Origin of the sequence: Mycoplana dimorpha, assembly GCF_003046475.1 — a bacterium.
GTDB classification, from domain to species: Bacteria; Pseudomonadota; Alphaproteobacteria; order Rhizobiales; family Rhizobiaceae; genus Mycoplana; species Mycoplana dimorpha.
In genome coordinates this window covers 395,555-449,947 of the sequence record NZ_PZZZ01000001.1, presented here as the reverse complement: position 1 = coordinate 449,947, position 54,393 = coordinate 395,555, and the positions used below count along the sequence as shown (strand labels likewise).

The 54,393-nt window shown below is 64.9% G+C and carries 55 protein-coding genes and 1 tRNA gene (2 of these 56 only partly in view); 22 read left to right on the top strand and 34 right to left on the bottom strand.

Going from position 1 to position 54,393, the window contains the following annotated elements; all coding sequences use genetic code 11:
* On the bottom strand, positions 1–197 hold the start of the coding sequence (cysS, locus tag C7449_RS02110; protein WP_108001107.1) for a cysteine--tRNA ligase. It extends 1,231 nt beyond the left edge of the window; the window shows 197 of its 1,428 coding nt (coding positions 1–197); it begins with the start codon at positions 195–197; its stop codon lies off the left edge, out of view.
* 446 nt (positions 198–643) lie between these two features.
* Between cysS and C7449_RS02105 the strand changes: the two genes are divergently transcribed.
* Positions 644–826 (top strand): hypothetical protein, encoded by a 183-nt coding sequence (locus tag C7449_RS02105; protein WP_108001106.1) that lies wholly within the window; start codon positions 644–646, stop codon positions 824–826.
* A gap of 122 nt (positions 827–948) precedes the next feature.
* On the opposite strand, the gene C7449_RS02100 is transcribed toward C7449_RS02105, so the two are convergent.
* A complete protein-coding gene (locus C7449_RS02100) occupies positions 949–1,725 on the bottom strand; it encodes an SOS response-associated peptidase (RefSeq protein WP_108001105.1) in 777 nt (258 codons plus the stop codon).
* A 153-nt stretch (positions 1,726–1,878) separates the two neighbouring features.
* On the opposite strand from C7449_RS02100, the gene C7449_RS02095 reads away from it, so the two are divergent.
* The 8 genes from C7449_RS02095 (at position 1,879) to C7449_RS02060 (ending at position 7,029) form a co-directional block, all read left to right on the top strand.
* Positions 1,879–2,307, top strand: a complete 429-nt coding sequence (locus tag C7449_RS02095) for an NUDIX hydrolase (RefSeq protein WP_245414263.1) — start codon at positions 1,879–1,881, stop codon at positions 2,305–2,307.
* A gap of 4 nt (positions 2,308–2,311) precedes the next feature.
* Entirely contained in the window at positions 2,312–2,743 is a 432-nt protein-coding gene (locus tag C7449_RS02090; RefSeq protein WP_108001103.1) for a TIGR02301 family protein, read from the top strand.
* A gap of 92 nt (positions 2,744–2,835) precedes the next feature.
* Positions 2,836–3,105: a hypothetical protein gene (locus tag C7449_RS02085; protein ID WP_108001415.1), complete on the top strand. Its 270-nt coding sequence runs from the start codon at positions 2,836–2,838 to the stop codon at positions 3,103–3,105.
* An 18-nt stretch (positions 3,106–3,123) separates the two neighbouring features.
* Positions 3,124–3,912: a hypothetical protein gene (locus C7449_RS02080; protein WP_108001102.1), complete on the top strand. Its 789-nt coding sequence runs from the start codon at positions 3,124–3,126 to the stop codon at positions 3,910–3,912.
* Positions 3,913–4,038: 126 nt separating this feature from the next.
* Positions 4,039–4,881, top strand: coding sequence for a CAF17-like 4Fe-4S cluster assembly/insertion protein YgfZ (ygfZ, locus tag C7449_RS02075; RefSeq protein WP_108001101.1), 843 nt, complete (start codon positions 4,039–4,041; stop codon positions 4,879–4,881).
* Complete coding sequence (locus tag C7449_RS02070) at positions 4,878–5,513, top strand: YfbR-like 5'-deoxynucleotidase (RefSeq protein ID WP_108001100.1); 636 nt, start codon at positions 4,878–4,880, stop codon at positions 5,511–5,513. The genes ygfZ and C7449_RS02070 overlap by 4 nt, the downstream gene beginning before the upstream one ends.
* Complete coding sequence (locus C7449_RS02065; RefSeq protein WP_108001099.1) at positions 5,510–6,061, top strand: tyrosine phosphatase family protein; 552 nt, start codon at positions 5,510–5,512, stop codon at positions 6,059–6,061. The genes C7449_RS02070 and C7449_RS02065 overlap by 4 nt, the downstream gene beginning before the upstream one ends.
* Entirely contained in the window at positions 6,058–7,029 is a 972-nt protein-coding gene (locus C7449_RS02060; RefSeq protein ID WP_108001098.1) for an NUDIX hydrolase, read from the top strand. The genes C7449_RS02065 and C7449_RS02060 overlap by 4 nt, the downstream gene beginning before the upstream one ends.
* Before the next feature lie 19 nt (positions 7,030–7,048).
* Here C7449_RS02060 and C7449_RS02055 read toward each other — a convergent pair whose 3' ends face one another.
* The 12 genes from C7449_RS02055 to recO all read right to left on the bottom strand — a co-directional run bounded on the left by C7449_RS02055 (position 7,049) and on the right by recO (position 20,033).
* Positions 7,049–7,561, bottom strand: a complete 513-nt coding sequence (locus C7449_RS02055) for a superoxide dismutase family protein (protein WP_108001097.1) — start codon at positions 7,559–7,561, stop codon at positions 7,049–7,051.
* 92 nt (positions 7,562–7,653) lie between these two features.
* The gene (gene nadC, locus C7449_RS02050) at positions 7,654–8,553 is read right to left on the bottom strand and encodes a carboxylating nicotinate-nucleotide diphosphorylase (protein WP_108001096.1); all 900 of its coding nucleotides are present in this window, start codon (positions 8,551–8,553) and stop codon (positions 7,654–7,656) included.
* Entirely contained in the window at positions 8,550–8,918 is a 369-nt protein-coding gene (locus tag C7449_RS02045) for a type II toxin-antitoxin system RelE/ParE family toxin (protein WP_108001095.1), read from the bottom strand. Before C7449_RS02045 ends, nadC begins: the two co-directional genes overlap by 4 nt.
* Positions 8,918–9,175 carry a type II toxin-antitoxin system ParD family antitoxin gene (locus C7449_RS02040; protein ID WP_108001094.1) on the bottom strand — a complete coding sequence of 86 codons (258 nt, stop codon included), beginning with the start codon at positions 9,173–9,175 and terminating at the stop codon, positions 8,918–8,920. Before C7449_RS02040 ends, C7449_RS02045 begins: the two co-directional genes overlap by 1 nt.
* Positions 9,176–9,235: 60 nt before the next feature.
* On the bottom strand, positions 9,236–10,834 hold the full coding sequence (locus C7449_RS02035; protein WP_108001093.1) for an L-aspartate oxidase: 1,599 nt from the start codon (positions 10,832–10,834) through the stop codon (positions 9,236–9,238).
* A gap of 127 nt (positions 10,835–10,961) precedes the next feature.
* Complete coding sequence (gene nadA / locus C7449_RS02030; protein ID WP_108001092.1) at positions 10,962–12,038, bottom strand: quinolinate synthase NadA; 1,077 nt, start codon at positions 12,036–12,038, stop codon at positions 10,962–10,964.
* 169 nt (positions 12,039–12,207) lie between these two features.
* Positions 12,208–13,437, bottom strand: a complete 1,230-nt coding sequence (locus C7449_RS02025; RefSeq protein WP_108001091.1) for an MFS transporter — start codon at positions 13,435–13,437, stop codon at positions 12,208–12,210.
* A 161-nt stretch (positions 13,438–13,598) separates the two neighbouring features.
* Positions 13,599–14,444, bottom strand: coding sequence for an MOSC domain-containing protein (locus C7449_RS02020; protein ID WP_108001414.1), 846 nt, complete (start codon positions 14,442–14,444; stop codon positions 13,599–13,601).
* A gap of 81 nt (positions 14,445–14,525) precedes the next feature.
* A complete protein-coding gene (locus tag C7449_RS02015) occupies positions 14,526–15,605 on the bottom strand; it encodes an acyltransferase family protein (RefSeq protein WP_108001090.1) in 1,080 nt (359 codons plus the stop codon).
* Between the two features lie 72 nt (positions 15,606–15,677).
* A complete protein-coding gene (locus C7449_RS02010) occupies positions 15,678–18,677 on the bottom strand; it encodes a DUF2339 domain-containing protein (protein WP_108001089.1) in 3,000 nt (999 codons plus the stop codon).
* Between the two features lie 94 nt (positions 18,678–18,771).
* The gene (locus tag C7449_RS02005; RefSeq protein ID WP_108001088.1) at positions 18,772–19,281 is read right to left on the bottom strand and encodes a PaaI family thioesterase; all 510 of its coding nucleotides are present in this window, start codon (positions 19,279–19,281) and stop codon (positions 18,772–18,774) included.
* Positions 19,278–20,033 carry a DNA repair protein RecO gene (recO, locus tag C7449_RS02000; protein WP_108001087.1) on the bottom strand — a complete coding sequence of 252 codons (756 nt, stop codon included), beginning with the start codon at positions 20,031–20,033 and terminating at the stop codon, positions 19,278–19,280. Before recO ends, C7449_RS02005 begins: the two co-directional genes overlap by 4 nt.
* 207 nt (positions 20,034–20,240) lie before the next feature.
* Here recO and C7449_RS01995 point away from each other — a divergent pair, with 207 nt between their 5' ends.
* Positions 20,241–20,969 carry a L,D-transpeptidase gene (locus C7449_RS01995; protein ID WP_170115764.1) on the top strand — a complete coding sequence of 243 codons (729 nt, stop codon included), beginning with the start codon at positions 20,241–20,243 and terminating at the stop codon, positions 20,967–20,969.
* A gap of 41 nt (positions 20,970–21,010) precedes the next feature.
* Here C7449_RS01995 and C7449_RS01990 read toward each other — a convergent pair whose 3' ends face one another.
* Both C7449_RS01990 and C7449_RS01985 read right to left on the bottom strand, forming a co-directional pair.
* On the bottom strand, positions 21,011–21,373 hold the full coding sequence (locus C7449_RS01990) for a hypothetical protein (protein ID WP_108001086.1): 363 nt from the start codon (positions 21,371–21,373) through the stop codon (positions 21,011–21,013).
* A gap of 14 nt (positions 21,374–21,387) precedes the next feature.
* Positions 21,388–21,876 carry an SRPBCC domain-containing protein gene (locus C7449_RS01985; RefSeq protein WP_108001085.1) on the bottom strand — a complete coding sequence of 163 codons (489 nt, stop codon included), beginning with the start codon at positions 21,874–21,876 and terminating at the stop codon, positions 21,388–21,390.
* A 73-nt stretch (positions 21,877–21,949) separates the two neighbouring features.
* Here C7449_RS01985 and C7449_RS01980 point away from each other — a divergent pair, with 73 nt between their 5' ends.
* On the top strand, positions 21,950–22,273 hold the full coding sequence (locus C7449_RS01980; RefSeq protein WP_108001412.1) for an ArsR/SmtB family transcription factor: 324 nt from the start codon (positions 21,950–21,952) through the stop codon (positions 22,271–22,273).
* 105 nt (positions 22,274–22,378) lie between these two features.
* Here the strand turns inward: C7449_RS01980 and C7449_RS01975 are convergent, their stop codons facing one another.
* Positions 22,379–22,618: a hypothetical protein gene (locus C7449_RS01975; protein WP_108001084.1), complete on the bottom strand. Its 240-nt coding sequence runs from the start codon at positions 22,616–22,618 to the stop codon at positions 22,379–22,381.
* A 241-nt stretch (positions 22,619–22,859) separates the two neighbouring features.
* Here C7449_RS01975 and C7449_RS01970 point away from each other — a divergent pair, with 241 nt between their 5' ends.
* Positions 22,860–23,342 (top strand): methyltransferase family protein, encoded by a 483-nt coding sequence (locus C7449_RS01970; RefSeq protein ID WP_108001083.1) that lies wholly within the window; start codon positions 22,860–22,862, stop codon positions 23,340–23,342.
* Between the two features lie 76 nt (positions 23,343–23,418).
* Here C7449_RS01970 and C7449_RS01965 read toward each other — a convergent pair whose 3' ends face one another.
* Positions 23,419–25,719, bottom strand: a complete 2,301-nt coding sequence (locus tag C7449_RS01965; RefSeq protein WP_108001082.1) for a Tex family protein — start codon at positions 25,717–25,719, stop codon at positions 23,419–23,421.
* 147 nt (positions 25,720–25,866) lie between these two features.
* Positions 25,867–27,120, bottom strand: coding sequence for a class I SAM-dependent methyltransferase (locus C7449_RS01960; RefSeq protein WP_108001081.1), 1,254 nt, complete (start codon positions 27,118–27,120; stop codon positions 25,867–25,869).
* A gap of 156 nt (positions 27,121–27,276) precedes the next feature.
* On the opposite strand from C7449_RS01960, the gene C7449_RS01955 reads away from it, so the two are divergent.
* On the top strand, positions 27,277–28,332 hold the full coding sequence (locus tag C7449_RS01955; RefSeq protein ID WP_108001080.1) for an ABC transporter substrate-binding protein: 1,056 nt from the start codon (positions 27,277–27,279) through the stop codon (positions 28,330–28,332).
* Positions 28,319–30,691, top strand: a complete 2,373-nt coding sequence (locus C7449_RS01950) for a putative bifunctional diguanylate cyclase/phosphodiesterase (RefSeq protein WP_108001079.1) — start codon at positions 28,319–28,321, stop codon at positions 30,689–30,691. Before C7449_RS01955 ends, C7449_RS01950 begins: the two co-directional genes overlap by 14 nt.
* A 64-nt stretch (positions 30,692–30,755) precedes the next feature.
* Here the strand turns inward: C7449_RS01950 and era are convergent, their stop codons facing one another.
* From era to C7449_RS01925, 5 genes are all read right to left on the bottom strand, one after another.
* Entirely contained in the window at positions 30,756–31,685 is a 930-nt protein-coding gene (gene era / locus C7449_RS01945) for a GTPase Era (RefSeq protein ID WP_108001078.1), read from the bottom strand.
* Positions 31,686–31,792: 107 nt separating this feature from the next.
* Positions 31,793–32,506: a ribonuclease III gene (rnc, locus tag C7449_RS01940; RefSeq protein ID WP_108001077.1), complete on the bottom strand. Its 714-nt coding sequence runs from the start codon at positions 32,504–32,506 to the stop codon at positions 31,793–31,795.
* A complete protein-coding gene (lepB, locus tag C7449_RS01935) occupies positions 32,503–33,246 on the bottom strand; it encodes a signal peptidase I (protein WP_108001076.1) in 744 nt (247 codons plus the stop codon). The genes rnc and lepB overlap by 4 nt, the downstream gene beginning before the upstream one ends.
* Before the next feature lie 98 nt (positions 33,247–33,344).
* Positions 33,345–33,755 (bottom strand): holo-ACP synthase, encoded by a 411-nt coding sequence (acpS, locus tag C7449_RS01930; RefSeq protein WP_108001075.1) that lies wholly within the window; start codon positions 33,753–33,755, stop codon positions 33,345–33,347.
* A gap of 13 nt (positions 33,756–33,768) precedes the next feature.
* A complete protein-coding gene (locus C7449_RS01925) occupies positions 33,769–34,332 on the bottom strand; it encodes a DUF2062 domain-containing protein (protein WP_108001074.1) in 564 nt (187 codons plus the stop codon).
* 171 nt (positions 34,333–34,503) lie between these two features.
* Between C7449_RS01925 and cax the strand changes: the two genes are divergently transcribed.
* Positions 34,504–35,652, top strand: coding sequence for a calcium/proton exchanger (gene cax / locus C7449_RS01920; RefSeq protein ID WP_170115762.1), 1,149 nt, complete (start codon positions 34,504–34,506; stop codon positions 35,650–35,652).
* A 64-nt stretch (positions 35,653–35,716) separates the two neighbouring features.
* Here the strand turns inward: cax and C7449_RS01915 are convergent, their stop codons facing one another.
* From C7449_RS01915 to rpoZ, 3 genes are all read right to left on the bottom strand, one after another.
* Positions 35,717–35,872, bottom strand: a complete 156-nt coding sequence (locus C7449_RS01915; RefSeq protein ID WP_108001073.1) for a DUF3563 family protein — start codon at positions 35,870–35,872, stop codon at positions 35,717–35,719.
* Positions 35,873–36,020: 148 nt separating this feature from the next.
* Complete coding sequence (locus tag C7449_RS01910) at positions 36,021–38,243, bottom strand: RelA/SpoT family protein (protein ID WP_108001072.1); 2,223 nt, start codon at positions 38,241–38,243, stop codon at positions 36,021–36,023.
* A gap of 182 nt (positions 38,244–38,425) precedes the next feature.
* Positions 38,426–38,827, bottom strand: a complete 402-nt coding sequence (rpoZ, locus tag C7449_RS01905) for a DNA-directed RNA polymerase subunit omega (RefSeq protein ID WP_108001071.1) — start codon at positions 38,825–38,827, stop codon at positions 38,426–38,428.
* A gap of 329 nt (positions 38,828–39,156) precedes the next feature.
* Between rpoZ and C7449_RS01900 the strand changes: the two genes are divergently transcribed.
* On the top strand, positions 39,157–39,735 hold the full coding sequence (locus C7449_RS01900) for a LabA-like NYN domain-containing protein (RefSeq protein ID WP_108001070.1): 579 nt from the start codon (positions 39,157–39,159) through the stop codon (positions 39,733–39,735).
* A gap of 119 nt (positions 39,736–39,854) precedes the next feature.
* Positions 39,855–40,259, top strand: a complete 405-nt coding sequence (locus C7449_RS01895; RefSeq protein WP_108001069.1) for a hypothetical protein — start codon at positions 39,855–39,857, stop codon at positions 40,257–40,259.
* Between the two features lie 242 nt (positions 40,260–40,501).
* Here the strand turns inward: C7449_RS01895 and smpB are convergent, their stop codons facing one another.
* A complete protein-coding gene (smpB, locus tag C7449_RS01890) occupies positions 40,502–40,981 on the bottom strand; it encodes an SsrA-binding protein SmpB (protein ID WP_108001068.1) in 480 nt (159 codons plus the stop codon).
* An 8-nt stretch (positions 40,982–40,989) separates the two neighbouring features.
* Positions 40,990–41,874: a 4-hydroxy-tetrahydrodipicolinate synthase gene (gene dapA / locus C7449_RS01885; RefSeq protein ID WP_108001067.1), complete on the bottom strand. Its 885-nt coding sequence runs from the start codon at positions 41,872–41,874 to the stop codon at positions 40,990–40,992.
* 296 nt (positions 41,875–42,170) lie between these two features.
* On the opposite strand from dapA, the gene C7449_RS01880 reads away from it, so the two are divergent.
* A complete protein-coding gene (locus tag C7449_RS01880; RefSeq protein WP_108001410.1) occupies positions 42,171–44,312 on the top strand; it encodes a lytic transglycosylase domain-containing protein in 2,142 nt (713 codons plus the stop codon).
* 58 nt (positions 44,313–44,370) lie between these two features.
* On the top strand, positions 44,371–45,264 hold the full coding sequence (locus C7449_RS01875) for an alpha/beta fold hydrolase (protein ID WP_108001066.1): 894 nt from the start codon (positions 44,371–44,373) through the stop codon (positions 45,262–45,264).
* Positions 45,265–45,440: 176 nt separating this feature from the next.
* Here C7449_RS01875 and C7449_RS01870 read toward each other — a convergent pair whose 3' ends face one another.
* Positions 45,441–46,544 (bottom strand): porin, encoded by a 1,104-nt coding sequence (locus C7449_RS01870; protein ID WP_108001065.1) that lies wholly within the window; start codon positions 46,542–46,544, stop codon positions 45,441–45,443.
* Between the two features lie 508 nt (positions 46,545–47,052).
* Positions 47,053–48,114 carry a porin gene (locus tag C7449_RS01865; RefSeq protein WP_108001064.1) on the bottom strand — a complete coding sequence of 354 codons (1,062 nt, stop codon included), beginning with the start codon at positions 48,112–48,114 and terminating at the stop codon, positions 47,053–47,055.
* A gap of 534 nt (positions 48,115–48,648) precedes the next feature.
* Here C7449_RS01865 and C7449_RS22375 point away from each other — a divergent pair.
* Together C7449_RS22375 and C7449_RS01855 are read left to right on the top strand one after the other, a co-directional pair.
* A complete protein-coding gene (locus C7449_RS22375) occupies positions 48,649–48,903 on the top strand; it encodes a porin (protein ID WP_108001063.1) in 255 nt (84 codons plus the stop codon).
* Between the two features lie 40 nt (positions 48,904–48,943).
* Positions 48,944–50,014 carry a porin gene (locus C7449_RS01855; protein WP_108001062.1) on the top strand — a complete coding sequence of 357 codons (1,071 nt, stop codon included), beginning with the start codon at positions 48,944–48,946 and terminating at the stop codon, positions 50,012–50,014.
* 110 nt (positions 50,015–50,124) lie between these two features.
* On the opposite strand, the gene ftsZ is transcribed toward C7449_RS01855, so the two are convergent.
* From ftsZ to C7449_RS01840, 3 genes are all read right to left on the bottom strand, one after another.
* Positions 50,125–51,153 carry a cell division protein FtsZ gene (gene ftsZ / locus C7449_RS01850; protein WP_108001061.1) on the bottom strand — a complete coding sequence of 343 codons (1,029 nt, stop codon included), beginning with the start codon at positions 51,151–51,153 and terminating at the stop codon, positions 50,125–50,127.
* Between the two features lie 630 nt (positions 51,154–51,783).
* On the bottom strand, positions 51,784–52,509 hold the full coding sequence (locus tag C7449_RS01845) for a glutathione S-transferase (protein WP_108001060.1): 726 nt from the start codon (positions 52,507–52,509) through the stop codon (positions 51,784–51,786).
* Positions 52,510–52,620: 111 nt separating this feature from the next.
* Positions 52,621–52,710 (bottom strand) — tRNA-Ser (locus tag C7449_RS01840).
* 330 nt (positions 52,711–53,040) lie between these two features.
* Here C7449_RS01840 and C7449_RS01835 point away from each other — a divergent pair.
* On the top strand, positions 53,041–54,393 hold the 5' portion of the coding sequence (locus C7449_RS01835; RefSeq protein WP_108001059.1) for a bifunctional 5-dehydro-2-deoxygluconokinase/5-dehydro-2-deoxyphosphogluconate aldolase. 579 nt of this gene lie beyond the right edge of the window; the window shows 1,353 of its 1,932 coding nt (coding positions 1–1,353); it begins with the start codon at positions 53,041–53,043; its stop codon lies off the right edge, out of view.

The following is a 54,393-nucleotide window of genomic DNA, read 5'->3' as shown; positions in this document are numbered from 1 at the left end:
TCGACGCCATAGACGTGCCGCAACAGGCGGAAAAGCACGTCGAAGACGATGACCGGCCGGGCATTGCCGATGTGGGCGAAGTCGTAGACTGTCGGCCCGCAGACATACATGCGCAGGTTCGTCGGATCGATCGGCTTGAATGGCGCCTTCGAGCGCGTCAGCGTGTTGTACAGGTTCAGGACCGGTTCGGCGGCCATCGAAAATCTCCCAAGGGCAAGCGTCCGGCCGGCCCGGCCCGTTTGTCATCTGGGGATTTCAGGAGACGAAAACGGCCAAGCCAGCGGCAAGCTAGCGAATAATGCTCCGGCAAATAATGCAGAGTACCGTTTTCATGGCCTGCTTTATCGCGCCGGAATTTCCGGCGGTCAAGGGAGTGCGTACGGCCCGCGGCACGAAAAAGCATTTCATCATTGTGCGCTTGCAGAACCGAGCACGATGTCGCCGCTAAGCCTCGCAGCCGCAAAGACTACATTTTGAACCGGCTAAATACGTCTTAACACCGCGTTAACTACGACGCAGAAACATCAAAGATAGTTCGATCTTTCGACAGATTTTGACCGAATTCGCTCGATAAAATTTCGTTAATGGCCGCAATGCTCAAAGATGATCTTGGCCGATCCTGCAATATAAATGGGAGTCAATAATGTTTACTGATGGCGCGAAGCGTTCGATTGCACCGGAAACCAACGATGACGGAAAGCTGGTGGATCAATACAAGCCTCTCGGGCTGAAGGCCGTGCTCGCCGCCGCCAGCCAGCGCAGGCCGCAGACGCCCAAGACGGTCAAGCCGGAACTCCCGGCCGGCCTGAAGCACATCGAAGCATAGCAAAGCGGCGGCGGAGGAATGCCTCTCGACTGGGTGCACGGTTCCGGGACAGAGGCACGAAAACACATCGCGTGAAACTGATCCTCGTGGGCGCACCTCGAGCAGGCGCTCCAGGCGTCCGCTCAGAGCAGCGACAGTTGGCCGCTGTCGTCACCGCCGCGGCCTTTTTTGGCAGAAAGCGGGCGTGCGGCCAGCGGTTCGGCGACCGGGGCCTGGATGTCGGGCCCGACATTCGCCACCTTGTTGACACGGTCCGAAATCGGGATGGCCTCGAAGAAGTCGTCCTCGACCGGACGCAGCAGGTCGGCGACCTCGCGCGGCTCCTGCGTTCGGCAATCCAGCCAACGCGAAAAGTGTTCCGGAGCGACCGTCACCGGCATCCGATCATGGATCCTGCCGATCGCCGCATTCGCCGCCGTTGTCAGGATGGCGGCGGTATCAACTTCCGAGCCGTCCGCTGACGCCCAGGTATCCATCAGCCCGGCGAAGGCGACGATCCGGCCGTTGCGGGGCCGAATCCAGTAGGCCTGCGGCCGCTCGCCCGTCCCTTTCGGCGGTCTGCGCCATTCGTAAAAGCCGGACGCCGGAACCAGGATGCGGCGGTGGCGCATGGCGGCGCGGAACGACGCCTTGTCGATCGCCGTCTCGGCGCGGGCATTGATCAGAAGCGGGAAGTCGCGCGGATCCTTCACCCAGGACGGCGTCAGCCCCCAGCGGACCAGCATCGCCTTGCGCTCCGGCAGGTTGCTCCCGGGCCGGCGGGGATCGCCGGCGACGACGACCAGAATCGGCTGCGTCGGCGCGATATTGTAGCGCGGCGGGAATTCCTCCACGTCCACAACGTCGAGCAGTTCTTCCAGCCGAGCGGCCGGTTCGGTCAAGGCAAATCGCCCGCACATGGTTCGCCTGGTTCCTTCGTGTCGAAGTCCGAAGATGGATGGCCGCGCTGCCGTTTTCAACACCCAAGCCCCGGGTCGCTTATCCGGCGCGTCAGTCTGGAACAATCCACACGCAGTACTTATAAAAGGCAAATGAACCATTCGGATCCGTCGATGACCGTAAAACCCGCCTCCTCCGCCGTACTCGAGCGCGACGGTCGCTATCTGCTCGTGCGGCGGCGCAATCCGCCGGCGGCCGACATGTACGCCTTTCCGGGCGGACACGGCGAGCCGGGCGAGACGCCCGCCGAGACGGCGCTGCGCGAGTTCGCCGAGGAGACCGGCATCGTCGCCCGCCAACCGCGCCTCTTCGCCACATACGACCTGAAGAGCAGCACGACGGGCGGCCACTACTTCCTTTCGGTTTTCCGCGTCGAGGCCGATGCCGGCGCAGTCGCCGTGGCGTCGGATGATGCGGCGGACCTCGGCTGGTTCACCGCCGAGGAGATCGCAGTTCTTCCCGCCCCCGAAAGCGTGCGCGATTGCCTCCGCCGCCTGGAGGCGGACCGACACGCGGCCCTTTCACCAGCCGCGACAGGATGAGTGGATGACACATCGCGCCGCCCGCCTCGCCGTCGCCCTGTTGCTGCTGGTGCCGATCCACGCCACGCAGGCGGCTCCGATCGCCGCGGCGAGCGGAACCGATGCTGCCGGGTCGGCCGCCGAGACCAAACCTGCGCCCTATGATGGCCGGCTGGAACGGCTGTCGGAGATTCTCGGCGCCGTGCAGTATCTGCGCAACCTCTGCCTAGAGGACGGCGAGGACACGTGGCGAAAGGCGATGCAGGACCTGATCTCGATGGAGGCCGGCAACGAGCAGGCACGCAGGGAGCGCCTCACTGCCGCCTTCAATCACGGCTATCGCTCCTTCGCCTCGGTCTATGCCACCTGCACCGGGCAGGCAGTGGTCGCCGAAGAAAAATACCGTAACGAAGGTGCAACACTCGCGGCAGAAATTACCGCCCGCTTCGGAAATTAGTGGATGATTAACCTCTTTCCTTGCGGCCCCGTGTCGTTTTGGGAAAAGGCTGCTAAGGTCGTTAACAGTCTGGTAAAGAGTAGATGCCGCGCATGGATCATATGATGGAACCAAGCCTCAACGATATCGACGAGATGATCGTACACGAGAAGATGCAGGCGGCGCTGGAGTACCAGACCGAGGCCTGGGCCGACGGCATGGCGGACGGCATCGAGCCGGAAATCATCGCCGACGCCGCAATCGCGCTGGCCATGCGCGAGACGATCCGCCTTCTCGGCGAGGATGGCGCTGAGGCGATGCTGAAATCCCTGCGGGAGCGGATGCTGGCCGGCGAGTTCTCGCCTGAGCGCACGCTGCAATAGGGCGGAAAGACAACGACAATGCACAGGTTCTCAGCGCGCATCAGGCTGCTTCGCGGCAGCGTGTTCGCCGTCTCGATTTTCTTGGCGGGCACGGGGACCTTCGTAACAACCAGGCCCGCCTTCGCGCTTAGCGAACTGCAGCAGATTCAACGTCAGCAGAGCCAGGACAAGGCGGTGGATCATCCGCCGGCCGATAGCGCCGCCCAGGCGGAAACGCCGCCGGACGAGGGCGAGCGCCGGCTGCAGCTGCCGCTGCCTGATCCGCTGATTCGCAAGGACGCAGCGGAGCAGCAGGCCGTCGAACCGGTCACGGAAAAGAACGTCAGCGAGCCCGAGGCGCCGGTCGAGGTGCTCTACGATATCGACAAGGCCCCTGCCCCCGTTCGCCGCATGCGCGAACTGATCGTCGAAGCGGCGGCTTCCGGCGACATGGAGCGCCTGCGTCCGCTGCTCGGCAAGGGGCAGACGCAAACACAGGTCTCCGTCGCCGAAGGCGACGACGATCCGGTGACAACGCTGAAGGGCCTCTCCGGGGATTCGGAAGGAATCGAGATCCTGGCGATCCTGCTCGACGTGCTGGCGACCGGATTCGTCCGGGTCGACGCCGGCACGCCGAACGAAATGTATGTCTGGCCGTACTTTGCCGAGAAGTCGCTGGATGCGCTCTCGCCCCCGGAAAGGGTGGAACTGCTGCGGATCGTCACCGCCGGCGACTTCGCCGACATGCAGGAATTCGGCGGCTACAATTTCTACCGCGTCGGCATTGCACCCGACGGCCAATGGAAGTTCTTCGTCGCCGGGGATTGAGGCGCGGCAATTCCGGCCGGTCGGCCCATGCGGGCTGTCCGCATGGACTTGCGCGGCGCGCACCGGCATTCTACCTCTGCTTCCAAGACCGTTTCGGCGCCTTGCGCCCTCTGGAGCACTGGACCTATGCCCGCCGTCACCCTTCCCGGACGCGCCTATTTTTCCGTCACCGGCAACGATGCCGAGGATTTCCTGCAGGGCCTGATCACCACCGACATGCCCTCGCTGCCGGCCGGCGAGGCACGCGCCGGCGCCCTGCTGACGCCGCAGGGCAAGATCCTCTTCGACTTTCTTGTTAGCCGCTTCCCGTCCGGCGGTTTTGTCATCGAGACAACCGAGGAACAGCGCGACTCGCTGATCAAGCGGCTCACCATGTACAAGCTGCGCGCCGCCGTCGAGATCGCGCCGCTCCCGGGAACACAGACGATCGTGTCCTGGGGCGACGGCGCCGAGGGGGTTGCGGACGGGCGCTTCGCCAAGGCCGGCCAGACGGTGCTGCGCAGGCGCGGAAGCGGCGGCACCGACGCGACAGCTACCTACGATGCGCTGCGGATATCCTGCGGCATCGTGGAATCCGGACGGGACTACGCCCTTTCGGACGCCTTTCCGCACGATGTCCTGCTCGATCTTTCGGGCGGGCTGTCGTTCCGCAAGGGCTGCTATGTTGGGCAGGAAGTGGTGTCGCGCATGCAGCACCGCAGCACCGCCCGGAAGCGGCCGGTGATCCTGCGGGCCGACGTGCCGCTGCCGGCCGCAGGCACCGAGATCAGCGCCGAGGGCAAGGCGATCGGCACGCTTGGCACCGTGGCCGGAAACGACGGGCTCGCGATCATCCGGATCGACCGTGCGGCGGAGGCCATGCGAGCCGGGGCGCCGATCCTCGCCGGCGACGTCGAGGTCTCAGCCCGCCTGCCGGAATGGACGAGCCTTTCGTTTCCCGGTGACGAGACAGAGGCGCCCGGCCCATGAGCGGCGCGGCCCGACCGAAGACCGAGCCTCGCGCCTGGCAACGGATGCTGTCCGGGCGCAGACTCGATCTTCTGAACCCTTCACCGCTCGACGTGGAGCTGTCCGACATCGCCCACGGACTGGCCCGCGTCGCTCGTTGGAACGGCCAGACCTCCGGCGACCATGCATTCTCCGTCGCCCAGCACTGCCTGCTCGTCGAGACGATCTTCCGCCATCAGAACCGCGGCACACCCGATGAATGCCTGATGGCACTGCTGCACGATGCGCCGGAATATGTGATCGGCGACATGATCTCGCCGTTCAAGGCGGTCGTCGGCGGCGGGTACAAGACGGTCGAGAAGCGTCTCGAGGCCGCGGTGCATCTGCGCTTCGGGCTGCCGGCCGAAACGCCGCGGCTGCTCAAGGAGAAGATCAAGCGCGCTGACCGCACCGCCGCCTTCTTCGAGGCGACCGCGCTGGCCGGCTTCTCGCATGCCGAGGCGGCAAAGTTCTTCGGCGAGCCGCGCGGCATCACGCTCGACATGCTGCCGATCGCCCCGATTCCTGCCGTCGACGCGCAACGCCGCTTCGCCGAGCGCTTCGAGACGATCGAGGAAGAGCGCGCCGGCGCGCAGAAGACGAGGCAGGCATGAGCACCATCGTGGTCGCCCCACTGTCGCGGATCGCCGAAATGGCGGTACGGAACCGCTGTCGGGAGATGATCAGCCTCGTGGCGCCGAAGCAGGATTTTCACCGCCCGGCGGTGATCGATCCGTCCCGGCACCTCCTCCTCGGCGTCAACGACATCGCCTTTGCCGGCACCGGCGGGCTGGTCGCGCCACAGGAGGCGCATGTCGCGGCGATCATCGCCTTCGCCCGGAACTGGGACCGCGCGGCCCCGCTCCTGATCCATTGCATGATGGGAGTGTCGCGGTCGCCGGCCGCAGCCCTGATCGCTGCGCTCGCCGTCGAACCGGAGCAGGAGGATGAGGCACTGGCCGCCCGCCTTCGCGACGCCTCGCGGCAGGCCACACCGAACAGCCGCATCGTCGCCATCGGCGACGCACTGCTATCGCGCGGCGGCCGGCTGGTGCGGGCGATCGAAAAGATCGGCCGCGGCGCCGACTATGTCGGCGACCAGCCGTTCGCGTTCACAGTTGCCCCGCAGCCGACGCCCGTCGGCGCAGGAGATCGCCTATGATCGTCCAGCCACCCTCGCCCCCGGTTGAGATCGGCCTCAATGCGGCGGTGGTGGCGATCTTCAACCGCGGCCCGGCCATCCTCACCCTAAATGGCGGCTCGGAGGCGCGCGACGCCCTGCCATTCGGCCCGTTCGATCCGACCCGATACCGCACCTTCGAGACCAGCCTGCGCGCCAGCGTCGAGGAACAGACGGCGCTGAAGCTCGGCTATATCGAGCAGCTCTACACGTTCGGCGACCGCGGCCGGCAGAAATCGCCCGATGAAGCCGGCACACACATGGTCTCGGTCGGCTATCTGGCGCTGACCCGCATGGACATCGAGGCGACCGAACGGCTCGAAGCGGCGGGCGCCCACTGGTGCGACTGGTATGACTTTCTGCCCTGGGAGGACTGGCGCAACGGTCGGCCGGCGATCCTCGACAAGACGATCATTCCCGCCCTGACCGAATGGGCGGCAATGTCCGCGGCCAGGGACAGCGGCTCGCTGCCCGGCCGCAGGACGCGGCTGCGGATCGCCTTCGGCCTCGACGACTTCCCCTGGGACGAGGAGCGCGTGCTGGAACGCTACGAACTGCTCTACGAGGGCGGCCTTGCGGCCGAATCGGTCACGGACGGCCGGGCGCCCGATGGCAGGCCGGCAGTCGGCGTCGCCATGCGTCATGACCACCGCCGGATTCTCGCCACCGCCGTCGCGCGGCTGCGCGGCAAGATCAAGTATCGGCCGGTGATCTTCGAGCTGATGCCGGCCGAGTTCACGCTGACCGAACTGCAGGCGACAGTCGAGGCAATCTCCGGGCGCCATTTGCACAAGCAGAACTTTCGCCGCCTGGTGGAGGGGGCGGAACTGGTCGAACCGACCGGCGGCTCCTCGGCGGCGACCGGCGGCCGTCCAGCTGCCCTCTTCCGTTTCCGCCGGCAAATCTTAGAGGAACGACCGGCGCCGGGACTGAAGGTGGGTGGCCGATAGGCCCAAGCCACAGCCGCCTTTATTTGATCACGGCGCAAGCGATCCGGTCGCCCGAGCCGCCGGCGGGATCTGTGCGGTAGTCGTCGGAACCGGAGTGGATGACGATCGCCCGGCCGCGAATGCCGGTTTTTTCGTCGTCGAGGCGAACCGCCGCGTTGAAGACCTGTGCCCGCAGGATGCCGTCGTCGGAGACATACTGATTCGGCATATCACCGGCATGCGGGCCGCCGGCGGCGAGGAAGCCGTGGACCTTGCCGTCCGGGTTGAAGTGGGCGCCCGCGGACTTGTGGCCAGTGGTCGGGTCGCAGGTGCCGGTCTCATGAATATGCAGCGCCACCCATTTGCGCGGCGGCATGCCGGACAGCTCGATCTCGAACAGCACGCCGCCATCGGTCTCGGTCAGCGTGGCACGCCCGCTCTCGGTGCCGCCAAGCCCAAGGAAATCGGCCTCGGCGGTATTGCTCTGCTGGGCGAAGGCTGAAGCGGAAAAGAGGAGAGCCGCTGCAAGCGGCACGCAAGAAATTCGGATCATCTGACGTCCTTTCCCATCTCAAGTGGCGTCAGGACATCAACTCTCCCGTCGGCTGCATGTTCCTCGCTGCGCCGAAGCAAACCCGCCGGCGACTACCGCACCACGACGTCCAGCCCGATGTCCAGGGTTGGCGCAGCCATCGTGATCTTCGAGGTCGAGATGTAGTCGACGCCGGTTTCGGCGATCGCGCGGATCGTCTTCAGGTTGACGTTGCCTGACGCTTCCAGTTTCACCCGGCGCGGGTCGCCAAAATAGGTTTCCTCCGAAAGGCCGGCACAGTCGCAGTTGATCTCGACGGCGCGGCGCAGGAGTTCGGGGACCATGTTGTCGAGCAGGATCACGTCCGGCGCGGCCTCCAGCGCCTCCTCGAGTTCCTCGAGCGTCGTCACCTCGACCTCGACCTTGACCAGATGGCCGGCGAAGTCACGGGCGGCACGGATCGCCCCGGTGACGCCGCCAGAAACGGCGATGTGGTTGTCCTTGATCAGGATCGCGTCGTCGAGGCCGTAGCGATGCGACGAGCCGCCGCCCATCCGCACCGCATATTTCTCCAGCGCCCGCAGCCCCGGCATGGTCTTGCGCGTGCAGCAGACCTTTGCATTGGTGTGGGCAATCTCATCGGCGAAGGCGGCCGTGTAGGTGGCAACCCCGGACAAGTGCATCAGAAAGTTCAGCGCCACGCGCTCGGCCGAGAGCACAGCGCGGGCCGGACCCGAGACGCGGGCGAGCACCGCGTCGGCTGCGACCCGGTCGCCATCCCTCACCAGCGCCTCGAAACGGACGGAGGGGTCCATCAGCCGGAAGGCGGCGGCGGCGAGCTCCATGCCGGCGATCACGCCGCTTTCCCGCACGTTCAGTTCCGCCGTCGCGGTCATCTCCGGCGCGATCGTCGCCTGGCTGGTGATGTCGCCGGCGCGGCCAAGATCCTCGATCAGCGCGGCGCGCACCTGCTCCTCGATCAGCAGCGGCGAAAGTACGGGAAGGTGGGTCATTTATCTCGTTCCTGCTTTGCATCTCGCCGCACCGCATCGACGAGCCGCGTCCTTGGCTCCATGCGTTCATGGAGCACGCGCAACACGACCACGTCATGAGCGTCGCCGACGAGGTGATAGTAAATGATGTGGGAGGCGGCATGCCTGTTTTTCGCCGCGTGAGACAGGTGCATAGAACGGACAGCGGGCGCCAGCTCGTCGCGGGCGCGCGATGACGGTCGCAACGGCGCTTCCGCCAGCATGTCCAATCCTTTCTCGATCAGGGACGCGTAGCGCATCGCCTGCTCGGCTCCGAACGCTCCCAGCGTGTAGCGAGCGATCTCCGTAAGATCCCGCTCGGCCTCCTTGGTGAGGCGCCAGACCATCAGTCGCCCGCGGCAACCGAGGCGAAGATCTCGCTTACTGAACGCTGCGAGAACTCGCCACGATCCGATTGGGCAAGCCCTAGTTCCACAGCGTTGCGCAAGACGGCAAGTTTAACCGCCTCGCTTTCGCGCTCGTCGCGCATGAGCCGAAGCGCGTCCCGCACCACTTCGCTCGCCGAGACATAGGAACCGCTCGCGACCGCTTCCTCGATGAAATCGGCGAATTCGGGGGTGAGGCTTACATTCAGCGTCGGCATAGCATTCCTCTCGTCGCCGACGACTCTATCGCCGCCTCGGTAATTGTCAAATTTTGCCAATTATGCAGCCGCCGTCTCCATCAGTTCGGCAACGACTTCGTCGGCCTGGGCAAGCGTCATGTAGGTGCGGTGCTGCCATTCCTTGCGCTGCTCGGGGAAATCGGAGCGGAAGTGGCCGCCGCGGCTTTCCTCGCGCAAGTATGCGCCGACCGCGATCAGCTTGGCAGTGGTGACGATGTTGTGGAAGCGCATGCGGCTGTTGTCGCGCTCCAGAGCTGCGATGGCGCGGATCGCAGCCCGCAGACCGTCGCGGTCGCGGATCACCCCGACCTGGGCGCTCATCAGCTTGCGCAACGTCTTCAGCGCCGGACTGTCCTCGACCGTCACGAGATCGTCGCTCTCGCCGGCCTTCTTGCCCCAATCGCCGAGCTTCGGCTCCGGCAGCATGCCCTTGATGTTTTCGGCGATGCGGGCGGCGAAGACGACCGCCTCCAGCAGCGAGTTCGAGGCCAGGCGGTTGGCGCCATGGACGCCAGTGGAGGTGACCTCGCCGGCGGCCCAGAGCCCGTCGACCGAGGTCCGGCCCTCCGCATCCGTCAGCACACCACCCATGTGATAATGCACCGCCGGCACGACCGGGATCGGCCGGGCGACCGGATCGATGCCGGCAGCCTTGCAGGAGGCGTAAACGGTCGGGAACATCTCGGGGAAGTGCTTGCCGATCGCTTTTGTGCAGTCCAGGAACGCGCCGCGGCCGGCCTGGACCTCCGCGAAGACGCCTCGCGAGACGACGTCCCGGGGTGCCAATTCGCCGTCAGGGTGGATGTCGAGCATGAAGCGGTGGCCGGCGGAGTTGACGAGCTGGGCGCCGTCGCCGCGAAGCGCCTCGGTGGCGAGCGGCGCCGGGTCGCGGCCGATGTCGATCGCCGTCGGATGGAACTGCACGAATTCCGGATCGGCAATGATGGCACCGGCACGCGCGGCCATGCCGACGCCCTGCCCGCAGGCCTCCCACGGATTGGTGGTGACCGCATAGAGATGGCCGATGCCGCCCGAGCAGAGCACGACGGCGCGCGCCGGAAAGTGCACGCGGTTTTTCGACTGGCCGGAATCGGGTCTTGCGATGACACCGGAGACGAAGCGCCCTTCCCGCACCAGTTCCTCGACCACATAGCCTTCCAGCACCCGGATCGACGGGGTCTTGCGGACGGCTGCGATCAGCGCCTCCATGATGGCCTTGCCGGCCATGTCGCCGCGCACGCGCACGATGCGGCGCTCCGAATGGGCCGCCTCGCGCGACAGGAGGAGATGGCCTTCGAGGTCGCGGTCGAAGGGAACGCCATAGTCGAGCAGGTCATGGATGCGCGACGGCCCTTCCGAGACCATGAAGCGCGTCATCTTCTCATCGACGATGCCCGCCCCCGCCTCCAGCGTGTCGGCGACGTGCTTTTCGAAGGTATCGCCAGGGCTCATCGCCGCGGCGATGCCGCCCTGCGCCCAGGCGGACGAAGCGCCCTGGCCGATCGGCGCGGCCGCAAGAATGGTCACGGGGCGGGGCGCGAGTTTCAGCGCACAGAAAAGCCCGGCAAGGCCACCGCCGACGATGATTATGTCGTCGATGGCGTTCCATGATTGCGGTCGGAAACTGTCAACGGGCATTTCATTCTCCTCCGGCAGGCCGCATTGTCCCTCCCCCTTGTGGGGAGGGTGGCCCGAAGGGCCGGGAGGGGCTCAGGCGCGACCCCGTCCCCTCCCCAACCCCTCCCACAAGGGGGAGGGACAAACCCTATTGTTTCAAGTTCACCATCCGCTCGACGGCCAGGCGGGCGCGACCGGCGATCGCCGGGTCGACGACGACCTCCTCCGTCATGTTCACCAGACTGTCGAGGATCTTCGGCAGTGTGATGCGCTTCATGTGCGGACAGAGATTGCAGGGCTTGATGAAGTCAACATCCCTGACCTCGGCCTGGATGTTGGACGACATCGAGCATTCGGTGACGAGCAGCACGCGCGACGGACGCTTGTCCTTGACGTAGTTGATCATGCCCGAGGTCGAGCCGGAGAAGTCGCAGACGGCAATCACGTCGGGATGGCATTCGGGGTGGCCGATGATTTCGATCGACGGGTCGGCCTCCTTGTAGGCGAGCAGCTCGGCGGCGGTGAAGCGCTCGTGGACCTCGCAGTGGCCCTTCCAGGTGAGGATCTTTTTCTTCGTCTGCTTGGCGACATTCATCGCCAGGTATTCATCCGGGATGCACAGCACCGTGTCGCTGTCGAGGCTCTCGATGACGGCCAGCACGTTGGAGGAGGTGCAGCAGATGTCGGTTTCGGCCTTCACCTCGGCAGATGTGTTGACATAGGTGACGACCGGCACGCCGGGGTAGCGCTCCTTCAAAAGCCGCACGTCGGCGCCGGTGATCGACTCCGACAGCGAGCAGCCGGCCCTGGCGTCGGGGATGAGGACGGTCTTTTCGGGATTAAGCAGCTTCGAGGTCTCGGCCATGAAGTGCACGCCGCACTGGACGATGATCTCGGCATCGACCTTGGTGGCGTCACGCGCAAGCTGCAGCGAATCGCCGACGATATCGGCGACGCAATGGAAGATCTCCGGCGTCTGATAATTGTGGGCGAGGACGACGGCGCCGCGCTCCTTCTTCAGCCGGTTGATGGCGTGGACATAGGGCGCATAGACCGGCCACTCGATCGCGGGAATGAACTGCTTGACCCGCTCGTAGAGATGCTCGGTCTCGCGGGCGACCGCCGGCGTAAAGGAGAGGTCCGGCATGGCGAGCACGCCGAAGCGCTCCGCGGCGCTGCGCGGACCCGCGTGGCCGGCTTTCGCGGTCTGATCGACCTTTGTCATGAGCCTTGCCTTTCCCACCGCCTGCCGGCGGCACTTCTGTTTTGCTCAGATTGAGCATAACGCATGCCAATTAAAACCGGCGAAAGCCGGTCGGGCTGATGTAGAGATATTCAAACCAAGTTGCAAGATGATTGCCCGCCATTTCCGGCGGGCAATCTGTTTTGTGTGACTAGGCCATGGCCGGTCGGGCGACCGCCTGCTCGCGGATCGGCCAGTGCACGATCGCCGCGAAAATTCCCAGCGCCACGCCGAACCACCAGACCGGATCGTAGGTTCCGAATCGGTCATAGAGATAGCCGCCCATCCATACGCCGAGGAACGAGCCTACCTGGTGCGACAGGAAGACGACGCCCCCGAGCAGGCCGAGATGGCGGGTGCCGAACATGATCGCGACAAGCGCGTTCGTCGGCGGCACCGTCGACAGCCACAGCAGGCCCATGACGATCGCAAAGACGATCACCGACAGCGGCGTCTGCGGCAGGAGCAGGAAGGCGGTCACGGCAATGGAGCGGGCGACATAGATCAGCGCCAGGAAATAAGGCTTCGAATAATGCTGGCTGATCACCCCGGAGGCGAGCGAGCCGATGATGTTGAAGAAGCCGATCAGCGCGAGCGCGATCACCGCATAGCGGGCGTCGATGCCGATGTCGCCGATATAGGCGGGGAAATGCGCGGTGATGAACGCCACCTGATAGCCGCAGACGAAGAAGCCGGCGACGAGCAGAAGATAGCTCTTGTGGCCAAGCGCCTCGGTGAGCGCCTGGCCGATCGTCTGCTTGTATTCCGTCTGGCTCTGCGTGCCGGAGGAGGCGTTGCCGCGCAGCGGGATGGCGATGAGCGGAATGACGAGCATCATCACGCCGAGGATCACGAGACTGTCCGACCAGCCGTAGCTCGAGATCAGCCCCTGGCTGAGCGGGGCAAACAGGAACATCCCGGCCGAGCCGGCGGCCGTCGCGATCCCGAACGCCATCGGCCGCTGCGCGGGCGTCACGTTGCGCGCGAATGCCGAGAGGATGACCCCGAAAGATCCCGCCGCAACGCCGAGGCCGACGAGGACACCGCCGCCGATGTGAAGGGTCATCGGCACGGTGCCGAGCGACATCAGGAACAGGCCGGACGCATAGAGAAGCCCGGAGAGCAACAGCACGCGCCAGGTCCCGAAGCGGTCGGCGAGTGCCCCGAAGAATGGCTGGCCGAAGCCCCAGGCCAGGTTCTGCAGCGCCATGGCCAGGCCGAAGGTGGTCCGGTCCCAGCCGGTGTCCTGCAGCATCGGCAACTGGAAGAAGCCCATGGCGGAACGCGGGCCGAAGGTCAGGAGGGCGATGAGGCAGCCGGCGGAGATGATCAGCCAGGGCATCTGGTGGCGGCGGGCTGCGGTCGATGATGGGGCGTGCATGAGCGACTCCGAGTGAGCGAGCCGCGAAGATAGCGGCGGCCACCTATCCAAAAAAGTGAATTAAATTGAGCCCGCGATCAGCCAAGTTGATGGTTCGCAGCACCCCATGCGTTTCAGCGGTCGCGTCGATGACTGGCACGACCTGTAACATACTCAGTAGCCTAGGCCCGGGTTTTCATCGGCCAGCGCTCGCCGCGTCGTCCGATCACTCGCACCGGGTCGCCAAGGCGCAGTTCCCCCTCCCCGCGCGGGACCGCGTTCCAGCCGAAGAGCACGCCGGTGACGCGCCGGTCGGCGGACATGCGCTTTTCGGCCAGTCCCTGGATCGGATTGCCGCCGATGCGCTCGCCCGTCGTCTGGTCCTGCGTGGTCATGATGCAGCGCGAGCAGGGCTTGACGAGATCGAAGACGACGCCGCCGATCTCCACGGCCTCCCACAGATCCTCATCCCACGGTTCGTCATGGGCGATCAGGATATTGGTTCGGAAACGCTCCATGCCGACCGGCTCCTGCCCTTTTTCGACAAGCGTGCGGTTGAGGTCGGCGAGCGAACCAGTGGTGGTGATGAGGACGGGAAAGCCATCGGCAAACCCCACCGGTACCGGCCGGCCGGCCCACGTTTCCCCCTCGTTGCGGCTGGCGCGCTCGTCCATGTGAACGAGGCGGACGTCACGGCCGAGCCAATCGGAGAGCACCTTATTGGCAGCTTCGTCGGCGAGTGCCGCATCGACGCTGCTGTCCCAGACGGTGACCTGCAGCCGCCGGTCGGGAGCGAAGGCGGGCACGATCTCGCGCCCGTGCATCACGAGGCGAACCGTGCCGTCGCGAGGATAGGCTTCGACCTGCGCCAGGAGTGGAAATTCGCGCTGGGTGATGAACCGGCCGTCCGGGTCGGTCACCATGAACCGGCGATCATCCACAAACCCGTCGAGCCGAACCGACACTGCGGACCGCTGGATTGCCCGGCCGCTCTTGAGCGGATGGATGTTCAGGCCGGTAACGATCATTTCGTGGGGCTTCATCGCGGTCGTCCGGTTTTTCGAAGGAATTGCATAGCGGATAACGCCGCGGATCGGAACACCCGCACGCTAGCGTCGGGAGGCATTCGCGTCGGGCGCGCGCCTACCGGACAGCACGAAGGGCCGGCGCAGCATTTCCTGCCGCAGCAGACTGCCACGCCAGAGCGCGACCAGCTTCAGCCGGCAAGGCGCTTCGATGGCACGATGGCCGATCCAGGCGGCGAGGATCGAGGCGACCAGCGTCAGCGCCACCAGCAGCGGCGTGGGCATCATGCCGGACAAGCTCTCGCGCGTCAGGTACATCACCGGCACGTGCAGCAAGTAAAGTGAGAAGCTCGTCATGCCGAGGAAGCGCAGCGGCGGCGAGGCGAAAACGCGCGCGGTCAGCGGATGCTCGCGGGCGACCAGCGCGACGATCATCGCCGAGGCGAAGGCGGTGTGCAGCCCCCAGAAGGGTTCGGGGGGAACGGCCATGATGAATTTGGCGGCGAAGAAGACGGCCAGCAACAGGATTGCCATGACTCCAACCGCAGCGGACGGCTGGCGGGCGGCGATGAAGACGTGGATCCGCCCTGCCAGTACGCCGAACAGGAAATAGGGCAGCTTCGCATGCAGCAAAATGCCGGGGCCGGGAAAGCCGAGCAGGCTGACGACGGCAACGACGGCGAGAAGCGCAAACCCGATCGCCTGGTAGCGGCGCGGATCGCTGAGAAAGAGCCAGATCACCGGAAAGGCAACATAGAACTGGATCTCCGGGGGGACCGACCAGAACACCCCGCTTTTTCCAAGGAGAACCACGTGAAGCAGGAAATCCGGCAGTCCGGCAATCGGCTGCGGATAGGCGAGCGGCGGCACCACCGAGAGCAACGCCACCACGCAGACGGCGGCAAGATAGACCGGATAGATGCGCGCAAATCGGCTGACGAGAAAATCGAGCACGGTCTCGCGCGTTACTGGGCGGCTGCCGTAGAGATAGGCCATGAGAAAGCCGCTGAGGGCGAAGAACAGGCCGACCGCCTCGGTACCGATGTCGAGCCAGGGCAGCGGTCCCAGTTCGGGAAAGACCAGCGTGATGTGCGAGACGAGAACGACGGCGGCCGCAAATCCGCGCAGCCCGTCGAGACTTTCGATGTGATCTGGCCTGTCCATCCGTCCCCGCCTGCCCCGGTGACGCTTCCCGCGGGAGCCGGCGCATGATCGCTTCAACCGGTTGATGCAGCGTTAAGGGCGACGGAGGAAAAGCCGCGGCCTGGCCGAAGCGCTGTTATCGGCACTGCCCGACAGGAGCTTCTGGTAGAACAGGCCGATGCCGATCAGCACGGCGCCGAGCCCTATGAAGGAGAGCGCCCGCAGGATGCCCTCGAGATTGGCCATGTCGAACAGGAAGACCTTGACGACGGCGATCAGCACGAGCGCCGCAGACGCCAGGCGGACGCTCCTTGCCTCCAGACGCGACCCGAGCGCCAGCAGCCCGACGCCGAGCAGCAACCACACGACCGAATAGGTGTAGGTCTCGCCCTGCAGAAATCCTTTCCAGCTCGCGATGTTCTCGCCGTGCCAGTAACGGCGGACCGACAGCGAAACCCAGGCGAAGGCCATGATGGCGCCGCTGAGACCCAGCAGCGAAACAAACAGGGCGGGCCGCCGACCGCGTGCGTACCAGGCAAGGCCGGCGTAGGCGAGGCCCGGCAGCAGATAACCGATAAGAAGCAGGTTGAAGAACGGCCAGCGCCCGGTCAGTTCCCCGCTGAAGTAGGGGTTGAGCGCAAAGAAGTGCGCAGAGAGGATCGAGATCATCGACAGGGAGCCGACTATTATCGATCCGTAGCCAAAGGCCGCGCTCGGCGACCGCAGATCCAGGGTCATCAGAACGGCGGAGGCGCCAATTGCAAGCAGCGTGTAGATCGACTGTTCGCCGAGCGTCGGGACGGCGCTGTCGAGCACGCCGCCGGTCATGGCGTGACGAACCAGGATTGCGAGCGTCAGCAGCGCGAACAGGCTCGCAAGCGCCTGCAGCAGATTTCGCGCCCGCTGCCCCGGCCAGGCACGAAGCTCATAGGCGGCAATCGCCAGCATGACGGCCGGCCCGCCATAGCCGGCCAGCAACTGGTTGAACAGCGGCGTCTTCGACAAGTTAGCCGCGCCGACGATGGTCGGCTCCCACGCGATGCGGATCGCCACGACGACCGCGGCTGCCGCCATCATCCAGGGCAGCACAGGCCAATTGCGCACCCGCGTGGCAAAAACCATGGCCAGCCCGAGTCCGGCGACCAGGAGGGTCGTCACAACTCCGTCGGTGAGCGCGAAAATCGACAGGACAAGGAAGCCAAAAGCACCGGATACCAGAGCCCATTGCGGCACCGCTGACCCGGCACCGCGCCGAAGCGCCCGCGAGTAGACCTCGGCTGCCGCCAGATAGGCGAGACCGCAGGCGAGCGTGAACAGGCCGTGCTTCCAGTCAACGGACAAGTTTCCGAGCGCCGCGAAGCTCACGGCAGCAATGGCAACGGGGAAGAAAGCCGCAAGCAGGCTCCAGAGGGCCGCATAATCGGGCGCACGCTCCCTCCAGAGCCACAGGGCGGCCATCCCGGCGGCGGCAAGGCCGAGCGCGAGCAGGAAAAACAGGTGGACGAGGGATGCGGCAGACCCGGCCGGCCCCGGCAGCGCGCCGTCGAATCCTGAATTCTGTACTGGCACCAGCGCGTTCAGCACCAGATCGGTTGAGAAGCCTGCAAGGACCATGGTCCCGGACAGCGCGCAGAGGCCGCCCAGGATTGCCGGGGACGATGCCCAGCACCGCGCCGCTCCGAGTGCGGCCAGCGCCAGCATGAGTGCCACGAACCCGACTGCTGCCGATGGCGGCAGCGGATGCAGGATGGCCAGGAGGATCGCCGGAAGGACGGTAGCGACGGCGGCACTCAGGGCGATGGCCGCAGAGGCCGGAACCAGCGTCTCCTTCCACCTTGCGCGCCAGAATGCCACGTGCCGGCGTCCGCTGCCATCGGGGTCCAGCGCGCCGACCCCGGCGTCGTGGTCGATCCGCACGGCATCACCGGCCGCCGCTTCGGTCAAAGCCTGGTCCGTTGCCGTACCGGGGGCGACGGCCGCTGTCGAGGGTGGCACCTGATCCGGCGCGGCACCGGGCCAGACGACCGCCAGCCCCGCAAGCATGACGAACAGCGCCAGCGTCACCGGCAAGGTCTCGAGCGGCTCGGCGGCGCCGACATACAGGGTCGCCCACAGGCCGAGGCCAGCATTGGCGAGCGTTGGCACTGCCTGCCAGCGGCGGAGACGCGAGGCGACCAGCGTCGCAAGCCAGGCAAGAGAGAGATAGCCGAACAGCCGCCAGGGATCGGGTTCGGCCACCGAGACCAGCAGCGGCGTAATCATAGAGCCGAGCAGGCCGAGCCCCGCCAGCGCCTGGCCGTGCAGCAGCGACAGCGCCACCGTAGCCAACGCGATTACGGCAAGCAGCAGGAAGGCCGTAGGCGTGCCGAAATAGCCGTAGACGCCATGCGCAGCATAGGTCACGCCGAACAAGGTCAGCGCGCCGGCGGCGGTTAGGACGCCGGGAACCATCGCATTGCGGAAAGCCTCGCCGATCGCCGGCTGGGTCCGCCTTCGGACCAGTTCGCCCGCCGCGACCAGCAGCAGGCCGAAGAGCGCCGCCAGCGTCAGCCGAACGGCAGGGCTCAACAGGCCGCTCTCGATCGCGTAGCGGACCATGAAGATGCCGCCGAGCGCGAGCGCGAGGCCGCCCACCCAGACCGCCCAGCGAGCGCCGATGCGACTTTCGAGGCTCTCGCGGGCAACGACGTCGGCTGGCAGCGAGCCTTCGTGCGGGACTGATTGTGCAGCCGTGGCGCCGTCCATGGCCGCTGCGCCCTGCCGGGCAACTGCGTCTTCCCGGAGAGATCCGCCGGCCCCGGCGGCTACCGGCTCGCCCTGCTCTCCGGCGAGCGTCGACGCCACCGGCTGCCCGCCACGCACCGGCGACGAGGCGGCGGGGGCCTGCAACTCCCCACTCGCCACGCCGGCCGCTTCCTGCGTCCCGACCACGGCGGCTGCGGTTTCGCTCGGCATCGGCAGGCCGGCCTTGGCGGCTTCGAGTTCGCCTCGAAGTTTGTGAATCTCCTCAGCCAGTTGCGCCGTGCTCTTGCGACTGCGGTTCATCGTGGCAATCGCCAGCACGATCGCGATCAGCGCCAGAATTTCCGCCATGTCGTCTCCGCCTGCCCTGATTGCGGTGCCAATACCGCCCCCGGCGTTCGCCAGCAATCTTAAGCCGGGCCCTGGTTTTCCGAATGCTCCCGCTTCAGCGGCTCAGATTGGCGATTGGGAAGATGGCGCAGGTCTCCGTGCCGTGCGCCAACAGCTTGCCATTCCCGTCGCGCAACCAGGCCTCCGAAGTGGCGATGGTACGGCCGCGATGCACGACCCTGCCCTCGCAAAGCACCTCGCCCATCTCCGGATGTACAGGACGAACGAGGTTCACCTTGAACTCGATCGTCGTGTAGGCCTCGCCCGGCAGAGTGGTCGCGAAGACAGCGCAGCCGAGCGCCGAATCCATCACCGCCGCGGTCCAGCCACCGTGCACGGTTCCGAGCGGGTTGAGATGATGCCGGCTCGGAACGCCCTTGAAGACGACCCGGCCATCTCCGACCTCGGTCAGCGTGAAATCCAGCGTCGCAGCCAGCGGCGGCGCCGGCAACTCGCCGGCCAGCATTGCTTTCAGCACTTTCAGGCCGCCGTCGCGTGCGACGACATCGAGCGGCAACGTGCCGAAGCCGGCAGCGCCGAGCCTCGGATCGTGTTCGATATTCATGCGGTTGCCTCCGTTGGGGGATCGGCGGCGAGCGCCTTCAACGTCGCCTGGACGAAGCCGTCCCGCGCGGTGGAAAGGGTCAGGCCGCGCGGCTCGCAAACGTGCCGCTCGAGGAAAAAGGCGGTCAGGCGAAAGGCGTCCGAAAGGGCCTGGCGATCGGCGGCGCGCTTGTCGTCGGCGGCGAGAAAGGCAGGCAGCGCCAGCATCTTGCCGGCCCAGGGGGCGCCCGCATCGCGGCCGACGGCACGTCCCGATTTCGGCGATACGAAGGTGAGGTGCTCCGTCGCACCGGTCGCGGCGCAGCGGGTAAGATCGAGCCCGAAGCCGAGGTCTTCCAGCACCGCCAGTTCGAAGCGCACGAACAGTTCGCCCGCGTCGGCCGGCACATCGAGATGCTCCAGGATCACCCCGAGCATTTCGAACAGATGCGGATGCGGATCGCGCTCGGGCAGGAAGCGCAGCAGCGCGGCCATGGCCTGAACGCCGTATACGGCGATCGCCGTCTCCATCAACTGGCCGGCACGGAATTGCAGCGGCTCGACGCGAAACTCACCGATATGCTCGTCAAGCCTCGCCCGCCAGGTCACCGCAACCGAATTTCCGGGTTGCAGCACCGGCTGCATCGTCCGCGATCGTCCCCCACGGACGACGCCGAGGTGCCGGCCGTGCACGCGCGTCATCACCTCGGCGATCACCGAAGTCTCGCCGTGACGGCGCACACCCAGCACGATGCCCTCGTCGTTCCACTGCATGGCAAAGCCATACGCCCGGCAGGCGGCAGGGGCAAGCGTCACAGGCGCGGGCGGTCAGCCCGTCAATGCGTGACCTTTGCGCCACACCGCGCCATTGCATGGCCGCCTGCCGTACTTTCGCTTTCTTCCTGCCGCGCCACCGCCAGAATCGGCCCTAGAAAGGGCGGCAGGAAAAAGACAACAGGTCAGTCGTACAGGTCAGTCATTATGTGTGTGTTCGCCAGTCGTGCAGCCGTTCGGGCGCGTTCCATCGCCTTCCTCCTGCTTCCCCTCATGCTTGCTGGCTGCGCTACGTCCAAGCCAGTCCAGAAGGGGCCCGATCCGATGCACCTGGCGATGTACGGGGCGCAGCCGGAAGAAAAGTTCCCGCTGCCGGCGATGGACATCTCCGGAGTCGATCCGAAGTATTTCCGCCAGCAGGTCCCCTATACGACCAACGAGGTCCCCGGCACGATCGTCATCGATACGCAGAACCGCTTCCTCTACCTTGTGCAGGAAAACGGCATGGCGATGCGCTACGGCATCGGCGTCGGCAAGGCGGGGCTGGAGTTCGAGGGAACGGCGCGGGTCGGACGCAAGGCCGAATGGCCGCGCTGGACCCCGACACAGAACATGATCAAGCGCGAGCCGGAGCGTAACGCACAGTGGGCCGGCGGCATGGAGCCCGGCATCACCAATCCGCTCGGTCCGCGGGCGCTGTACCTCTTCGAGGGCGGCAAGGATACGCTGTTCCGCATCCACGGAACCTCCGAACCGTGGTCGATCGGCAAGGCAGTTTCAAGCGGTTGCATCCGTCTGTTCAACCAGGACATCATCGACCTCTACGGCCGCGTGCCGGTCGGCTCCCGTGTCGTCGTACTCCAGCACGAGGCGCCGCTGGACCAGCCGGTGCCGGTGGCGGCTGCCAACACCCTGGCCCCGTCCGCCGCCAACTGAGGCATGGTTCGGGGACGGCATTGCGCACGTCCCCGCCCCCATCACCAGGCGTCGGGCTCGCGCACCATGTGCACGATATTGGCCGGATTCATCACCCAGCCGCCGCGAAAGCCCGCGCCCAGATCCTCGATGGGATCGCAGCGGACGACACCGTTCTGCTCCAGATGGCCGAGGGCAATCTTGTGGTCGGGCGTGAAGAGCTCGAGCCAGACCTCCGCCTGGCTGTAGCCCGGCGCCTCGTCGATCCATAGCCGGTTTGGGCCAAGCAGGAAGCCTCTTGCCGGGGCCTTGTCGTCGAACGGCTCGAGCCCAACCACGTCGCGGTAGAAGGCGAGTGTCGCCTCGTACTGGTGCGAGGGAACCTTCATGGCGATGTTGATGCCGCCCTTGATCTCAGCCGCCATTGCAACCTCCCGCCTCAAGTGAAATCCTGCTGCTCGGAGGCGACGACGCCCTTGAGCTCGCTCGGGTAATAGCCCTCGCGCAGGTTGATGCCGTACTCGACATAGGCCTTCATGCAGGCAAGCATCTGCGACCAGCCCTCGCAGTTCATGTAGGACGATTTCTGCCCGCGCTCGTTCTCGCGCCAGCCGGTTTCTGCGATCGTGACCATCGTGCCGCCGTCGTCCAGCGGAACAAACCGCATCTCGACCCGCGTCTTGTAGGGCTCCTCGCCCTCATCGACCATCGCGTCCCAGCGAAACACGATGCGGGCGTTCTGCTCCACCTCGTCGACGATGACCGGGGCCATGCCCCACCACGTCACCGTCGTGCCGGCGACGAGCGGCGCGCTCGCCCCGCCGATGGTCGTGAAGTAGCCACTCAACTTCTGCGGATTGACCACCGCATCGAACACCTCCTCCACCGGCTTGCCGATGCGCCCGTTCACGCGAAATTCCAGCGTCATGCCGTCCTCCTTCGGAGCTCAAACGCCCTACGATCTTGTCTGCCGCTGAGAAATGTTATAAAAATATAACATGATGTCAAGCGAGCAGAGAGACGATGCCGTCTTCAAGGCACTGGCCAACGCAAAACGCCGGCAGATGCTGGACGCCCTGAAGGACGCGCCGCAGACGACCGGGTCGCTGTGCGAGACCTTTGCCGAGATGGACCGCTGCACGGTGATGCAGCATCTGAGGGTGCTTGAGGATGCCGGGCTGGTGATCGCCCGCCGGGAGGGCCGCGAGCGCTGGAACCATCTGGACGCCCTGCCGATCAAGGCGATTCATGACCGGTGGATCAGCCAGTATGCCGGCCACGCGATCAACGTGCTGGAGGCGTTGAAGGAAGAGGTGGAGCGATAGCCAGAGAGCCTCGACGCGCCATGCGGCAAACTGATCATTGCCTCCCTTGTTACGGCGAGCCCATGATCGAGCCACCGCTTCAAAGGCCGAGCGTTACGGCACCACCTACCGGCCCGACGGGCAGCGCGCACCGTAGATTTCGCTTATGGACGGCAGCAACGTCATCACCTCGCGCCGCTGCCGCTCGTCCAACGGCTCAATGTTTTCACTCCAGAACGCTTCGGCCTCCGGCGGTTCGCTTTCCCAGATGCGGGTGGTGACGTGGTTGTCATCGACCTTCGAGAGCCTTCGCCCGCCAAGACGAAGATACTGTGTCGCCAACTCGGCTGCATGTGTCTGTTCCATGACGCGCAACCCTCCATGATCACCCATCGTATCACCGCCAGCAGCGGGCCACTAATGGCAAATGCAGAAGGTCTCTTTTCACCGCACCTTAGCGGCGTGCCGAACCACGCTCCTGCCCGCGGTCCCGCACAGCCCGCGCCTTGCGCCATTCGGCGCGTGACACTGATTGCCAAAGCGGCCATTCATCGCGCCGGTTCAGCTATGGTAGAATGCCCGCGCGAACAGATCGGGGGGCGGCGGCATGGACCATACAAACGGGAATCTGCGCGACAACTCCGGTGCGGTAATCCGGCCGCCGATCGCCTGGGGGCTGGCGGTAATCGTCGGACTCACGCTCAACCGGTTCTACCCGCTGCCATTCCTGCCGTCAGGCGTGCCGGCCGGCTGGCTCGGCGGCATCGTGTTCCTGGCCGGAGTGGCGCTGCTGCTCTGGGCTGCGACGACCTTCCGCCGCGCGGGAACGCAGATCCAGACCACCGAGCCGACAACGACGATCGTCGACGCGGGGCCATACCGCTACACGCGCAACCCGATCTATATCGGCATGTTCCTCGGCTTGATCGGCCTCGCCGTCGCCTTCGACAGCCTCTGGCTCGTCGTCCTGCTGGTGCCGTTCTATCTCGTCATCCGCTACGGCGTCGTCGCCCGCGAAGAAAGCTATCTCGAACGGAAGTTCGGCGACGCCTATCTCGCCTATAAGGCGCGCGTCGGGCGTTGGCTGTAGCGGGAGGTCGTGACGCCGAGTGGCCCAGTTTTGCCACGTCGCAAACCGGCGTCGCCGTTGCCTCGCAGATGCGACCCTATTTCCGCTTCAACGCCTCGGCCAGCGCCGCGCCGAAGGCGCCCTGGCTCGGGGCCTGCGGCTTCTGCTGCGGCATCCGGTTGTTGTTGCCGCGCGGCGCATCGCGGCGTTCGCCGCGCGCCGGATGCTCGCCGCCGCCGTCCTTGCGCATGGTGAGCCCGATGCGCTTGCGCGGCACGTCGACCTCGGTGACGCGCACCTTCACCACGTCGCCGGCCTTGACCACCTCATGCGGATCCTTGACGAAGCGATCGGCGAGCTGGGAGACGTGCACGAGGCCGTCCTGATGCACGCCGATGTCGACGAACGCCCCAAAGGCGGCGACGTTCGTCACCGTGCCCTCCAGCAGCATGCCGACCTTCAGGTCCTTGATGTCGTCGACGCCGTCGGCAAAGGTTGCGGTCTTGAATTCCGGGCGCGGGTCGCGGCCGGGCTTTTCCAGCTCCGCCAGAATGTCCTTCACCGTCGGCAGGCCGAAGCGCTCGTCGACGAAAAGCTGCGGATCGAGCTTCTTCAGAGCGGCACTGTCGCCCATGAGGGCACGCACGTCACGGCCGCACGCCGCGACGATCTTCTTGGCGACACCATAGGCTTCCGGATGCACCGAGGAGGCGTCAAGCGGCTCCTGGCCGTCCGGAATGCGAAGGAAGCCGGCGCACTGTTCGAAGGTGCGCGCGCCGAGGCGGGAAACCTTGAGCAGCTCCTTGCGGCTCTTGAACGGGCCGTTGGCGTCGCGATGGGCGACGATCGCCTCGGCCGAGGATTTGCCGAGGCCCGAGACCCGCGCCAGGAGCGGCGCCGATGCGGTGTTGAGATCGACGCCCACGGCATTCACCGCGTCCTCGACCACCGCGTCGAGCGAGCGCGACAGCTTGCCCTGGTCGACATCGTGCTGATACTGGCCGACGCCGATCGACTTCGGCTCGATCTTGACGAGCTCGGCAAGCGGGTCCTGCAGGCGGCGCGCGATCGAGACGGCGCCGCGCAGCGACACGTCGAGGTTCGGAAATTCCGCCGCCGCTGTCTCGGAGGCCGAATAGACCGAGGCGCCCGCCTCCGAGACGATGACCTTGGTCGGCTTCGACCCGGGGAGTTGCGTCAGCATGTCGGCGACCAGCTTCTCCGTCTCGCGGCTGCCGGTGCCGTTGCCGATGGCGATCAGTTCCACCTTGTGCTTGCGGATGAGAGAGGCGAGTTCGGCCTGGGTCCCGCGGATGTCGTTCTTCGGCGGGAACGGATACACCGTGGTGGTCTCCAGCAGCTTGCCGGTGTTGTCGACGACTGCGACCTTGACGCCGGTGCGGATGCCAGGATCGAGACCCATGGTGGCCCGGGTGCCGGCGGGCGCGGCGAGCAGCAGGTCCTTCAGGTTCCGCGCAAAGACGCGGATCGCCTCCTCTTCGGAGCGCTCGCGCATCTCGCGCATCAGGTCGAGCGACAGCGACATGGAGAGCTTTACCCGCCACGTCCACCCGATCACCTCGGCAAGCCACTTGTCGCCCGGCTTCGTGCCGAGCGCGTAGAAGGAGGCGATGATCCGCTCGACCGGCTTGACCGGCTCCGTGTTGTCCTGGTCGACGACGATGTCGACGGAAAGCACCTCCTCGTTCCAGCCGCGCAGCATGGCAAGCGCACGGTGGCTCGGCACGCCGGACCAGCGCTCCGTATGGTCGAAGTAGTCGGAGAACTTGGCGCCCGCCTCCTGCTTGCCGTCGACGACGCGCGAGCGCAGGTAGGCGTTGTCCTTCATGTAGTCGCGCAGCCGCTTCAGCAGATCGGCGTTCTCGGTGATCTGCTCGGCAACGATGTCGCGCGCGCCCTCGAGCGCGGCCTTGGCATCCGGCACCTCGGCGGACAGGAACCCGGCCGCGGATTCGGCCGGCACCTTGTCGCGTTCGGCAAGAATCTGCTCGGCGAGCGGTCCGAGTCCGCGCTCACGGGCGATCTCCGCCTTGGTGCGCCGTTTCGGCTTGTAGGGAAGATAGATGTCCTCCAATTCGGCCTTGGTGGACACGGCGGCGATCTTGGCCGCCAGTTCGTCGGTCAGCTTGCCCTGCCCCGAGATCGAGTCGAGGATGGAGGCGCGGCGCGCTTCCAGTTCGCGCAGATAGACCAGCCGTTCGGAGAGAATGCGCAGCTGGGTGTCGTCGAGACCGCCTGTCACTTCCTTGCGGTAGCGCGCGATGAACGGCACGGTCGCGCCTTCGTCGAGGAGCCCGACGGCCGCCTGCACCTGGGCGGCGCTTGCCTTGATTTCGGCAGCGATCGTGTTGGCGATCTTCAGCGGGGTTGCGGCCATCTTGCTCTCCTGTGCATGCGTGCCGACCGGCTTCGGCCCCAGAGATTCCGGGCACCCGTATCGGCGGACGGCGACCATAATGCGGCCCCCGTCCCCCGCCAACCGACACGCGGCGCGGAGTCCACAACATATCGAAGCACACCTCGTTCAGAAGCGAACCGGCGCGAGCGGCGCCCGGGTTGTCTCGAACGCCCTCAGCCGCGCCTCGGCCTCGGCGATGTAATCCCGGGCGAAAGGAACGGCGCCCTGGTGCCGGGCGAGCTGTATCTGGATGACCGGCAGGCGGTCATGCCGGAACGCCGCCTCCATGGCCGCAAGGTAGAATTCCCACATGCGGCAGAACCGTTCGTCATAGATCTTCTTCGCGTCGTCCCAGCGTGCGACGAAGCGCTCGCGCCAGGCCCGCAGCGTCCAGGCATAATGCATGGGCAGCATTTCGATGTCCTTCACGAGAAAACCGGCGCGCTCGACCGCCGGCAGCACCTCGGAAAGGGCGGGCAGGTAGCCGCCCGGAAAGATATACTTGTCGATCCAGGGGTTGATTGCATGGGCGGGCCTAACCCGTCCGATGAAATGGAGGAGCATCACGCCTTCCTTCTTCAAGACCCGAGACATGGTGTTGAAGAACCTGCCGTAGTTGGCCAGCCCCACATGTTCGAACATGCCGACCGATACGATACGGTCGAACGCGCCTTCGACGTCCACATAGTCCATCAGCTTGAAACGCACCCGGTCAGCAAGGCCGCGCTCGGCTGCCCGCTTGCGGGAGACTAAAAGTTGCTCCTCGCTGAGGGTAATGCCGGTGACGTCGACGCCGGAGCTCTCTGCCAGGTACATGGCCAGCCCACCCCAGCCCGAGCCGACGTCAAGCACCCGCTGGCCCGGCTCCAGCAGCAGCTTTGCGGTGACATGCCGCTTCTTGGCAGTCTGCGCCTCGTCCAGCGAAATGTCGCGCGGCTCAAAATAGGCGCAGGAATATTGCCAGTCGTGATCGAGGAAGAGATCGAACAGGCGCGCATCCAGATCGTAGTGATGCGCGACATTGCGGCGATTGCGGTTGATCGGCAGCCGGGCACTCAGCTGGTAGGCAACAAGCCTCATGAGCGCTCTTGCCTTGTGAGCGGGCGTCGCCGCACGCCGGATGCCATTGCGGCGCAGCAACGACAGCACGTCGAAGATATCGCCTTCCTCGACGACCAGCCGCCCGTCCATATAGGCTTCGCCGAGTTTGAGCGCCGGATCGGTGGCGATCTCGCGACCGACCACCGCATCGGCCAGGCGGATCCGCAGCATCCGACCGCCACCGTCCCCGTAGCGCGACACGGCACCGGAAGAATCGACGACCAACAACTGGCCGGTCGTGATCATTCTGCGAAGCATGTCGGAAAGATCCGAAGCCACACGTTCCTCCCATCTTCCGCCCCCTCCGAGACTACGCTTCAGCCAGCTTGGCACAACCCATCATTGCGTTGCAGTCGAAACGACCATTGCGTTGTAACAGTTCGTCAATCGTTGCTGCCTATCTTCATACGTTGGAGGCAACCGGGGAGCATGCGGATGCGAAAATCTGTACTGATCGCGGCCGCAATGGCGCTGTCCGCTCCCTCCGCCTCTCCCGCGCACGCCCATTCCGTCCTCAATCTCCTCATTTGGGAAGCCTATATCGACGAGGCCATCCTGAAGGACTGGACCGCCGAAACCGGCGTCGAGGTCCGGCAGACCTATTACGACAGCGGCGATGCACGCGACGAGGTGCTTTCCGATCCCAAAAGCGGTGTCGATGTCGTCGTCACCGGCGAGAACGGTGCCAAACTGTTCGGCAATCGCGGCATCCTGACGGCGCTTGGAACCGAGAACGTCCCTTCACTTGCCGAATACGACGACAGCTGGACGCGACGATGCGGCGGCTATGGCGTTCCCTATCTCTGGGGGACGATGGGCATCCTCTACCGTTCGGACGTCATCACCACGGCGCCGAGCTCATGGGCCGACCTGCTGCAGCCCGCCGAACCGCTCCGCGATCACATAGCCATGTACCAGGATCACCACGAGGCTTTCGTCCCGGCGCTGGTGATGCTCGGCAAGTCGATCAATGCGAGCGACGACGACACCCTGAAGGACGCCTATCGGGTGATGAAGGACCAGGCGCCCTTCGTCCTTACCTACGACTATATCATCACCTCGATCCAGAACCCGGAGATCGGACCGCAGGTGCACATGGCGCTGGGCTACAGCGGCGACCAGCACGTGCTGAACGACAAGGTCGGCGCGGAGGATCTGTGGCGCTACGCCGTTCCGCGCGAAGGCACCCAGTCCTGGCTCGACTGCATGGCCGTCAGCGAGCGGTCGCCGCGCAAGGCGCTGGCACTCAAGCTCGTGGACCACATTGCCAAGGCCGCCAACGCCGCCCGCAACAGCGTTGCGCTGGCGATGCCGACGGCCAACCGGGAGGCGCTCGCGTTCGTCCCGGCCGCGATGCGTGATGATCCCGCCGTCTACACCGCACCGGATATTCTCGACAGGAGCCAGTATCAGCAGGAGTTGACCACCGAGTCGGTTCAAGCCCGCAGACGCATCATCAGCAGCCTGGTCCAGTTCCGTGACTCTCGGTAAACGCGCCTTCCTCCTCATCTTTCCGGTCGTGCTTGCGGGATACGTCCTCGCCGCCGCGCTGCTCTACCTGACCCAGAGCGCATCGATCGTGGGCCTGGAACAGGCCCGGCTGAGGCAGCAGCTCGGATTGCTCGCGGCCGCCTTCCAGAACGAGCTGACGCAGAACAAGAGCCTGATCTACTCGCTCGTGGAAGGCGGCGCGGTACGCCTGTTCGTCAAGGAGGCGGATCCGGGCTACCGCAGCACGGCGATCGGCGCGCAACTGCAGCAGAGCATCACGTCGCTGTCGGATGACGCCACCCGTTTCATGTCGATGGCCATCATCCGCGGCCCGGGAAGTGTCGAGTACTACTACGAGAACAGCCAGGACCCGTTCGCATCGATTCCGTCCGAGCAGCTGGACCAAGCACGAAAACTCGTCGACAGCCCCAAACTGTCGGACTGGGCCTATATCGAGCGCGAGGGCGCCGATCCGCTGATCGTCCACTCCGAATTCCTCGACCCGCTGACCTTCAAACGGCCGCTGTCGAGCGCCAAGGCGGGCTCCATCCTCATCCAGACCGCCACACACCCGCGCGCCTTCCAGGGCATAAAGGCGTCCCTTGAGCGGGAATATGGAGTTCCACTGGAAATCTCGACGCAACCGCTGGCGGCGGAGGGTGACCTCGCGGCAACGGCCCGGCTCGGCCCGGCGCTTTATGCGCGACTGACGCCAAAGCCCGGGCATCTCGCCCCGCGGCTGCTGAACCTGCAGCTTCTTCTGGCGGCCGGCGCAATCGGTCTCAGTCTGTTCACCATCGGCATCGTGCACATTCTGGTGCGCCGCTTCATCACCAATCCGGTCGCACGGCTGGACCGGCAGCTGACCGAGGTGATGTCCGGCGAACGCTCCGAGATCGACGCGACCAGTGAAGCGGGCGAGATCGGGCGGCTATCGGTCAACATGAAGCAGCTGCACGACAATGCCGTTGCCTCGCTCGGCCTGGTGCAGAGCGCATCGTGGACCGACACCCTGACGGGCATCTCGAACCGCGAGCATTTCAACCTCCGCTCGGTGCAGATCCTCAACGAGGCGCAGGCTGCGGGCGCAAGCTGCACGCTGCTTTTCATCGATGTCGACAACTTCAAGTTCGTCAACGACAAGCACGGCCACAAGGTCGGCGACGAGCTGCTCAAGACGGTTGCCGCGCAGATGCGATCGATCGTGGCCGACATCACCGCGGCGCAGGGTCACCCGGAACCGCTCGTGGCGCGGCTGTCGGGCGACGAATTCGCCATCATGGTGCAGTCCCAGCCGGGCGACGGCACCGTCGCTGCCATCTCGACGGCAATCCTCGAGCTGTTCGCCGACGGTTTCGAGATGTTGGAGAAGTCCTTTCCTGTCACCGCCAGCATCGGCATCGCCGTGTTCCCGGACGACGCGGCCAGCCTGCCGGAACTGCTCGCCCATGCGGACGCGGCGATGTACCAGGCCAAGGCGCAGGGCAAGAACGGCTCGGCCCGCTATTCGCGCTCGCTGCACGAGATGCGCACGCGCCGGCGGCGGATCGAGGAAGAGTTGCGGGTCATGAACCCGGATGACGAGATGCACCTCGTCTACATGCCGATCGTCGACGGGCGCGGCAAGGTCATCGCCTGCGAGGCGCTTCTGCGCTGGACCTCGCCGGTTCTCGGCCGCGTGACGCCCGACGAATTCATCCCGATCGCCGAGACGACCGGCCTGTTCAGCAAGATCGATTCATGGGTGATCGACAAGGCCATGGCCGGTTGCGGCCGGATCAAGGAGTTTTTCGGCCCGGACACGGTGCTCTGCATCAACATCTCGTCTGCGGAACTCTACACCAGATCGATTGCCGATCGCTTCAGCGATGGCCTCGTGCGCTACGGGCTCGATGCACGTTCGATCGAGATCGAACTGACCGAGACTTTCGCGGTCAAGCTCGGCGACCAGTCTCAACGGAATATCGACGCACTGCGCGCGAAGGGCTTCCGCATCTCCATCGACGATTTCGGAGCTGGCTATACGTCCGTCCAGCAGCTCATCGACTATCCCGCCGAGACAATCAAGCTGGACCGCTCGCTGGTCGAGAGCCTGACCGACGCCGCCGCCCTTTCGACGCTGCGCGCCCTGATCGCACTCTGCCATGCGCGGGAAATGCGGGTGGTGGCAGAGGGCGTCGATACACCTGCAAAGATTTCGCTTCTCGCCGCCGCAGGCTGCGACCTCTACCAGGGCTACCTGATCACCCAGCCGCTGACAGCCGATGATCTCGGCCTCTGGGCCATGCAGCGACTGATGAAGGAGGCGCAGCGCGAAGCGCAGGAAGGGGCCCGCCGCCGCAGGGCGCAGCCGGCCTGAATAGCGTCGGCCCGACGTTCAGTCACGCAGTGCGCGCGCCGCGGCCCCTTGCGAATGCCCTGCCTTAGCGCGGAAACTCGAGCCCCATCTCCCGGAAACGTTCCGGATCATCGCCCCAGTTCTCGCGGACCTTGACGAACAGGAAGAGATGAACGGGTTGCTCGAGGATTTCGGAGAGCTCCTTGCGCGACGCCATCGAAATCGCCTTGATGGCCTCGCCGTTCTTGCCAAGCGCGATTTTCTTCTGGCTGTCGCGCTCGACATAGATCACCTGCTCGATCCGCACCGACCCGTCCTTGCGTTCCTCCCACTTCTCGGTCTCCACATGCGAGGAGTAGGGAAGCTCCTGATGCAGGCGAAGGAACAGCTTCTCTCGGGTGATCTCGGCGGCGAGCTGCCGCATCGGCAGGTCGGAAATCTGGTCTTCCGGATAGTACCAGGGGCCCTCCGGCAGCGCCTTGGCGAGGTAATCCATGACATCCTCGCAGCCGGAACCGTTCAGTGCCGAGATCATGAAGGTGCGCTCGAAGGCGACGACATCGTTTGCGGCCTTCGTCAGCTTCAGCAGGTCCTCAGGCGAAACCCGGTCGATCTTGTTGAGCACGAGGATTTTCGGCTGATGCACTTCCTTCAGCCCCTCGAGGATCGTCTCTGCATCGCCCTTAAGCCCCCGCTCGCTGTCGATCAGGAACATGATGAAGTCGGCATCCTTGGCCCCGCCCCACGCGGTGGTGACCATGGCGCGATCCAGACGGCGGCGCGGCTTGAAGATGCCTGGCGTGTCCATGAAGACGATCTGTGCGTTGTCGTGGATGGCGATGCCGCGCACGATCGCCCGCGTCGTCTGCACCTTGTGGCTGACGATCGAGACCTTGGCGCCGACGAAGCGGTTGACCAGCGTCGACTTGCCGGCATTGGTTGCGCCGATCAGCGCCACGAAGCCGGAGCGCGTGGCTGCGCCGCCCGAAGCGGCATCGTGTTCCTGTTCTGTCATGATGTTTCCGTCTGTTTCTGCCGCGCCCTTGCATGATGCGCACAGGTGGCGGCCCTACTCAATTCATTTCCGATGCGAAAAAGTGCTGCTCGGCCGTGATTGCCGGCTCAGTCGCCGGATTTCGGCCAGATGCCTTCGCGTTCGAGGATCCTGGTCGCGGCCACCTGCTCGGCGGCCCGCTTGGAGCGTTCCGTGCCGGTCGCCGGCGCCACGCCGGCGATCTCGACCGTCACCGTGAAGCGGGGATCGTGATCGGGGCCGGAGCGCGCGTCGACACGGTAGGCCGGTGTCGTGGCGAAGTTCGCATGCGCCCATTCCTGCAGCTCGGTCTTGGCATCGCGCCGGCCGCCGTGCTCGCTGCTGGCCCGGTTCTGCCAGTTACGCAAGATGAAGCCACGCGCCGCCTCAAGGCCGCCGTCGAGATAGATCGCCGCGATCAGCGCTTCCACCACGTCGGCGCGCACGTTCATCATCGGCTTGCCGGTCAGCTTCTTGACGTCGGCGCCGGTGCGAATGAACTGGTGCAGACCGAGGTCGTCCGAAACCTTGGCGCAGGTCTCGGCGCTGACGAGCTGGTTGAGGCGCACGGAGAGCTCGCCCTCGCTCGCCTCGCGAAAGGTCTCAAACAGCAGTTCGGCGACGCAGAGGCCGAGCACCCGGTCGCCCAGGAATTCCAGCCGCTCGTAATTGCTGCCCTTGGCAGGCCGGGCGCTTGCATGGGTGATCGCCCGGTCCAGCCGCTCCTTGTTGGTGAAGCCGTAGCCGATCGCTGCCTCCAGGCGGGCGCGGTTCTCTTCGTTCAGCGGCTTGGCCGACTTCATTCGACGACCTTGAAAAGCCGATCCCAGCGCAGGTTCGTCGGCCACTTCCAGATCTCGCGGAAGGCGGTGTCGTTGCCGAGCGAGAAGAAGATCAGGCTGGCGCGACCGATCAGGTTCTCGGCCGGGACGAAGCCGACGTCGAAGCGGCTGTCGGCGGAGTTATCGCGGTTGTCGCCCAACATGAAGTAATGGCCTTCCGGCACGATGAACTCGCGCGTGTTGTCACCGATGGTGCCGACGCGGGTGTCGAGCGTGTCGTACGAGACGCCGTTGTCCAGCGTCTCGCGGAAGACCGGGACGTTCTCGCCGGTGTCGTACTGGTCGTCGGCCCGGAAGAATCCATCCGGCTGGCGCGGCACGGGCTTGTCGTTGATGTAGAGAATGCTGTCGCGGATCTGGACGCGATCGCCCGGCAGCCCGATCACCCGCTTGATATAGTCAATGTCCGGATTCGGCGGGAAGCGGAAGACGACGATATCGCCGCGCTCGGGCTCGCTTGCGAAGATGCGGCCGGAGAACAGGTTCGGCGAGAACGGCAGCGAGTACTTCGAATAGCCGTAGGAGAACTTGTTGACGAACAGGTAGTCGCCGACCAGCAGCGTCGGCATCATCGATCCGGAGGGAATCGTGAAGGGTTGGAACAGGACGGTGCGGATCACAACCGCGAGCAGGAGGGCCTGGATGATGACCTTGACGTTTTCCCACAGGCCGCCCTCGGCCTTCTTGTTCTTCTCTGCCACGCCCGTTTTGTCCTCTCGTACAACGATGACGCACTCTCTAGCGCATGTTCCGACGAATTGAAATCGCGGCCGTGAAAATGCCGCACGCCCGTTGCGGTTCAGCCGCTTGTGCCGATCGGCAGCGCCTCGATGATTACGAAGGCCTGGGCAAGCGGAAAGTCGTCGGTGATGGTGATGTGGATTCGCGCCTCGTGGCCGGGCGGCGTCATCTGCCGCAGGCGCTCCCCTGCCCCGCCCGTCAGCCGCATGGTCGGCTTGCCACCGGGCAGATTGACGACCCCCATGTCCTTCCAGAAGACGCCCTGCGCAAGCCCGGTCCCGAGCGCCTTGGAGCAGGCTTCCTTGGCGGCGAACCGCTTGGCATAGGAGGCGGCGCGGTTCTTGCGGCCGTCGGATTTCCTGCGCTCGATCTCCGTGAAGCAACGATGGGTGAAGCGTTCGCCGAAGCGCTCGAGCGATTTTTCGACCCGGCGTATGTCGATGAGGTCGCTGCCAATGCCGATGATCATGCGGGTTCTCCCGTCAGGTCTTTTGTTTTTCGCTTCCGGTCCGGCCAGAGCCGCGGCGTCGCCGGTTCCGGAATGCCCGCAGACCGACCCGGGTAACCGCGTAGGCGGAGGCGGCGGCCGGCACGCCCAGCGCGAGTGCGCCGACGAGCATTGGCTGCACCACCGGCTCCCACAGTTCGGAAAACGACAAATGTTCGGACAGGCCCTTCAGGTCGACAAGGTCGACGGCGAGCCCGGAATCGGTTCCCATCACCTGCTCGCCGACGTGGAACGTGCCGGCCAGGATGAACGGCAATGTCAGCGGGTTGGCGAGCACCGTCGCAAGCGCTGCCGCGAGGAGGTCGCCGGCCAGAACGTGGGCAATGGCCACCGCCATCAGTACATGCAGGCCGAGGAATGGCGTGAAGGAGGAAAGCGTCCCCACGGCAACGCCGGTGGCGACCGCGTGTGGAGAGGCCGATCGCCTCAGGATCCGCTTGCCGGCATAACGGAACGGCCGGCCGAGGCCCTTTCGGGGCCAGAAAACGTTGCGAGCCCGGTCACGCCAGGTCGCCGGCTCGCGGCGTTGGAACAGCATGGGCCTTGACATAGCGCATCTCCCGGCAAACCGGAATAATTTTTCGGTCGGCCAGCGCTGGCGCTTGGTTTCCGTGACATTTCCGCTTGTCCCGACATGGCGCGGGCCGCGACAGCCATCCGCAAGAGTGGTACGTTTCGTCATGGGGCGCCCCGATCCCGGAGAAAGCGCATGGGGAATCCTGAGCAAGGGCCTTCGGTCGCGCCCACGTCGTTCACCATGGGAAGAGCCCTTGTGGACGAAGTGCATCAGACACCTGTGATCGCGCTCATCGTTTTCGTGCCTGTCGTCCTTGTGCTGGAACGGACTTCCCCCGATGCGCACACGCTGCTGTTCCTGCTTTCGGTCGTGGCGATCATACCCCTGGCCGCCCTCCTGAGCCGCGCAACCGAAGCGGTTGCCGCCAAGACCGGAGACGCCGTCGGCGGCCTGCTCAATGCCACCCTTGGAAACCTGACCGAACTCGTAATTTCGCTAGCTGCTTTGCAGGCCGGGCAATATCTACTGGTGAAGGCATCGTTGGCCGGGGCCATTGTCACCAACACCCTGTTCATGCTGGGAGGGGCATTCCTGCTCGGAGGGCTCAAGCATCACATTCAGGAATTCAACAGGATCAACGCACGTTTCCAGGCCTGCCTGCTGTTCCTTGCAACGATCGCGGTTCTGGTCCCCTCGCTGATCAGCGAAGTGGATCACCCACCCGCACTCGAGGTCTCGCAGAAGCTCAGCCTGGGATTGGCGATCCTGCTCGTCGTCGTCTATGCGCTCGGCATGTTGTTTTCGTTGAGGACACACCGAGAGCTCTTCGCCAGCGTCAGCCACGCCGATGACCACGAAAAGACATGGCCGCTTGGTCCGGCGATCATCGTATTGCTGGTCGTCACGCTGCTGGTGGCATTGGTCAGCGAGATATTCGTCGGTTCGGTCCAAGTCGCCGCAGAACATCTCGGGATGACCCCGGCTTTTGTGGGCTTCATCGTGGTCGCGCTGGTGGGGGCGGCTGCAGAGATGACCACCGCGTTTTCGGCAGCCCGTGCCGACCGCCTAGATCTCAGTGTCGGGATCGCACTGGGCAGTGCCGCGCAGATTGCCCTCTTTGTCGCGCCGATACTGGTGCTCGTCAGCTACTTCGTCGGTCCGGAGCCCATGACGCTCCAGTTCTGGCGGGGCGCGGTCACCATGATGATTGTCGCTACGCTCGCCGCTGCCCTCTTATCCAATGGCGGGCACGGCGCCTGGTATGTCGGCGTCATGGCGCTGGCGCTCTATGCAATTTTCGCATTCACGCTGTTTGTCCTGCCGCCTGCGGCCCCGTCTTGATGCAGGCCCGCCGGGCGCATCGCTGAATGGAAAGACGGCCGGTGCGCCGCGGAGCAGCGCAGCCTCAGTAATAGCGCTTGTGGAACTGGCCGCGATCGATCTGGCGCTGGCGATATTCGAGATCGATGCCGCTGACGGCGCCGTTCAGATAGGCCTCTTCACGCTCGGCGTCGGTCGGAATGCGCAGGGCGCGGACGAAATTCTTGATCTGCTTCAGCATCGGCAAAACTCTTTCGGTTGAACCTCCCACCCCAAGATAGGCAGGACCGCCCGGGGCAACCAGCCTCAGGACCGAAGCTCAGCCATGCAGGAGGCGCATGCCGACCGACCAGGAAACAGGCATCTATGCACGCCGCCCGAGCTCTGCCTCAGGTGAAGACGCGCGACACGGTCGAGACGCAGTGCAGTTCCTTCAGCTGGCTGATGATCTGGTTCAGCTGCCGCAGATCCCAGACTTCGAGGTCCATCTGCACCTCGGTGAAGTCGGCTGCGACGCGGTTCATCGTCAGCGCGCGGATGTTGACGTCGCCGGTGGCAAGGACCTGCGTCACTTCGGCAAGCGAACCCGGCTCGTTCAACTCATTGACGATGATGCGGGCCATGAAGCGCGTGTTGTTGGCCTCGTCAAGGTCCCAGCGCACGTCGATCCACCTTTCCGGCTCGTCGTCGAACTTCTGCAGCGACGGCGATTGGATCGGATAGATGGTGATCCCCTTGTCCTTCTCCATGATGCCTACGATGCGGTCCCCGGGCACCGCGCCGCCTTCGGAGAAATGCACCTCGGCCTTTCCGGACAGCCCGCGAATTGGCAGCGCTTCGGGGCCGGAGCCCATCGCCGCATTGAGCTGCGCCTTCGACGTGCCCGGCAGCTTGAAGACCATGCCGGCGGCGCTGCGCATCGGGAACCAGCCTTCCTCCTGGCTGGGCTTGACGGTGACGCGTTCGTCCTGGTGGTCAGGGAACACCGCCCGCAGCACGTCGAGGGAGGAGAGTTCGCCGCGGCCGACCGCGGCGATCGAATCCTCGACGTCCTTATGGCCGAGCCGGTGCAGAACCGGCTTCAGCGCGTCGCGCGAGAACGACTTGCCGGCCCGGTCGAAGGTGCGCTCGAGGATGCGGTAGCCGAGCCCGGAATACTGCTTGCGCACGGCCGCGCGGGTGGCGCGACGGATCGCCGCCCGCGCCTTGCCGGTCACGACGATCTCTTCCCAGGCGGGCGGCGGCACCTGGATGCCGGAGCGGATGATCTCCACCTCGTCGCCGTTGTTCAACCGGGTGACCAGCGGCATGATCCGCCCGTTGATCTTGGCGCCGACGCAGGTGTCGCCGATATTGGTGTGGACGGCGTAGGCGAAATCGATCGGGGTCGCGCCGCGCGGCAGCGCGATGAGTTGCCCTTTCGGGGTGAAGCAGAACACCTGGTCCTGGAAGAGTTCCAGCTTGGTGTGCTCGAGGAATTCCTCCGGATTGTCACCCTCTGCGAGCGATTCGATCGTACGGCGCAGCAGCGCGTAGGCGTTGGACGGCGGCGACTTCTCGCCGTTCCCGTTCGACTCCCCGTCCTTGTAGAGCGCATGCGCCGCGATGCCGTACTCGGCGATCTCATGCATGCGCCTGGTGCGGATCTGCAGTTCGATGCGCTGGCGCGACGGGCCGATGATCGTGGTGTGGATCGACTGGTAATCGTTCTGCTTCGGGGTCGAGATATAGTCCTTGAAACGGCCCGGCACGACGCGCCAGCGCGTGTGCACGATGCCAAGGGCGCGATAGCAGGCCGGCGCGTCGTCGACGAGAATGCGGAACGCATAGACGTCCGACAGCTGCTCAAAGGACAGCGACTTCGACTGCATCTTGCGGAAGACCGAATAGGGCTTCTTCTGCCGCCCCCTGACGACCGCCGTCGGCAGGCCGTGGGCCACCAGCAGTTCGCCGAGTTCGGCCTCGATCTTGCGGATCAGGCCCTCGTTGCGCTGCGACATCTCCGCAAGCCGCCGCGTCACCGTTTCATAGGCCTCGGGATTGATGTGCCGGAAGGCCAGGTCCTCGAGTTCCTCGCGCATGTCCTGCATGCCCATGCGCCCGGCCAGCGGCGCATAGATGTCCATCGTCTCCTCGGATATGCGCGCCTTCTTCTCAGCCGACATGTGGTCGAGCGTGCGCATGTTGTGGAGACGGTCGGCGAGCTTGACGAGCAGCACGCGCACGTCGTCGGAAATCGCCAGCAGCAGCTTGCGCAGGTTTTCCGCCTGCTTGGCCTTCTTGGTGACCAGGTCCAGCTTCTTGATCTTGGTCAGCCCCTCGACGAGCCGGCCGATGTCCTCGCCGAAGAGCTCATCGATCTCGGCGCGGGTCGCCGTCGTGTCCTCGATCGTGTCGTGGAGCAGCGCCACCGCAATCGTCGACTCGTCGAGCTTCATGTCGGTCAGGATGGCGGCCACCTCGAGCGGGTGGGAGATGTAGGGATCGCCGCTCGCGCGCTTCTGCTGCCCGTGCTTCTGCATGGCATAGACGTAGGCCTTGTTCAAAAGGGCCTCGTTGGCATCGGGCTTGTACTGCTGAACCCGCTCGACGAGTTCATATTGGCGCATCATCCGGTTACAGCTCCCACCGTCCCCGTGCATCCGGCCGGACGTCAGGGACGCAGTACCACATTGACCTTGCGCAAGGCCGAAATCGGCGGCGACTTCGCGAACCCGCGCAGCAACGAAAAAGTGCGCCGATCGTGGGACGGCGCACTGTGCTTCACATCATATAGGAGATGGTCAGTCCGCCATCAATAATCGTCGCTCTTCTCCGGGGCGACAAGGCCCTCGATGCCGGCGAGCAGTTCCTCTTCCGACATGCGGTCGAAGGTGACGACCTCCGGCTGCTCGTCCTCGTCCTCCGCAACGGAAAAGCCGGCCTCGTCGGAAGCGAGGGCTGCGGCATCGGGCTCGGGCTCGTCGACTTCGACGTGCTTCTGCAGCGAATGGATCAGGTCTTCCTTCAGGTCGCCCGGCGAAAGCGTTTCGTCGGCGATCTCCCGAAGGGCGACGACCGGGTTCTTGTCGTTGTCGCGATCGACAGTGATGGAAGCGCCCTGCGAGATGAGGCGCGCACGGTGACTTGCGAGGAGAACCAGTTCGAAGCGGTTCTCGACCTTGTCGATGCAGTCTTCAACGGTGACACGGGCCATTGCCTGTCCTTTGCGGTCGAAAATATCAGGAGTTTGCATGCCCGATACAATCAATGGGCCGCAAATTCAAGTTTTTCCTTGCCCAGCACCCACCGCCCGCCTCGAATCCCGTCCGTTCATGGGCGGGCGCGGCACGGGCCGGCACAAGCAATGAGTGTCACCACAATTTCGCCGCTTTCAACCGCGGTTTGGTTGGAAAATTGTGGGCCCTGACCTAAATGCCGTATATGATTATATGATCGCCTCGTAATGTTTACGATCCGGGCCTGCTTCCCCCTTCGGACTGGACGAGATTTTTCAAGTGCTTGCGTAAAAGAGGATACGCCCGAATGTTTGATCCCCGCGAAAAGATCGCATTATTCATCGACGGCGCCAATCTCTATGCCGCCTCGCGCACGCTAGGCTTCGACATCGACTACCGGAAGCTGCTGAAGGCCTTCCAGAAACGTGGCTACCTGCTGCGGGCCTACTACTACACCGCGCTGATCGAGGACCAGGAATACTCCTCGATCCGCCCGCTGATCGACTGGCTCGACTACAACGGATACAAGGTGGTGACCAAGCCGGCCAAGGAGTTCACCGACTCGCTCGGCCGCCGCAAGATCAAGGGCAACATGGACATCGAACTGGCAATCGATGCCATGGAACAGTCGGAGGTGGTCGATCATCTGGTGATCTTTTCCGGCGACGGCGACTTCACCACGCTGGTGGAGGCGCTGCAGCGCAAGGGCCGCAAGGTCTCGGTCGTATCCACGATGGCCACGCAGCCGCCGATGATCGCCGACGACCTGCGCCGCCAGTCCGACTACTTCATCGACCTCGTCACCTTAAAGGCCGAGATCGGCCGCGATCCCTCCGAGCGGCCGGCGAGGCCGGCCGAACACTCCGCCGACGACGTGGCGACCTGAGGACCTGACCGCTGCCATCCGGCGCCCAGTGATATTGCATAAAATTCGACCGTTTCTGCTCAGGGTTTCTCAATTCGCTCGTGGTAACGACGGGCCTGTCGAGGAGAAAACCCCAGCCGATGTTGAGTGCAGTATCGAACATCAGCGCGACCGCGCACCAGGTTGCGGCCGGCCGCGCCCAGCCCAGCCGCGAGCGGACGGCGGCGGCAGCCGCCGCGCTCGCCGCGCTGACGCCGGCCCAGCCGTTGCCCTCGGTTGCCGAACCGGTCGATGACGGTGGCTTCGGCTTTCTCTATGGCCCGAGCGGCCTGCCATCCGGTGGACCGGTCCCGGCGCAAGCAATCGAGCCCGCGTCACGGCCTTCGCCGGCGCGGCTTGCGATGGAGAGCACCGAGCTGTCGGCGCTGCTGTCGTCGCTGATGGCGCCCGAAGGTGCCGCCCCGAGCAGCGCCACTGCCGATCTGGCGCAAGCGGCGGACACCCCGCAGCAGTCGCTGATCACGATGCTCTATCGCCAGTTCTGAGACCGCCGCGGCAGGCCTGCGGCGTCGTTGATAATCAGGGAAAAATGTGTCGGTCCCGTCGGGATCGAGTCGACTGCAATGGTTCAGCTGGCGCCGGCATCGTTATCCGTGGCAAGACGCGATCGGCGCCGCCAAGTCCCCTCTCCGCCATGGTCAGAGGCAGATACGCAGAGAGGCAGATACGCAGAAGCCCCCACCTATGCCTGCGACGACCAGCCCCGCCGGGAAAGCGTGGCGGGCAATTATCCGCGATCCTTTAGCAGCCGGCTCTTCTGGCGGTTCCAGTCGCGTTCCTTGGCGGTCTCGCGCTTGTCGTGAAGCTTCTTGCCCTTGGCAAGCGCCAGTTCCAGCTTGGCGCGGCCGCGATCGTTGAAATAGATCTTCAGCGGCACCAGCGTCATGCCCTCGCGGTTGACCGCGTTCTGCAGCCGGTGCATCTCGCGCTTGGACAACAGCAGCTTGCGACGCCGCCGCGTCTCGTGGTTGAAGCGGTTGGCCTGCAGGTATTCCGGCAGATAGGAATTGATCAGCCAGATCTCGCCGCCCTCGTCCGAGGCGTAGGATTCGGCAATGTTGGCCTTGCCCTCGCGCAGCGACTTCACCTCGGTGCCGGTCAGCACCAGACCGGCCTCGTAGGTGTCCACGATCTCGTAGTTGAAGCGGGCCTTGCGGTTCTCCGCCACGATCTTCTTGACCGTCGTCGGCCTGGCCTTGGTTGCCATTGCGTACCTCAGTCCAGCAAGCCGGCGTGCCGGAGTGCCGCGTCGAGTGCTGCCTCGGTGGCCGGCTCGAGCGTCGAAAGCAGCGGCGAACGGACGGTGCGGTTCATGCCGCGCACCCGGTTCAGCGCGTATTTCGCCCCGCAAACCCCCGGCTCCATGAAGATCGCCTTGTGCAGCGGCATCAGCCGGTCCTGGTATTCCAGGGCCGCGGCGTAATTGCCGGCCAGGGTCGCCATCTGGAACTCGGCGCAAAGCCGCGGGGCGACGTTGGCGGTCACCGAAATGCAGCCGACGCCGCCATGGGCGTTGAAACCCAGTGCCGTAGCATCCTCGCCGGACAGTTGGATGAACTTCCTGCCGCAGGCGATGCGCTGCTCGGAGACCCGCTCGATCCTGCCGGTCGCATCCTTGACACCGACGATCGTCGGATAGGTCTTGGCGAGCGCCCCCATGGTTTCCGGCGTCATGTCGATCACCGAACGACCGGGAATGTTGTAGATGACGATCGGCAGCTTGACGCTCTCGGCGATTGCCGCGAAGTGGGCGAAGAGGCCCTTCTGCGTCGGCTTGTTGTAGTAGGGCGTCACCACCAGGATCGCGTCGGCCCCAGCCTTTTCGGCGTACTGCGCCAGTTCGATCGCTTCGCGGGTATTGTTCGAACCGGCGCCGGCGATCACCGGCACGCGGCCGGCGGCAACCTCGATGCACAGTTCGATCACGCGCTTGTGTTCGTCATGCGAAAGCGTGGGGGATTCGCCGGTCGTCCCGACCGGCACCAGCCCGTGGCTACCCTCGGCGATCTGCCATTGGACATGCTCGGCGAATGCGGTCTCGTCGACCGCACCACCTTCGGTAAAAGGGGTGACGAGGGCGGGTAAGGACCCCTGGAACATAGAGAACTCCTGGAGGCCAGCGGTTCGGGCGGAACCCATCTTTGGCCGTATTCCATGGTTAGAAACTGGCGCACCATAATCATGTGGCGGTCGCCCGGCAAGCGGCGGAGGTAGCGTTTTCGTGCTTGTCGACCCATTTGGTGACATCCTGTCCGGCAGGCGAAAGCCTCCCGAACGGTGTCGCCTGCACAGGGCTGACAGTGACCGGTAACGCTTCGTTAACACAACGATCCGTTAATCGGTCCACATGGTTTCGGAGCGCCATGCTTGGGGACAATCGACGGGCCGATCGCTTCATGACCACAAACAGACGCCTGGCTGTGATTTCGGTGGTGGCTGCGTGCAGCATCGCTCCGGCGACGCTCGCCACATCGCTTCCTGACGGACAGGTGCCGTTGCCGCGCTTCAAGCCACTGGGCTATGCGGCCGGCATGCCGGCGCGCCCGGGCACCGAGGCCATCCCCTTCCCCAGCGACCGCGGCGAGGCCGGCCCTGTCCCGACCACGCCCGCCCCGACCACCCCTTTCCCGACCACACCCGGGCCGACCGCCCCTGCTCCGGCATCTGCCAGCCTTGCCAGTGGCCTCGACGCCCTGTCCGGGAAGGATCCGGCGCAGGCGCTGAGGATCCGCGACGCCATGCCGCCCGACAGCCTCGATCGCCGCGTCCTGACCTGGGCGATCGCCGTCTCCGGCCAGCCGGGCGTGCCCTCCTACGAGATCGCAACGGCACAGAAGGTCCTGAGGGGCTGGCCGGGGCTGAAGGTACTGCGGGCCAATTCGGAACGCGCCATGGCACGCGAGAACCCTTCTGCCCCCAACGTGCTTGCAGCCTTCGGAACGACGCGCGCTGAAACAGTGGACGGAGCAATTTTGCTGGCCCGCGCCCGGCTTGCCACCGGCGACAGCGCCGCGGCCGCGGGAACGCTGCGGCCGTTCTGGTACGGCGAGATCCTCGACAAGGACATCGAGACGAAGGTCCTCGCCGAGTTCGGAGCCCTCCTCACGCCCGACGACCATCGCCGGCGGATGGAGATGCTGCTCTATCGCGATCGAGCGCAGCAGGCCGAGCGCTTCGGCGAACTCGCCAGGGCGCAGTCGCTGCAGCGCGCCTGGGCGGCGGTGATCGGCAAGGCGAAGAATGCCGATGCGCTGGTGAAGGCCGTTGATTCGTCCTGGCGCAAGGACCCGGCCTATGCGTTCCTCCGAGCCGAACTGGCCAACCGGGCCGACGACTATGAACTCGCCGCCCAGCTTCTCTCCCGCGGCCTGCCGAAGGAAGCAGACGGCTTCACCGCCGCCGCCTGGTGGGTGGAGCAGCGCATCGCCAGCCGCGGTCTTGCCGACAAGGGCAACTACAAGGCGGCCTATCGCCTCGCCGCCGCCCATGCCGCCCGAAGCGAAACCGACGTGGTGGAGGCGGAATTCCATGCCGGCTGGTATGCGCTGCGCGGCCTCGATGCCCCGAAATCGGCGGCAGCGCACTTCAACCGCATCCTGCAGGTCTCGAACCGTCCGCTCGCGGTCTCGCGCGCCTGGTATTGGCTTGGGCGCGCTGCCGAAGCTGGCGGCGGCCCGCAGGCGCGCGAATATTACGAGAAGGCCGCCAATTTCGGCGGAACCTATTACGGCCAACTCGCCGCCGCCCGGATCGGCCGGACGACGCTGAACGTCGCCTATCCGCGGCCTTCGCCCGAGGAGCGGCAACGCTTCTACTCCCGCGAAGCGGTGCAGGCGATCGCCAGGCTTTCCGCTGCCGGCCACGGCTGGCGGGCGGCCAGCCTCTACCGCGCGCTCGCGGAGGAACTGCAGAGCCCGGGCGAACTGGCGCTGCTTGCGGCCCTTGCCGAGGACGCCGGCGACCACCAGCTTTCGCTGCAGGTCGGCAAGATCGCCTTCGGGCGCGGCATCGATGTCGCCGCCCTCGCCTTCCCGGTCGGCGTCATCCCCGCCAGCGCCAATATCACCGGCTCCGGCAAGGCGCTGGCCTATGCGATCGCCCGGCAGGAGAGCGCCTTCAACCCGGCCGCCATATCGCCGGCCAACGCCAGGGGGCTGCTGCAACTGTTGCCGGGAACGGCGCAGGGCGTGGCCAAGCGCTACGGGCTTGCCTATTCCCCGGACCGACTGACGAGCGACGCGGCCTACAACGCGACGCTCGGCTCGCATTTCCTTGGAGAGCAGATCGACGCGTTCGAGGGGTCCTATGTCCTGACCTTCATCGCTTACAATGCCGGGCCGCGGCGCGTAGACGAGTGGATCGCCCGCTACGGGGATCCGCGCGGCAAGACGATCGACGAGGTGGTGGACTGGGTCGAGCGCATTCCGTTTTCGGAGACGCGCGCCTACGTGCAGCGGGTGATGGAGAACTACCAGGTCTACAAGACCCGGCTTGGCCAGAACGCCGACATCGTCCACGATCTTCGCATGGGCCGATAGGCGACGCCCCCCGACCAGGAGAGCGTCTGCCTCGCGGCCGATCGGAGAAACGAGCGGAATGAGTCAGGATCGTGAAGTTATGTTCGACGAACACCAGCTTCCCGCGCCGGACGGGCTGTTGCTTTACGCCCGCGATTACCGCTCCCGCGATCCCGCTGCGGCGCGACGGACGCCGGTCGTCTGCCTTGCCGGCCTCAGCCGCAACTGCCGCGACTTCCACCCGCTCGCGTCGTTGATCGCCGCCGGAGACGATTCGGGCCGGCGCGTGATCACGCTGGACTATCGCGGCCGCGGAAGGTCGGCCTGGGACGGCGAAAAGGCGAACTACAACCTTTCCGTGGAGTGCAGTGACGTCCTGGCGGTGATGACGGCACTGGGCATCGACCGCGCCGCCTTCATCGGCACCTCGCGCGGCGGGCTGATCCTTCACCTTCTCGCCGCGACCCGGCCGGAGGCGGTCGCGGCCGTCGTCCTCAATGATATCGGCCCGGTGATCGAGGCGGAGGGATTGCGGGAGATCGCCCGTTATCTCGGAGGTGACGAACGGCCCAGGAGCTGGGACGAGGCCGCGGGCATCCTGCGCAAGACACACGGCGCCGCCTTCCCGGCACTGACGGATGCCGACTGGCAGGATATGGCAAGGGCGATCTACGCCGAACGGGACGGCCGGATTGTCGCAGACTTCGATCCGGCGATCGCCGCGCAACTGCGAACGCTCGACCTGAGTCGCCCCCTGCCCGATCTCTGGCCGCAATTCGATGCGTTCCGGGCGATGCCGCTGATGGCGATCCGCGGCGAGCATTCGCGCCTTCTGTCGGCTGAGACATTTGCGGCGATGGCGACGCGCCAGCCGCACCTGCGCGGATACACGGCCCGCGGTCAGGGCCACGCCCCGCTGCTGCACAAGCCGGACGTCTTTACCGCTCTGCTGGATTTTCTACGCGACGTCTGAAACGCACTGCAGACGCCAGCCCTCCAATCGCAAACATCTGGAGATCGGCAACCGTGTCCGTATCGGCAACCATTGCCGGAAACATGCGGCCGCGACCCGCCGAATTCGAACCGCCCAAAAGCAAGAGCCCGGCTCGAAAGCCGGGCTCCGTCCAAACTGACCGAGGTCAGATCAGATTAGAACGAACGCTGGAAGCGCAGGAAGCCGCCCCAATCGTTGGCGTCTTCGCCACCAAAGTCGCTGTAGTCGGAGACGTAGACGACTTCCGGAGTGATGGTGAAGCCCGGAACGACGGCGTAGGAAGCGCCGACCGTGACTTCGACGGTGCCGGCGTTACCGCCAACGGTGCCGTCTGAGCGAACGCCTTCATCCATGAAGTTGACGTCGGTGTAGATCGCCAGCTTGTCGGTGGCCTGGTACTGTGCACCGAGCCAGACAGCCCAGTCGCCGCCCCACTGGGCGTAGGCGTTCTGCGTGTCGCCGTCGGTGTTCCAGCCAGCCATGACGAATGCGCTGAAGGCGCCGAAGGTGGCGTTGATACGGCCCTTGATGGCGCCTTCTTCGACAACGGCGTCATAGCCGCCAACGAGGAACGCCTGGAAGCCGCCAGCCGAGTAGCTCAGGCCGCCGACAACGTTCGGGACGTAGGTGTTAGCGGTTTCACCGTCGAAGCCGAGGCCGCTGGCATCAGACGGATCTTCGAGGCCAGCGGTGAACGAGAAGCCGTTGTCAACGTCGCCGTAGGTGTAGCGGATCTGGGTGCGAGCCGAGCCATCGTAGTTGACGAGGATGTAGTCGTTGGCTGCGTAGCCGCCACCGATGTAGCCGCCGGCGAACAGCGAGTCGGTGTAACCGATCAGGAGGCCGGCGAACTCGATGTAGCCGTGCGCCAGGTTGGTGTCGACGCCAGTGTTGTTGTTACGGTTGGCTTCGATCTGGGCGTAGGTCTTCAGCGCGCCGTATTCCGTGTCGGTTGCCGTCTGGAAGCGGAGCATCGCCCGGGTGCGGGTGCCATAGGTGTCACCGTTGTCGGAGGCGGCAGGATTCGTTGCGTCCTGACCGAGGACGTCGCCGCCCTTGAAGTCTACGCGGATGTAGCCGCCGATCTTGAGGCAGGTTTCGGTGCCCGGGATGTAGAAGTAACCGGTGCCGAACGCGTCGCAGACGCGAACATATTCCATGGGCTCCGGCTCGGCGGCGACGATTGCGTCGGCAGCCTGAGCGCCGGATACTGCTGCCAGAGCAGCAGCGGAGCCGAGAAGAAGGCTCTTGATGTTCATTTTCTGACCTCCAGTCAAAAGTTTCAATCGGGTCTGGGTCTTTTTGCTGAAGGACAGCGTTTCCCTGCCCCATCCCCAAGTTCAGGAAGCGGACGATCACCGCCCCTGCTTCCGGAGTTGAAAATACAAGACGGGGATGCGGAGGCAATCGGCAAACCGCCTGAACGAAGCGTTTGCCTCACCCTTCCGGTTCTCCTGTTGCGCAAAGGACACAAAAACGTAACCGGGGGACGGCGAAATTTACCAGCCGTTAATAAAGTGCCTTACGATTCGGGCACTTAGCCGAGCGTATCTCACATAGCACGCAGGCCATGCGGAGGTCGATTCATCCGGGACTCGCGGCAAAAACCACCGGATTCGCGGCGACAGGCGACACACATGCGAGCTGCGGCACCTGCCTGGCGACATCGGTGACGCCGCCGTCACCTGTACCGATTCGAGAATCGCGCGCTGAATCGGCGCAAAGGAAACCCGGCCGGAGCCGGGTTTCCGATTCGAGGAAGTCCGATCAGAAGTTACGCTGGAAGCGGATGACGCCGCCCCAATCTTCTGCGCCGCCGCCAAGCTTCTCGTCGGCATCGCTGCGGTAGTTGACTTCCGGGGTGATGGTGAAGCCCGGAACGACCTGGTAGGCAACGTTCAGCGAGGCCTCGACATTGTCGCCGTCGTCGAAGTTGATCGAACCGTTCAGCGTGGCCTTCTCGGTCAGGCTGTAGGAAGCGCCGAGCCAGGCAGCCCAGTCACCATCCCAACGGGCGTAGTTGTTCTTGAAGTCGCCGTCGGTGTTCCAGCCGACCATCGCGAACAGCGAAACCTGGCCGAGCGACAGGTCGCCGCGAACCTTGATTGCGCCCTCTTCCATCGACTCGTCGTAACCGCCGACAGCGCGGAGCTTCCATGCGCCGCCGTTGTAGCCGATGCCGGCAACGAGGTCGGGCATGTAGTTGTCGTCCGCTACGAGATAGTCGGCGACGGACTTGCTGTCGGTGTTGCTGTCGTCTTCGACCGCGAACGCGAAGGAGAAGCCGTTGCCCGCATCGTAGGTGTAGCGGATCTGGGTCCGATCGAAGTCGCCGTAGTCGACGTCGTAGAAGTCCTTGATGGTCTTGCCGGCGTCGCCGGTGAAGTCGGAGTAGAGCGTGCCGGTGTAACCGATGAGAACGCCGCCGAGTTCGATGTAGCCGTGTGCGAGGTTGGTTCCGCCACCAGTGTTGTCGTCACGCTGGGCCTGAACTTCGGCGTAGGTCTTCAGCGCGCCGTATTCGGTGTCGGACGCCGTCGACAGGCGCAGGCTGAGACGCGAACGGGTCTTCCAGGAGTCGCCGACGCCATTGCCGTCGGTGTCCTGACCGTTGATGTCGCCGCCATTGAAGTCGACGCGGATGTAACCGCCGATCTTCAGGCAGGTCTCGGTGCCGGGAATGTAGAAGTAGCCCTTGCCGAAGGCGTCGCAGACGCGGACGTATTCCATCGGCTCCGGCTCGGCGGCGACGATCGCGTCGGCAGCCTGGGCGCCGGAAACTGCTGCGAGAGCTGCAGCGGAGCCAAGAAGCAGGCTCTTGATGTTCATTGTTGACCTCCAGTCAAACATTCTCTGTTGGCGTCGACGGACAAACCCTGGCTCGCCCCGCCGACCGATGCAGTCCCGGGTTGGGAGCCCGGCCTGCCGGCGCCACATTGCAGCCCGACCGGCGCCACGCAACAGACAAATTCAGATTAAATGCTGACCTTGAGGGGCTACAGGAAGTCTTGTTGCAATATTAACACGTCACAATTTTTATATATTTCTTAACTTCTTGATTTTACGCTCCAATTAGCTGGAAAATTACATGCAAACTTTGATCTCGGTAACACTGCTGTTCGTAAGTATTACTGCAGTTACCTACGATGCTGCATTTATTTTACTTTGCTTCCGCATCATAACGCCGCTTATCGACAAGGTATAAACTATTATACCCCCTGACAAACGCCGGCGGTGCTGCTCTTGCCATGGTTTTGCCCAGTCCGCCGGCTAAGCAAGCGCTTCGAATGCCGGTCATGTTGCCTTGCCTGCAGGTGCGGGATCGGTGAACATGACGGCGGCCATGAAAACGGAGGTCGGCTGATGTCATCCACGGCTGCCAGGCTTCTGCCGCTGGCCCTCGCAGCACTTGTCGCCTGCGCCTGCAGCGCCGCGGCGGAGGATGCCATCAAGGACGGCGCGCATTGGGAGGAGCGACGGGAAAATCCCTGCGCCACCTTCGGACCGGGCTACGTGCAGCTTCCCGGCAGCGCGACGTGCCTGCGCATCGGCGGCGAGATCCGCGTCGATATCGGAGGCGGCGACATCGGTCGTACCAAGCGACGTAGCGACGACTGAGATCACTGGCCGGCGGCCGGCACCTCGACGGAGCAGGCAAATGCGCCCTGTGCATTTCCTTCTTGCCGCCACCGCTCTGGCGGCCACCGCGCTGGCGGCCTCCAGCGCCAGCGCGGCCGAGGCGATCGTCTCAGCGGCACCGGAACCGCAATATGTGCGCGTCTGCGACGCCTTCGGCTCCGGCTACTTCTACATCCCGGGCACGGAGACCTGCCTGAAGACCGGCGGTTATCTGCGCGTCGAGGCCTCGGCGGGCGATCCGAACGGGCAGGACACCTCTCCTGGCGGCGGCGGCGATTCGTGGTCGACGCGGTCGCGACTCGCCCTGCGCGTCGGCACGGCGACAGACACAGAGTTCGGAGCACTCACGACTTTCGCGGAAGCGCGGTTGCAAAACGACGACAACGGGCCGACCGAGATCGACCTTGAGGACGGCTTTGTCGAACTCGGCGGGCTGCGCATCGGCTATTCCGACACCCTCTATGCACAGTTCACCGGATATGCCGGCAACACCATCAACGACTACTACGATGTCGACTATGGCGATTTCGCCCGCACCCAGATCCGCTACACCTATGACACCGGTCGCGGCCTCAGCTTCGCCGCCGCGGCCGAAGACGGCACCGACGACAACACACCGTTCGTGCTGCCCGATGAAAACCGGGCAGCCGACGGCTACATGCCGGATCTGGTGGCTGCCGTCGGTTATGACGGCGGCTCGTTCCGCGTGCGCGCCGTCGGCGGCTACGACGAATCGGTGAAGGCGGGCGCCCTGAAGCTGCGGGTCGATGGCAGCCTCGGCCCGGTCGAGCTGTTCGCCATGGGCGGTTGGAACACCGACGGAGACCAGCCCAACAACTATGCGCGCTGGAGCGGCGACTGGGCACTGTGGGTCGGCGGCTCGATCCGCATGACCGAAAAGGCGACGATGAACGCGTCAGCCAACTTCGACGATGGCGGGGACACCGAGGCGGCGCTGAACCTCACCTATACCATCGTGCCCGGCTTCACCGTCACGCCGGAACTCAACTACCGCAACCGCATGGACGAGAAGGCCGGTTCCGAGGCGGAAGACTGGGGCGGCGTGATCCGCTTGCAGCGGAATTTCTGATCCGGTTCGAGGCAGACCGCGTCGACATGGATTGGCGCGGTCTGCTCTATGATGCTCTTGTCCTCTGCCGTGTTTGTCCCGAAAGCGCGCATGCCTTCGGGCGCCAGGCATCAGCGCTGGAAGTTGACGACGGCGGCCGCGCCGGCGGCGTAGGCGTCCTGCACGGCTTCTCCCTCGCCCGCGCCCAATCCGGTCGCCACCACCGACACCCGGAAGGTGCCGGCCAGGTCCTGGTCGAAGATCGCGCCGACCACGATATTGGCATCGGGATGGACCTCGTCGCGGATGCGCGACGCCGCCTCGTCGACTTCGAACAGCGTCATGTCGGTGCCGCCGGAAATCGAGATCAGCACCCCTTGCGCGCCCTGCATGGAGGCCTCATCGAGCAGCGGGTTGGCGATCGCCGCTTCCGCGGCCTTGATCGCCCTGCCCTCGCCGGTGGCCTCGCCGGTGCCCATCATGGCCCGGCCCATGTCCTTCATCACCGCCCGGACGTCGGCGAAGTCGAGGTTGATCAGGCCTTCCTTGACGATCAGGTCGGTAATGCAGCTGACGCCGGAATAGAGCACCCGGTCGGCCATGACGAAGGCGTCGGCGAAGGTGGTGTTGGCGGTGGCGACCCGGAAGAGATTCTGGTTGGGAATGACGATGACCGTGTCGGCGCTCTCGCGCAGGCGAATGATGCCCTCGTCGGCCATCTGCATGCGGCGACGACCTTCGAAGCTGAAGGGCTTGGTGACGACGCCGACCGTCAGGATGCCGGCCTTGCGGGCGGCCTGGGCGATGACGGCGGCCGCCCCCGTGCCGGTGCCGCCGCCCATGCCGGCGGTCACGAAGCACATGTGCGTGCCGGAAAGGTGGTCCATGATCTCGTCGATCGATTCTTCCGCGGCGGCCCGGCCGATCTCCGGATGGGCGCCGGCGCCGAGTCCGCCGGTGATGGCGGTGCCGAGCTGGATGATCCGCGACGCCTTCGACATGGTCAGCGCCTGGGCATCGGTGTTGGCGACGACGAACTCGGCGCCCTGCAGGTTCTCGGTGATCATGTTGTTGACGGCGTTGCCGCCGCCGCCGCCGACGCCGATCACGGTGATCTTGGGTCGCATTTCGGCGATCTCGTGGACCCGGGCATTCGTCATGTTTCGTCTCCTCGTCGCATCTGGCAAGCATCCGCCCGGCAGACAGCCGCCGCCGCGAATCACCGCTTCTGCCTTCGTGGATAGTGGATAACAGATGTTCGCCGCAAACGAACGCCACCAAGTCTCCCAATCAGCAGTGCTGCCGATGCAAAAGAAACCGGGATTGTGACTTTCTGCCGGCAATTCGGCGGCGGTTCCGTGCATGCACAGGCACGTGCGCGCCTGTCGGCCACGCTTGTGCGCGACACGCGTGCCCCATCACGTCAGCCGAGCGCCGACGTCACTTCAACCCGAGCTTGCGAGCCTGCATCTCCTCGAAATGCCGTGCTTCCTGCTCGGTGGCGAAGCCCTATGCGCCGTGCTGTCGTCGGTGCGCACCGTCACGATCCATTTCCCGCTCTGCTGGACATCGTAACGGTCTTTTTCGGTCCGGTTCCGGTTTTCAATTGATTGCCTCCGAGCCCCGTCAAAAGCAGCCCTATGGTTGCGGACAGCGGTGGTCCGTGCAAGCTTTGCGCGGGCTGCGGCGGTAAATGTTTCGTGAGCCGCCGTGCCCGACACTGCTTCAAATCATCAATGCCATGGGAGAAAGCGGAGGATTCCGCGCGAGCGTATGCGGCGCAACTGCCGCTACCCGCCGATGTCGAGTTCGGGATAATGGCGGAATATTCCGTCCTGGTTGAAGGCCAGCCGCCTCGGCGAGGCAAGATATGCCGCAAGCTTCGGCCTGCGGCTGACCGAATGGTGAAGCTGTGCAATGCCCGGATAGCGCCCTTCATAACCGCTCATCGCTTTCGGAAAGGCGTACACCAGGCCTTCGATGACCTGGAACAGGGAAAGATCGACATACGTCGTCCCGCTGCCGACGAGATAGCCGCTGTGAGCCGGATTCTGCTGCAGCACCCGCTCGAAGTAGGTGAGAAATTTCGGCATGCGGTTCTTCAGAAACTCGGTCGAACGCGCCTTCGCCTCCGTCTTCTGCTGCTCGTAATATTTCGAGACGGCAATCGGATGGTGCGTGTCGTGTATCTCTGCCACGAGGTCGGTGATCGTCAGCTGGAGCCCGTTGGCATACCAGCGCAGCGCGTCTTCCCTTGGCGCAAGACCAAGTTTGGGACCAAGGTACATGAGGATGTTTGCCACGTGCGAAACGATCACGCCCTCATCCTTGATAAACGGCGGGGCGAAGGGAATGTCTCCCCTTGCCGTATCGCTCAAGAGGGCCAGCATCTCGCCGGTACCACGGGATGGCTCACGGGCGACGTCGATGTAGGATGCGCCGGCGTCTTCGAGCGCAAGCCGCACGAATTCCCCCCGCCCCTGAATCCCGTCCCAGTAAAAAAGCTCGTACGGCATCCGACCCTCGTCTCCGCGACAGATGGCAATATGGGAGATGTGCCACGGATTTGTGGCATCAGCAGGTCGTTTTGCAGTTCTAGACGAAGCCGGCCCGGGAGCGGATGTGGATGGCGGAGAAGAAGGGATTCGAACCCTCGATACCGTTCCCGGTATACTCCCTTAGCAGGGGAGCGCCTTCGACCACTCGGCCACCTCTCCGTCCACGCTGGGGCTGATAAAGAAAACGGGCGCCCTTATCAACTGGTTTCAGCTCCAGATGCGACTTTTTAACGGCTTCCCGGCCGGCGCTCGTTATTTCCGGCAGCTTCACCGCAGGTTTCACCCCGCTCGCGAGCAACCACCGGGATCGCTCTGCGGCGCCGCCGGTGGCGCCGCCCGAGTAGCAACACCGCTTCGACCGGTCACAGGTGCCCCGCCGGGCGTAGAGACGGAGCCCAATCTTCCGAATTGACTGCGGGTTCGGAATTGAGGCTTCATCCGACTGGGCGCCGTATAGCCTGGACATCCGCGCGTGCGATGGAGGGACCCATGCCGAATCATGATCCGGAGGCCCCGAGAGCCAGCCAGCTCGACGTCATTGCCATCGGCCACTCCTCGGTCGACCTCTACGGCCAGCAGATCGGAAGCCGTCTGGAGGACATCACCTCGTTTGCCAAGTCGGTCGGCGGCTGTCCCGCGAACATCGCGATCGGCACGGCGCGACTTGGGCTGAGATCGGGCCTGATAACGCGCGTGGGCGACGAGCAGATGGGTCGCTTCATCCGTGAGCAATGCGCCCGCGAAGGCGTGTCGACGGCGGGCATCGTCACCGACAGGGAGCGGCTGACGGCGCTGGTGCTGCTGGCGATCGAGGCCGAAGGCGTCTCGCCGATGATCTTCGTGCGCACCGACTGCGCCGACATGGCGCTCTCGGAGGACGACATCGACGCGGCATTCATCCGCTCGGCGCGCGCCGTGCTCGTGTCGGGCACGCATTTTTCGAGGGCCAACACGGAGGCTGCGCAGCGCAAGGCGATCCGCATCGCCCGCGAAAACGGCGGCAAGGTCATCTTCGACATCGACTACCGCCCCAACCTCTGGGGGCTGGCCGGCCACGCGGAAGGCTTCGAGCGCTACGTGAAGTCCGAGCGGGTCTCGGCGCTGATGAAATCGGTGCTGCCGGATTGCGACCTGATCGTCGGCACCGAAGAGGAGATCATGATCGCGGCGGGCGCCGACGACGTGCTGTCGTCGCTGAAGGCGATTCGCTCCGTTTCCAGCGCGACGATCGTGCTCAAGCGCGGCGCGATGGGCTGCATCGTCTATGACGGACCGATCAGCGACGATCTCGAGGACGGCATCGTCGGCCGGGGCTTTCCGATCGAGGTCTACAACGTGCTCGGCGCCGGCGACGCCTTCATGTCCGGCTTCCTGCGCGGCTGGCTCGCCGGCGAGGATCACGCAACGTCGGCGACGTGGGCCAACGCCTGCGGCGCCTTCGCCGTCTCCCGCCTGCTCTGCTCGCCCGAATATCCGACCTGGGCGGAACTGCAGTTCTTCCTCGAAAACGGCAGCAAGCACCGGGCGCTGCGCAAGGACGAGGCGATCAATCATATCCACTGGGCCACGACGCGCCGCAGCGAAATCCCGCTACTGATGGCGCTTGCCTGCGATCACCGCGCGCAATTCATCGAGATCGTCGACCGGCTCGGCGCGCCGCACGAACGCATTTCCGCCTTCAAGCGCCTGGCGGTGCAGGCCGCCGCGCGGGTCGCGGACGGGCGGCCGGGCTACGGCATGCTGATCGACGAGCGTTTCGGACGCGACGCCCTGTTCGATGCGGCGACCAAGAATTTTTGCTGGATCGGACGACCGGTGGAACTGCCCGGATCGAAGCCGCTG

What these genes read in the sequence shown, in the direction of transcription:
- C7449_RS02105 (WP_108001106.1), top strand. Translation starts at nt 644, where the DNA reads ATGTTTACTGATGGCGCGAAGCGTTCGATTGCACCGGAAACCAACGAT.
- C7449_RS02100 (WP_108001105.1), bottom strand. Translation starts at nt 1,725, where the DNA reads ATGTGCGGGCGATTTGCCTTGACCGAACCGGCCGCTCGGCTGGAAGAA.
- C7449_RS02095 (WP_245414263.1), top strand. Translation starts at nt 1,879, where the DNA reads ATGACCGTAAAACCCGCCTCCTCCGCCGTACTCGAGCGCGACGGTCGC.
- C7449_RS02090 (WP_108001103.1), top strand. Translation starts at nt 2,312, where the DNA reads ATGACACATCGCGCCGCCCGCCTCGCCGTCGCCCTGTTGCTGCTGGTG.
- C7449_RS02085 (WP_108001415.1), top strand. Translation starts at nt 2,836, where the DNA reads ATGGATCATATGATGGAACCAAGCCTCAACGATATCGACGAGATGATC.
- C7449_RS02080 (WP_108001102.1), top strand. Translation starts at nt 3,124, where the DNA reads ATGCACAGGTTCTCAGCGCGCATCAGGCTGCTTCGCGGCAGCGTGTTC.
- ygfZ (WP_108001101.1), top strand. Translation starts at nt 4,039, where the DNA reads ATGCCCGCCGTCACCCTTCCCGGACGCGCCTATTTTTCCGTCACCGGC.
- C7449_RS02070 (WP_108001100.1), top strand. Translation starts at nt 4,878, where the DNA reads ATGAGCGGCGCGGCCCGACCGAAGACCGAGCCTCGCGCCTGGCAACGG.
- C7449_RS02065 (WP_108001099.1), top strand. Translation starts at nt 5,510, where the DNA reads ATGAGCACCATCGTGGTCGCCCCACTGTCGCGGATCGCCGAAATGGCG.
- C7449_RS02060 (WP_108001098.1), top strand. Translation starts at nt 6,058, where the DNA reads ATGATCGTCCAGCCACCCTCGCCCCCGGTTGAGATCGGCCTCAATGCG.
- C7449_RS02055 (WP_108001097.1), bottom strand. Translation starts at nt 7,561, where the DNA reads ATGATCCGAATTTCTTGCGTGCCGCTTGCAGCGGCTCTCCTCTTTTCC.
- nadC (WP_108001096.1), bottom strand. Translation starts at nt 8,553, where the DNA reads ATGACCCACCTTCCCGTACTTTCGCCGCTGCTGATCGAGGAGCAGGTG.
- C7449_RS02045 (WP_108001095.1), bottom strand. Translation starts at nt 8,918, where the DNA reads ATGGTCTGGCGCCTCACCAAGGAGGCCGAGCGGGATCTTACGGAGATC.
- C7449_RS02040 (WP_108001094.1), bottom strand. Translation starts at nt 9,175, where the DNA reads ATGCCGACGCTGAATGTAAGCCTCACCCCCGAATTCGCCGATTTCATC.
- C7449_RS02035 (WP_108001093.1), bottom strand. Translation starts at nt 10,834, where the DNA reads ATGCCCGTTGACAGTTTCCGACCGCAATCATGGAACGCCATCGACGAC.
- nadA (WP_108001092.1), bottom strand. Translation starts at nt 12,038, where the DNA reads ATGACAAAGGTCGATCAGACCGCGAAAGCCGGCCACGCGGGTCCGCGC.
- C7449_RS02025 (WP_108001091.1), bottom strand. Translation starts at nt 13,437, where the DNA reads ATGCACGCCCCATCATCGACCGCAGCCCGCCGCCACCAGATGCCCTGG.
- C7449_RS02020 (WP_108001414.1), bottom strand. Translation starts at nt 14,444, where the DNA reads ATGATCGTTACCGGCCTGAACATCCATCCGCTCAAGAGCGGCCGGGCA.
- C7449_RS02015 (WP_108001090.1), bottom strand. Translation starts at nt 15,605, where the DNA reads ATGGACAGGCCAGATCACATCGAAAGTCTCGACGGGCTGCGCGGATTT.
- C7449_RS02010 (WP_108001089.1), bottom strand. Translation starts at nt 18,677, where the DNA reads ATGGCGGAAATTCTGGCGCTGATCGCGATCGTGCTGGCGATTGCCACG.
- C7449_RS02005 (WP_108001088.1), bottom strand. Translation starts at nt 19,281, where the DNA reads ATGAATATCGAACACGATCCGAGGCTCGGCGCTGCCGGCTTCGGCACG.
- recO (WP_108001087.1), bottom strand. Translation starts at nt 20,033, where the DNA reads ATGCAGTGGAACGACGAGGGCATCGTGCTGGGTGTGCGCCGTCACGGC.
- C7449_RS01995 (WP_170115764.1), top strand. Translation starts at nt 20,241, where the DNA reads ATGTGTGTGTTCGCCAGTCGTGCAGCCGTTCGGGCGCGTTCCATCGCC.
- C7449_RS01990 (WP_108001086.1), bottom strand. Translation starts at nt 21,373, where the DNA reads ATGGCGGCTGAGATCAAGGGCGGCATCAACATCGCCATGAAGGTTCCC.
- C7449_RS01985 (WP_108001085.1), bottom strand. Translation starts at nt 21,876, where the DNA reads ATGACGCTGGAATTTCGCGTGAACGGGCGCATCGGCAAGCCGGTGGAG.
- C7449_RS01980 (WP_108001412.1), top strand. Translation starts at nt 21,950, where the DNA reads ATGTCAAGCGAGCAGAGAGACGATGCCGTCTTCAAGGCACTGGCCAAC.
- C7449_RS01975 (WP_108001084.1), bottom strand. Translation starts at nt 22,618, where the DNA reads ATGGAACAGACACATGCAGCCGAGTTGGCGACACAGTATCTTCGTCTT.
- C7449_RS01970 (WP_108001083.1), top strand. Translation starts at nt 22,860, where the DNA reads ATGGACCATACAAACGGGAATCTGCGCGACAACTCCGGTGCGGTAATC.
- C7449_RS01965 (WP_108001082.1), bottom strand. Translation starts at nt 25,719, where the DNA reads ATGGCCGCAACCCCGCTGAAGATCGCCAACACGATCGCTGCCGAAATC.
- C7449_RS01955 (WP_108001080.1), top strand. Translation starts at nt 27,277, where the DNA reads ATGCGAAAATCTGTACTGATCGCGGCCGCAATGGCGCTGTCCGCTCCC.
- era (WP_108001078.1), bottom strand. Translation starts at nt 31,685, where the DNA reads ATGACAGAACAGGAACACGATGCCGCTTCGGGCGGCGCAGCCACGCGC.
- rnc (WP_108001077.1), bottom strand. Translation starts at nt 32,506, where the DNA reads ATGAAGTCGGCCAAGCCGCTGAACGAAGAGAACCGCGCCCGCCTGGAG.
- acpS (WP_108001075.1), bottom strand. Translation starts at nt 33,755, where the DNA reads ATGATCATCGGCATTGGCAGCGACCTCATCGACATACGCCGGGTCGAA.
- C7449_RS01925 (WP_108001074.1), bottom strand. Translation starts at nt 34,332, where the DNA reads ATGCTGTTCCAACGCCGCGAGCCGGCGACCTGGCGTGACCGGGCTCGC.
- cax (WP_170115762.1), top strand. Translation starts at nt 34,504, where the DNA reads ATGGGGAATCCTGAGCAAGGGCCTTCGGTCGCGCCCACGTCGTTCACC.
- C7449_RS01915 (WP_108001073.1), bottom strand. Translation starts at nt 35,872, where the DNA reads ATGCTGAAGCAGATCAAGAATTTCGTCCGCGCCCTGCGCATTCCGACC.
- C7449_RS01910 (WP_108001072.1), bottom strand. Translation starts at nt 38,243, where the DNA reads ATGATGCGCCAATATGAACTCGTCGAGCGGGTTCAGCAGTACAAGCCC.
- rpoZ (WP_108001071.1), bottom strand. Translation starts at nt 38,827, where the DNA reads ATGGCCCGTGTCACCGTTGAAGACTGCATCGACAAGGTCGAGAACCGC.
- C7449_RS01900 (WP_108001070.1), top strand. Translation starts at nt 39,157, where the DNA reads ATGTTTGATCCCCGCGAAAAGATCGCATTATTCATCGACGGCGCCAAT.
- C7449_RS01895 (WP_108001069.1), top strand. Translation starts at nt 39,855, where the DNA reads ATGTTGAGTGCAGTATCGAACATCAGCGCGACCGCGCACCAGGTTGCG.
- smpB (WP_108001068.1), bottom strand. Translation starts at nt 40,981, where the DNA reads ATGGCAACCAAGGCCAGGCCGACGACGGTCAAGAAGATCGTGGCGGAG.
- dapA (WP_108001067.1), bottom strand. Translation starts at nt 41,874, where the DNA reads ATGTTCCAGGGGTCCTTACCCGCCCTCGTCACCCCTTTTACCGAAGGT.
- C7449_RS01880 (WP_108001410.1), top strand. Translation starts at nt 42,171, where the DNA reads ATGACCACAAACAGACGCCTGGCTGTGATTTCGGTGGTGGCTGCGTGC.
- C7449_RS01875 (WP_108001066.1), top strand. Translation starts at nt 44,371, where the DNA reads ATGAGTCAGGATCGTGAAGTTATGTTCGACGAACACCAGCTTCCCGCG.
- C7449_RS01870 (WP_108001065.1), bottom strand. Translation starts at nt 46,544, where the DNA reads ATGAACATCAAGAGCCTTCTTCTCGGCTCCGCTGCTGCTCTGGCAGCA.
- C7449_RS01865 (WP_108001064.1), bottom strand. Translation starts at nt 48,114, where the DNA reads ATGAACATCAAGAGCCTGCTTCTTGGCTCCGCTGCAGCTCTCGCAGCA.
- C7449_RS22375 (WP_108001063.1), top strand. Translation starts at nt 48,649, where the DNA reads ATGTCATCCACGGCTGCCAGGCTTCTGCCGCTGGCCCTCGCAGCACTT.
- C7449_RS01855 (WP_108001062.1), top strand. Translation starts at nt 48,944, where the DNA reads ATGCGCCCTGTGCATTTCCTTCTTGCCGCCACCGCTCTGGCGGCCACC.
- ftsZ (WP_108001061.1), bottom strand. Translation starts at nt 51,153, where the DNA reads ATGACGAATGCCCGGGTCCACGAGATCGCCGAAATGCGACCCAAGATC.
- C7449_RS01845 (WP_108001060.1), bottom strand. Translation starts at nt 52,509, where the DNA reads ATGCCGTACGAGCTTTTTTACTGGGACGGGATTCAGGGGCGGGGGGAA.